Raw genomic sequence first — 42764 nt, forward strand, 5'->3', positions numbered from 1 at the left:
CGGGGGCCCAGGCCTCGTAGACGGTCTCCTTGGCGTCGGGGCGGTTCAGCCGCTGCGGGCTGGTGCCGCCGAGCTCGCGCCGGAGTTTGGTGGTCAGTTCCGGCCGGCTGAGGAAGGCGGCCAGTTCGGTGAGGACGGATGTGTCCTCGCCCTCGGCCAGGTGCTCCGCCAGACGGGCGTGGGTGGGGTGGGCCGGGTCGCGCAGGGCGGCCGCGAGCTGTTCGCAGGCGGCCAGGACGGTCTCGGTGTCCAGCGGCTCGGCCAGCGCCGCCTCGACCGTGGCGGACAGGCCGGCCAGCCGGCGGCCCGCTTCCTCGTCGTCGACGAACGTGCCCTGCCAGTAGTGGTGCTGCACGTTTTCGGTCATCACGACATGCCCTTCATCAGTTCGGCGGCGGCCACCGCACAGCTCTTGTTGCGGCTCACACCGGCGCGGCCGTGCAGGGTGAACCAGGGGGTGTTCAGCTCGCAGCCGCATTCCTCGCCCGGGTGCAGCGTGGCGAGGTCGCCCATGACGACGCTCTGCGCCGGTACGGAGGTGATGTACGGCGAGACGAGGTGCAGATAGCCCGTCTCGCCGTACGGCAGCGGCTCGAGCGTGCGGGTGGAGCGGATGAACACCCGGGACCAGACGGGGGCGTGCAGGCGGTGGTGGTCGCACTCGATGTAGGGAATGCAGTGCTCGACCGAGCCGAAGGTGTCGCGGATCCGCTCGGAGGGGACCCCCAGCTGCTCGGTGATGCGCCCGTACAGCTCGTCCTTGCCGATCTGCTGGTCGGCGTGGCCCTTCCAGCCGCCGCCGAAGAGGATCAGCGAGCCCTCGGGGAGCGTCAGGGGCGGCAGTCCCATGGCGCGCATCCGCTCCAGGGTGAACCAGAGGAACGCGGGGAAGCCCAGGATGCGGACGGGGATGTCGTCCTCGGCGTAGCGGCGCAGCGCGGCGACGACGCCGAAGGGGTCGAACTCGTGCCCGCTGCCGGTGTTGCGCAGGGCGTACTCGACGTGCCGGGCGGGCGCGAAGTCGCAGAGGTAGTTGTCGGTGAAGGAGGTGCCCAGCTTCAGGTCCGGTGCGGGCTGGTAGCTGAAGAGGAGGTAGTTGACCTCCTGGTCGGGGGTGATCCAGCCGTTGCGGTCGAAGATGCGGGCGACCATGCGCTGGGCGGAGCGGATGGTCCATTCGTCGAAGAACATCTGCGACTTCTGGCCGGTGGTGCCGGAGGAGGTCAGGTGCAGATGGACGTCGTCACGGGGGATGGACAGCACCTCGTGGCGCTTGAAGAAGTTCGCGTGCACGAGCGGGGCGGTGAACTCCCCGGCCGGGGCGCTTTCCTCGGTGGCCTCGTGGAGCCTGCGGAAGAACGGGGAGCGTTCGCTGTGCCAGGCGTTGCTCTCGGCCATGGCCGCGGCGAACAGCTCGTCCTCGGCGGGGCCGACGGCGTAGGGGTCGGTCAGGTCGCACAGTTCCTGGACCCGGGCGAGCAGGGCCGGGTCGGGGACGTCGACGGGAGCGAGGTGGGGATTCATCGGATTCATGGGGCAACCTCGAGTGTGGGCAGGTAGGTCGACGCCCAGGCCGACACGTAGGCGTCCAGGTAGGGCTGGAGCGGCTCGTCGACGGCCAGGCCGCGGAAGTCGATCTGCTCGGTGGTCCGGGTCATCACGACGTAGTCGGTGAAGCCGTCGCCTTCGGGGCGCATCGCCGGGTAGAGGGCGCTCGGGATGAAGCCCTGGGCGAGGCAGGCGGAGAGCAGGCCGTGCTGGGACAGCGGCAGCAGGGCTTCGACGTAGCCCGCGCCGGCGCGGGTGAGGGTCCGGGTGAGGGGCTCCAGCCACGCGGCCGCGTCGGCCGGGGCGGGGTGCGCGGCGACCAGGGCGCAGTAGCCCCCGGTGCGGTTGAGATAGGCGTACACCTCGAAGTGGCCGTCGTCGGGCATCAGCAGCACGTTGGGGGTGTGCAGCGGGTAGAACCACTGGGCGGCGTCGGGGAAGCGCTCGTGGAAGCGGCGGCGGACGAAGGCCGGTGCCTCGATCATCTCCAGCGGTGCCGCCGTCGGTCCGGCGGGCGCGGGGAGCGGGGCGGTGGCCTCGGTGCGGGCGTAGCTGATGCCCAGGCTGCGTTCGACGGTGCGCAGCAGGGGTGCCAGCGGCGCGGGCACCTCGGGCACGGGGAGCCGTCGGTCCAGTACCCCTGCGGAGTGACGCGCGTAGAGTGCGAGGCTTTCGCGGCTGTTGAGGGCCACGGCGTTGGGCAGGACGCCCAGGGGACGGAAGCCGTTGCGGGAGACCACGCGCTGCGGTCCGGCGCTGACGGTGCGGACGGTGGCGTACACCGAGTCCAGCCGCCCGGAGTCCAGCATCCGCGCGCACAGCTCCTCGGTCAGCGTCCCGGCCAGTCCGGCCGCCCGGTGGTCGGGGTGGACGGCGAGGCCCTCGAGCTTGCCGGTGCGGCTGCCGGCCTCGCCACGGATGGCCGCCGATCCGGCCAGGCCGCCGGTCCGCGGGCAGCGGGCGACGAGCCAGAGGGAGTGCGGGTCCGCGATGAGGCGGGACATCTCGGCGGGGTCGGTGCCGAGCGCGACGGGGTAGTGCGGTCCGTAGACGGCGTAGTAGAGCTGGCGCAGATCGGCGATGTCGGCGGGGGTCGCCGTCCCGATCGTGGCGGTCATCGCGCTCCCCCCGCGTCGGCCAGCGGCCGGCTCTCGCGCGCCGGCGCGTCCGCCGCCGCCTCGGTGTCGGTGTCGGTGTCAGTCGTGGTGCCGGGCTCGCGCAGCAGCGCCAGGGCGCAGGCCGCGGGGATCAGCCCGACCGCCTGGATCAGGCACAGGGTCTGCGCGGAGAGGTGGTCGCCGAGCAGGCCGAACAGCAGGGAGGCCACGGGGAACGTCGCGCCCAGCAGGGCCTGCATGACGGCGAAGAAGGCGGGCTTGTCGGAGGTGGGGACCAGCCGCTGGAACAGGGCCACGAAGCGGACGCCGATCACACCCACGCACCAGCCGGCCACCGCGAGGCAGCCCGCGATGACGGGCCGTTCGGCGATCACGCCGGGCAGGGCGAGGACGACGGCCATCGTGCCCAGGCAGAGCGAGCCGACGACGGTGGGGCGGCCGGGTACCCGGGCGCCGGTGAAGGAGCCGATCAGGGTGCCCGCGCCGAGGGAGGCTTCGAGCAGGGCGACGGTGCCACCGCCGCCCTGGAGGGACGACCTGGTGTAGAGCGGGATGATGACGAAGACGGCGGTGGTGAAGAGATTGGCCGCGGCGAAGCAGATCAGGATCTTGCGGACGAAGGGCAGGTCGGCGAGGACCGCTCGGAGCGTCCGCCGGGCTTCGGCGCCCGCACCGGTCGCCTCGGCGGCGTCGGCGCCCTCGGTGGGCGAGGTGCGGAAGCGCGCGGTCGCGATGAGCGCAGCGGCGCACAGATAGGCGGCGGCGCAGCCGACCGCGAGCCCCGCCACTCCGGCACGGTCGACGATCAGGGCGCCGAGCAGTGCCCCGCCGAGGCTGGCCAGCGACTGGGTGGACAGCTCGAAGCCGGTCGCGGCCTCGATGTCCTCGTCGTCGACGAGTTCGGGCACGGAGGTGGTCAGACAGGGGTCGAAGAACGCCTGGCAGGTGGCGAGCGCCAGTGTCGCGGCGTACGCGGCGGCCAGCGGCAGATCGCTCGTGCCGGCCCACACGGCGAGCGCCGCCGCGGTGGCACCGGCGGCCCCGGCCGCCGTACGCAGCAGCGAGCGGTGCGCGAAGCGGGCGATGGCCCGGGCGACGACGGGGGCGAGGGTCACGGCGGGCAGCGTGCTGACCGCCATGAACAGGCCCGAGGCGAGGCCGCGGCCGCTGGTCACGGCGTAGGCGACGAGCCACCAGGACACGCCGACCTGGAACATCCGCACCGCGGCCTGGGTGAGGACCTGGCCCAGCCATACGGTGCCGAACGCGCGGTTGCGCAGCACGAGCGGCCGGGTGCGGCCGGTGTCGGTCGTCGGGGAACTCATGCGGTCGGCCTCTCGTCGATGACGCGGACGAGCTTGCCCGAGCGGGCGTTGACGGCGAGGTCGCGGTGGCGTACCCACTCGACCGTCAGCGGGTGCACGAATCCGGCCTGCTCGCTGTCGGGGTACAGCGGCCGGGCCGTGTACAGCTCGGTGATGATCTCCTTGGCGAGCACCTCCAGCTCCGCCGGGTCGTCGTCGCCCGGTGCGGTGGCCAGGCGAAGGATCAGGCCGTCGCGGCCGTCCCAGCGGCGGACCACGAGCTGCGAGCCCATGACACGGCCCTGGGTGTCCGCGGCGGTGACGGCGGCCTGCGCGTCCTGCGAGTACAGCGAGACGGGGCCGACGCGGACGCCCTCCTCCGCACGGCCGAGGATGCGGAAGTGCCCCTCGGTCTCCGTCCATTCCGCGCGGTCGCCCGCGGGGTAGCGGATGATCGGCATGAGGCGGCGGAAGAGGCTGGTGACGACGACGCGACCCGGCCGGTACGGCTCGGTGATCACTTCGCCGGTGGTCTCGTCGAGGATCTCGACGACGGAGTGCGGGGTGAACGCGCGGTGCAGCCGCGCGTCCGGCCCGGGCACGGGGCAGCCGAGCAGTCCGGCGTCGACGCTGGCGTAGCCGAGCGAGCGGGCCTCGGCGTGGGGGAAGGCGGCGGCCAGCAGTCGGCGCTGGTCGTCGAAGAGCGCCTCGCCGCCGAAGAACAGCAGCTCCACGTCGGGGAGCTGACGGTCCATGGAGATCAGGTGCTCGGCGAGCCGGCACAGGGTGGTCGGGGTGCCGGCCACCACCTGTGCGGCGAAGTCGTGGAGGGTGGGGATCGTCGACTCCAGCGGGGCGCCGCCGCCGATGGGCAGCCGGACGTTGTCGACCGGGGCGTGCGCGAGCGAGTCGAGGATGAACAGGAAGCTGGCGTACAGCTCCCCGGCGTAGAAGAGGTCCGCGACCCGGTGACCGGGGCGCAGCCCCGCGTCGAGCAGACCTTGGCCGAAAACGGTGACGAACTCCCGCCACTCCTCCCGGGTGTAGCAGGAGAACTTCGGCGCACCACTGGTGCCGCCGGTCTTGAAGACGGTCGCTTCGGCGAGCGGTGCGGTCAGCACGCGGTTGTGCTGGAGGGTGTTGGCTTGCCAGAACGCGCTCTGGTCCACGACGGGAAGGTCCGCGAGGCGGTCCGCGTCCGGCGGGAGGTCGGCGTAGAGCTCGGCGTAGAACGGCGAGTGGTGACGGGCGTGGCGTATGAGGTCCGAGAGCTGATGGACGGGCATGAAGGCCTTGTCTGGATGAATACGAGAAGGGCAGGAGTGCGCGGCAAGGCGGGTCTCAGAGCCCGCCACCTGCCTACGGGTGTTCGACGGGGATCGTGAGCGCGTCACAACTGACGCGCGGTCACGACCCCGGAACATCGAAGAAGATACCGCAAACTTTCCTTCGCTTCTTACATAGATGGCCTGAATTATCAATGATTTAACGGTGTACGAACGGAAGGGGCCTGCTTCTGGAACCTCAGGGGGTCAGCGGGGTGACGACCACGAAGCGCAGCCCGGGCGACTGCAGGGGCAGGAACATCTGCGTGGTGACGAGGACCTCCGCGCCCTGGTGGCACGGCAGGCGCAGCCGGAACCGGCGGCCGTCGTGGTGTTCGGCGACCTCGTAGCCCTCCGCCCAGATCCGCCGGCAGACGGCGTCGGCGGCGAGGACCTCCCGCAGCAGTTCCTGGAGCTGTGTGTTGCCCTGGTCCTGACAGCTCGCGACGCGCAGCGTGGCCAGGTACACCCGCGCGCAGCTCTCCTCCCAGTCGAGCACCTGCTCACGGGCCTCCCGCGAGGTGAGCCCCCAGCGCATCAGATTGGGGCGGGGCCCCTTGACCCAGGGGAACCATTCGGCCATGGGCGCGTTGGCCGCGACGATGTTCCAGGCGGCGTCGGCCAGATAGGCCGGATGCGGCGCCTGATGGTGCAGCAGCGAGAGCAGGGCCGGGTCCGAGGTGGTGTGCGTGGGCGGCGGATCGGTGGGCGGCCGGCGGCCGGAGACGCCGAGGAAGAGCGTGAGCGTCTCGGTCTCGTTCAGCCGCAGCGCCGCCGCGACGCGCAGCAGAAAGGCATCGGAGAATTCGCGGTGGGCACCGGTTTCCAAGGCCCGGTACCAGCCTTCGCTCACACCCGTCAGACGAGCCACGTCCGCCTGCGACAACCGCCCTCTCGACCGGTAGCCGGGTCCCCGCAACTCGGGTATGGAGGCGCGGTCGATCCGGGCGCGCCAGGCGCGGAGCAGTCGGCTCATGGGCTCTTCACCGGGCCGCGAATAGCCTCGCGTTCCCGTGACGCACCCTTGACTCTCCGTCATTCCGCTTGCCCCTCTTCGCTCGCCGTCGCAGATCAGGTTCTACATGATCAACACCAGAACACGCCAACATTTGGCAAGTAAAGGACAAGAGGGATGAGGGATGCGTTAGTTGATGCCAATACTTATTTGCTTTAGCAATCGAGCATAGAACCGTCACTGACACTCTCGGTACTGCGAGTGGCGGACGATCTGGTGCACACTCTGGCGGCACAGGGCATCGCCCGCCTCCCATCTGGCCTCATGTCCGCAGGTGCGGACCGGTATGCGGCGGCCGGGCGCAGTGCGAAGCCGTACAGATCCGCGGAGGCACATCGGAATGCAATTCCAGGTTCTCGGGCCGTTGAGTATTACCGACGGTTGTGACAGTGTCGTGCTGCAGCCCTCGAAGCCGACGGTTCTGCTCGCCGCCCTGTTGCTCCGCCATAACTCCGTGGTGTCCACCGAGTTCCTGCAGAGCGCGATTTGGGGCGACGACCGACCCGCCTCCGCAAAGGCGGCTCTGCAGAATTGCGTGCTGCGTCTGCGGCGCATCTTCGTCAAGTACGGCATAGCCAACGCGCTGATCGAGTCGGTCCCCGGCGGATATCGAATATCGATCGAGACCGCGGCACTCGACCTCATGAGATTTCGGCAACTGCTCGAATCCGCCGAGGCCGCGCGGGATCCCGATACGGAACTCCGGGCACTCAAGGAGGCACTCGCCCTCTGGCAGGGACCGTTCCTTGCCAATGTGCCCTCCGATGTGCTGCGCCGGGACGAGATTCCGCATCTCGTGGAGGAGCGGCTGCGGGCGGTGGAGCGCGCCCGCGACATCGAACTGTCGATGGGACGGTGCCAGCAGGTCATCACGGAACTGTGGACCGTGGCCCGGGCGTACCCGGCGCGCGAGCGGTTCCGGGAACAGCTCATCGAGGCCCTGTACCGGTCCGGCCGGCAGGCCGAGGCGTTGGCCGAATACCGTGCGGTCAAGGGATATTTGCGGGAGGAACTCGGTGTCAGTCCCGGCTCCTCGCTGCAGCGGCTCGAACTGACCATTCTGCGGGGCGACGACATCGGCCCGCCCGCCCCAGAGGACCGCGGCGCGGCCGAGGGCCCGGCCGCCACCGCCGCGGCAGCGGGTCTCCCGCCCGCCGAGGGCCCGCCGGCGCCACCGAAGGCACGAGCCGCCCTGACCGCACCACCCCCGACGGCATCGCCGATCGCACCCGTGCCGCACTTCACCGGGCGGGCGGCCGAGACGGCTTCCCTCGTCACCCGGCTCACCACCGGCGCCTCCCGGCCCGTCACCGTGGTGCTCTCGGGCGCGCCCGGCATCGGCAAGACCGCGCTCGCCCAGCACATCGCGCTGCTGACCCGCGACGCCTTCCCCGGCGGCCGGTTCCTGGTGCCGATGTCCCACCCGGACGGCACCCCCCGTTCCCCCGGTGAGGTCGCCTCGGCACTCGCCCGGCGGGAGCACCACGGGGCGGACGGGGGGCCGGACGACGGGCCGGACCACGGCCGCAGGCGGCTGCTGGTGCTCGACGACGTCACCGACGCGGACCAGGTGCGGCCGCTGCTGCCGGCCCGAGCGGGCGATGCGGTGATCATCACCAGCGGGCTCGGTCTGGCCGGGCTGGTCGCCGCGCACGGCGGTTGGGCGCACCGGCTCGACACCCTCACCGAGGAGGAGTCCTGCCGGCTGCTGGCCGCCGTCCTGGGCACCGAGCGGGCCGAGGCCGAGCCGGACGCGCTGCGGCTCCTCGCCGCCGGCTGCGGGCACTTCCCGCTGGCCCTCACCATCATGGCGGCCCGGCTCCTCACCCGGCCGCGGCTGCGGGTCGCGGACTGCGTGGCCTGGCTGCGGGACGACCCGGTCACCAGGCTGTCCCTGGCCGGCGACCCGCGTCTGTCGGTGCCCAGGGTGTTCGCCACCGCGCTCGACCGGCTCGACGCACCCCTCGCCGACGCGTTCGAGGCGATCGGCCGCGGGGACCGCCGACGGCTCACGGCCCGGCTGGGCGCCCGACTTCTGGGTGTGGGGCCGCAGGAGGCCGAGGAGACGCTGGAACGGCTCGTGGACGCCGGGTTGCTGGAGGAGGAGCCGGCCGGTGAGTACCACATGCACGAGCTGCTCCGGGCGTTCGCGCGCGCCCGGCCGGGCGCCGGCGACCGGACGGCCGTGCCGACCGTCGCGGCCGCGACCTCGCCCTGACTTTCCCTGACCTCACACTCCCCCTGCCCCGTAGCCGCCGACCACAGAGGTGTTCCACATGTCCGAAGCCTATGAGGCGATCGCCCGGACCCGGCCCCGCATCCGCCGGGACGTGCTCTTCACCGAGACCCCCGACGGGGTGCTGTTCCACAACGCGCACGGCGGGTTCCACCTCAATTCCCCTTCCGCCTACCGCTTCGCCACCCTGGTCGTCCCGCACCTCAGCGGCGAGAACCGTGTCGAGGACATCTGCCGGGGGCTCGGGGAGAAGCAGCGGGCCATGGTGGCCCGTCTGGTGACGACGCTCTACGAGCGGAAGTTCGCCCGCGACGCCCCCGCCCCCGACGAGGCGGCGACGGCGCTCGCCCCCGAGGTCGGCCGGCGTTTCGCCGCGCAGCTTGCCTACGTCGACCACTACGTCGACGACGCGCCCCGGCGCTTCGAGCGGTTCCGGGGCACCCGGGTGGCGGTGCTCGGCGACGATCTCGTGGCCCGCTGGTGCGTCCTCGCTCTGGTCCGCAACGGCTGCGCGTCGATCGACGTACTGCCGGGCGCCGACAGCCCGGCGAACCGGTTCGAGGACGTGCGTGCCGAGGCGTCGGCGCTGGCCGCCGAGGGCTGCCCGGTGGAGATCGGCCTCCTCGGCGGGGGCGACGCCGACGGCACCCTCGGCTGGGCGGACCTCTCGGCGTACGACGCCGTCGTGGTCACCGGCGGGCCCGCCGGATCCCGGCGGCTGCTGCGGCTGTTGACTGCCGGTGTCCCCGAGGGCACGTATCTGCTGCCCGCCTCGATGTTCGGCTCCCACGCGGTCGTCGGCCCGCTGATGGCGTCCGGCACCACCGGCTGCTGGGCCTGCGCCGTGCTGCGGCTCGGCGCCAACGGCGACGCGGGCGCGGCGGCCGAGCTGTGGAGCGGGCTGGCCCTGCCCACGGCCGGGGCGCCGGTGGACGAGCTGCCCGGCCGGAGCCTGTCGGCGATGATCGGCAATCTCCTCGGGTACGAGATCTTCCGGCTCGCCACCGAGGCGCTGCCCGCCGAGACACGCGGGCAGGTCATCGTCCAGGACGCCGATTCCTTCGACGTCGTCGCGGAACCCTTGCTGCCGCACCCGCGCTGCCCGTTCTGCGCCGACCGCGACGAGACGCCCGAGGACCTCGCCCTGGAGGCCCTGCCGGGGCCGGAGCGGGCCCCCGCCACGGTGGAGGTCGACCCCGACGCGCTGCTCGCTGAGCTCAACGGCCGTCAGGTGCTGGTCCGGCCGCACACCGGTGTGTTCCACCGGTTCACCGACGAGCCCTGGACCCAGACCCCGCTGAAGGTCGGCAGCGTGAGCCTGTCCGTCGGGCACACCGCCCGGCGGCAGATCGCCGCGTTCGACATCCACACGGTGGCCGGCGCCCGGCTGAAGGCCCTGGACGCGGCCGCCGCCGTCTACACCGAGCACGTCGCCCCGCTGAAGGGGGTCCGCACCACCGAGAGCGTCACCGCCGCCGAGCTGGAACACGCCCCGGACCCCGCCGCGTACTCCGTCGCCAGCGGGCTTCCCGCCGGCCCCGGCCAGGTGGCGCACTGGGTCCCCGCGACCTCACTGCTCACCAAGGAGCCGGCGCTCGTACCGGCCGGGGCCGTGCGCACCTTCGGCCCCTACAACCGCCACCGACTGTACGTCCCCACCTCCGCGGGTACGGGCGCGGGGCCGACAGCCGCCGCGGCGGCGGGCCGCGGGCTGCTGTCCGCTCTCACCCACGACGCCCTGGGGCACGCGGTACGCGGCTCGGGGCAGGTGACGCGCGTGGCGGCCGAGACCGTCGGGGACGACGCGGAGCTGGTCTTCCTCCTCGCCTCCGCCCGCAACCTCGGCATCGGTATCGAGCTGCTGGACCTCGGGGAGCGGGCGCGCTCCTCGGCCCACGTCCTGCTGTGCCGCGCCGCCGACCCGCGTGGCGGGGCCGGGCTCTGGGCCGTGGCCGGGGAACTCGGCTGGCGGGACGCAGCGGCCGCGGCGGTCCGCGATCTGCTCGGCCGCGCCCAGTTCGAACGGGAGCTCCCCGAGGGCGAGTCGGCCGACACCGGCGACCCGCTGCTGGGGGACCTCGCCCCCGAGGCCCTGGCCGTCACCGGGGAGAGCGCCGCCCTCGGCGCCGAGGCCACCTCCTACCCGGCGGTGCTCGCGCGGCTGCGGTCGGCGGGCCGGGACGCCCTGGCCGTGCCCACCGGCCCGGCCGATCTGGCGGCCGGCGGCATCATCACGGCCCGGGTGCTGCTCACTTCAGGGGCGGCCCGTGCCTAGCGGTGGCGCCGCCGGAGCGCCCGGCCTCGAAGAGGCGTCCTGCCGGGCCCTGGGCGACGCCGTACGGCGGGCGCTGCGGGGGCGGGTGGCCGGGCCGGTGCGGTTGGAGGTGTCGGCGCTGGGCGTACGCGACGAGCTGACGGCCGGTCCGTCGGCGCCGTCCGACCCGGCGGCCGTGCCCCTGCTGCTCTACGGTCACCACGCGCTGGTCGGTCCGCTCCCCCGCCCCGGCGGCGGGCGGCGGCCCTGCGCGCGGTGTCTGGCCCGCCGTTGGCAGTCGGTGCGGCGGCGCTCGCTGCGGGACGCCCTGGAGCTCGGTTCCGGCACCCGGGCGGCGGGCGTCGCGCCCTATGCGACACCGTTCGCGGCCGACGCGATCGCCGCGCTGATCGTGGCGGCCCAGGCGGCCGACCGGGCCGACGAGGGGCCCTTCGCCGCCGTCCACCTCGTGGACCTGGAGACGCTCCGGGTGAGCCGCAGGCTGCTGGTGCCGGACGCGGAGTGCCCCGACTGCGGGCGGCGCGTCCCCGACAGCCCGCGGGCCGCGGCGGTGGAGCTGCGGCCGACGCCCGAGCACCGGCCCGGTTCGTTCCGGCTCCGCGGCATCGAGACGTACGACCTGCCGGCGGAGGCGTTCGCCAACCCGGTCTGCGGCGCGCTCGGCCCCGCCGTCGTGCACGACGTGGGCTCGGCGTCCACCGCCGCCACCGTCGGGTGCTTCGAACTGCGCTCCGGAACCTACCTCCGGGAGACGTTCTGGGGCGGTCACGCCGACTCCTACGCGCACAGCGAGCGCGTCGGGATCCTGGAGGGCCTCGAACGTGCCGCGGGCATGCGGGCCCGGGCCAGGACGACCGGGGTGGTGGCGTCCTGGGAGTCGCTGGGCGAGACGGCGCTGGACCCGCGTGTGTGCGGCCTGTACGACCCAAAGTTCCACCGCGACAACCCCGACGTGGTGCCCTTCTCCCCGGACCGGCGCATTCCGTGGGTGTGGGGTCACTCCCTGCGGGACCGGCGCCCGGTGCTGGTGCCGGAGGTGCTGACGTACTACGGCACGCCCGGCCTGGAGAACCGCTTCGTGCAGGAGAGCTCCAACGGCTGTGCCTCGGGCGGCAGTCTGGCGGAGGCCGTCTACTTCGGCCTGATGGAGGTGATCGAGCGGGACGCCTTCCTGCTGGCCTGGTACGGGCGGGCGGCGCTCCCGGAGATCGACCCGCGCTCCAGCCGCGACCCCCGGACCCGGCAGATGGTCGACCGGCTGGAGATGTACGGGTACGAGGCACGGTTCTTCGACACCCGGGTGACGTTCCCGATCCCGGTGGTGACCGCGGTCGCCGTCCGGCGGGACGGCGGGCCCGGCGCCCTGTGCTTCGGCGCGGGGGCGGGCCTGGACCCCGAGGCGGCGATCAGCGGCGGGCTCTGCGAGATCGCGACCGACGCCGTGAACCTGCGCGGCAGGACCGAGCGCGACGGGGAGCGGCTGCGCGCGATGGCAGCCGACTTCGACAAGGTGCTGGCGCTGCACGACCATCCGCTCGTCTACGGGCTCCCCGAGATGGCGCACCACGCGTCGTTCCTGCTCGGTGCGGCGGGCGCGCCCCGGCAACCGAAGCTCGCCGTCGCGGAGCTCTACGGTCCGCAGCGGCCCGTGCTGCCGGTCTCGGGCGACCTGGCGACCGATGTGGGTACCTGCGTCGACGCGGTGGCCGCGGCGGGCTTCGATGTGATCGTCGTCGACCAGACACTGCCCGAGCAGCGGGACCTGGGACTGCACACCGTGAGCGTCCTCGTCCCCGGGCTGGTCCCCATCGACTTCGGATGGCGGCGCCAGCGGGCGCTGCGGATGTCCCGCACGCGCACGGCCCTGCACGAGGCGGGGCTGCGCGAGCGGGAGTTGCTGCCCGGTGAGCTCAATCCCGCCCCGCATCCCTTTCCGTGACCCCGGACAACCGGCTCGCGACCGACAACGCCCAGACAAGGAGTTCCCATGGGTTTCGCCCATGAATACGCGGCTGCGATCATGCAGCGCGGCCGGGTTCACATGGAACCCGTCAGCTTTGTGCCCGACTGGTCGGACCGGCCGCGCAAGGGCAAGTTCTATCCGGGGGCCGAGTCCTTCCCGCTGCCGGAGGGGGACTGCCCGGCCACCGCGACCGTGCGGGCCGGTGTCCTGCCGGACGGCGCCGAGCGGGACGACGCGTTCACGCTGCCCCTGCTCGGCGGCATGCTGCTGGACTCCTACGGCCGGGTGGGCCGCCGCCTCAGGGTCCAGGCCAACACCGATCTGCCGTCCCTGCCGTGCTACACCGACGCGAACTTCTCCCGCGGCACCGCTTCGGGAGGCGGCCTCTACCCCGTCACCGTCTACTGGGTCTCGGGTGCCGCCGGCCCCCTGGCCCCGGGGGTGTACCACTACTCGACGACCCACCACGCGATGCAGCGCCTGCTGGCGGGCGACGTCACCGCCGAGGTGCGCGGGGCCCTCGCGGACCCCGAACTCTCCGAGGAATGCGACCAGTTCCTCGTCCTGGGGGTGAAGTTCTGGCAGAACTCCTTCAAATACAACAGCTTCTCCATGCACGCGGTGAGCATGGACGTGGGCGCCGCCCTGCAGACGTGGCGCATCTGGGCGCGCGCCCGGGGGCTGCGGGTCGAGCCCGCCCTGTGGTTCGACGAGGAGCGGCTGGGCCGGCTGCTCGGGGTGTCGATCGAGGACGAGGGCGTTTTCGCGGTCGTCCCGCTCCGCTGGGAGCGGACGCGCCCCGCGGCGGTCCGTCCTGCGACGGTGGCCGGTGACGCGCCGTCCGTGCGCCGTCAAGACAGCGAGCGTTCCCGGCGGGTGCTGACCTTCGAGACCGTACGGCGGATCCAGGCGGCGACCGCCGAGAACGCCACGGACCGCCCGGCCCCCGGTGCGCTGCTGCCCGCCGCGGTGGCGGCCGTGCCCGACGGGGAGCGTCTCGCCCTGCCGGCTCCGCGACCGCCGGAGATGGGGGTGCGCGAGGCGCTGCGCGGGCGCCGCAGCAGCTTCGGCCGGTTCGACGCCCGGCGCCCGGTCGAGGGCGAGGACCTGGCCGCCACGCTGGCCGCCTGCGCGGCCGCGTCCCTCGACAGCGACGCCGGTGACGGTGCGGGCGGGACACGGCTGACCCGGTTGTACGTCTTCGTCAACCATGTGCGGTCCATCGCCCCGGGCGCGTACGCCTACGACCCCGCCACCGGTGAGTTGGTGCTGATCAAGCCCGGTCCGCCGGGCGGCTTCCTCCAGCGCAACTACTTCCTGTCCAACTACAACCTGGAGCAGGCCGGGGCCGTCGTCGTCCCCGCCGTGCGCACCACGGCCGTGCTCGACGCGGTGGGCGACCGGGGGTACCGGCTGGTGAACGCCACGATCGGGGCGGTCGCCCAGACCTTCTACACCACCGCCACCGCGCTGGGGCTCGGCAGCGGGGTCGCGCTCGGCTTCGACAACCTCTCCTTCGTCGAGGAGCTGGGGCTCGCGGCGACCGGTGAGGCACCGCTGCTGGTCATGCTGATCGGCCATGAGCGGCCGGGCACGGCCGACTTCCGCTACGAGATCGCCTGACCCGGACAGGAGGAGAGACCACGTGACATCCCCCGCCGTGACATCCCCCGGCACCCCGACGGCCCGGGACGCGGACACCGCGTCGTGGACCCTCCGCCGGCAGTTCATGCTCCGCGTCGCGGGGCTGCCCATCGAGTCGGTGGCTGCCCTGCGCTGCCCCGACAGCAGCCGGTGGGCGGACCGTGTGCTGCACGAGGAGGACCGGCTGCTGGCCCGTGGCGCCGAACTCAGCGACCGGCTGCATCCCTTGGTCAAGGACATCCTGGACGACGGGGAACGCCGCGGGCTGCTGGACCTGCGCCGTCGGCTCTTCAACGGGCGCCCGCCGCGGGACGGCGACGCCGCCGTGACCCTGGTGGCCGGTGCCGACCCCGAGGGCACGCTGGCGCGCGAGGTGGCCGACTGGGTCCGCGACGGGCGACGGCTGGCGGAACTCCACGCCGCCGGCGGGTCCGTGCTCGCCGAGGAGGCCGTCCGGACGCGGGCCGCGCTGCGTCGCCTGATCGGTGCGGAGCGGCTGCGACGGGGGCTGTTGCTCGCCTCGCCGACGCTGGAGGGCAGGCTCGACGCGTACGCGGCCCACGACCCGGCGGCCCCGCCGGACAAGCGGCTGCGCAAGGTCGAGCGCTCGGCCCTGGCCTATCTCTACCGGACGGCCTGCAAGACCAGTCCGTTCAGCACCTTCACCGCGGTGACCCCGGGCGAGCTGGTCAGCGGCGGCGAGGAGATCACCCTGGTCCCCGAGGAGTGGCACAGCCATCCGCGGCTCAATGTGGTCGCCCTGGCCCGCCTGGCCGAGCTGATAGCCGCCGACCCCGGGCGGCGGGCCGACCTCCCGGTCTCCCTCGCCTCGGGCTGGGAGCTCGACGACGACCGGATCCGCTATGTCCGGCGCCAGGTCACCGCCGGGGACGACCAGGCGGCCGTCACCTTCGACGCGGCGGGTGACCAGCTGTTCTTCCTGCGCCGCAGCGGAACGCTGGAGCGACTGCTGGGCCTGTTCGCCCAGGGGCCCGCACCGCGCTACGGCGAGTTGGTGCGCCGGCTGAGCGACGAGCAGGGCGCCGGGACCGAGGAGAGCGAGCGCTATGTCACCGCGCTGCTGCAACTCGGCATGCTGGACGTGCCCTGCCTGCGCACCGACGTCCACAGCGCCGACCCGCTGCGGTCGTTCCGTGACGCGCTGCGGGCCCTGGACCGCCCCTGGGCGGACCGCCTCGCGGATGCCCTGGCCCGGCCCCTCGCCTGCGTCGACGCCTATCCCACCGCCGGCCTCGCCCGCCGCCGGGAGCTGCTGACGGAACTGCGGGACGCGCTGCGGAGCATTCAGCGGGATCTGGGCGGTGACCACACGCCCTCCGCCCCGGGACTTCCGCAGACCCTCCTGTACGAGGACGTCACCGCCGGCCGCACCGACGTGAGCTGCGCGGTGGGGCCGCAGGGCGCACCCGGCCCACTGGACGCGCTGCGGGACGTCGAGCGGATCCTGCCCGCCTTCGATCTGACCCTGCCGCAGCGCATCACGCTCAAGGGCTTCTTCGTGGCCCGCTACGGCAGCGGCGGCCGGTGCACGGACCTGTTGAAGCTGGTCCACGACTTCCATGAGGACTTCTACGAGCAGTACCTGACGTTCACCGCGCGCCGGAAGCCCTTCGACGAGGACGGCGCGTACGTACCGGAGGCCAACTGGCTCGCGCTGCCGGGCATCACCGCCGTCGACCGCGCCCGCACCCGGTGGGTGGAGGGCATGCGCGGTGTGTGGGACTCCGCGCGGGGCGCCGAGGAGGTCCGTCTCGACGACGACTTCATCGACGCGGTCGCTGCCGAACTCGCGCCCGTGGCACCCGACTTCCTCCCACAGAGCCACTTCGTCCAACTGGTGCGGCGGGACGGCGATCCGCTGGCGGTGCTCAACCAGTCCTACGGCGGGCTCGCGTTTCCCTTCAGCCGCTTCACGCACTGTTATCCGGACGGGGGCGAGGGCGGCCTCACGGACCGGCTCCGGCGCGCCGCGGCCGCGACCGCACCCGAGGGCGCGGTGTTCGCGGAGATCACCGGCGGGTCGGTCACCAGCAATCTCAATCTGCACGGGCGGCTCACCGATTACGAGATCGTCTGCCCGGGCGAGACCGGCTCGGGGCCGGAGGACAGCCGGATCCATCTGGACGACCTCTCGCTCGAGCACGACGCGGCAGCCGACCGCCTCGTCCTGGTGTCCCGGCGGCTGGGGTGCGAGGTCGTGCCGGTCTACCTCGGCTATCTCGTCCCGCTCGCGCTGCCGGAGATTCCCCGCACCCTGCTGCTGCTCTCGCCCACCTCCATGGCCCCGCTCGACGTCTGGGGCGGGGTGCCCGAGGGAGGCGACGGCGGCGCGGTGACCCACCGCCCCCGGGTGCGGTACGGCGGCGTCGTCCTCAGCAGGCGCAGCTGGACCACCGTGGCGGGGACCCTGCCGCAGTGGTCGGCGCGGGGGGACGAGGCGCGGTGGTTCGTGGACTGGCGGCGGTGGCGACGCGCGAACGGGGTGCCGCGCCGTGTGTTCGCCACGGTCTCCCGTGCGGGCGGGGCCCGGGCGTCGTCCCCGGCGAAGCCGAGTTACGTCGACTTCGACAGCTATCTCTCCCTCACCGCCCTGGACGGCCTGCTCAAGGGCGGTGAGCGGGACCGGGTGGTGTTCCGCGAGGCCCTGCCGGACGAGAACGAGCTGCACGTCGCCTCCGGTGCCGGCCGTCATGTTGCCGAGCTGGCCGTGGAGACCCTGCGCACCACCCGCAACGGGCCTGACGTGACCGACAGAAAGGAACCGGTGCACTGAGATGCCCGAGACGACGACGGGCGAGTGGCAGGCCCTGCACATCCACTACGCCGCCAACCCGCGGCCCCTGCTGATCCAGTGCGTCAGCCCGCTCCTGGCCGAGCTGACCGCCGACGGACTGCTCGCGGGCCACTTCTTCATCAACTACTGGCTGGAGGGACCGCATGTACGGCTGCGCCTGAGACCGGCGACGGCACAGGCCACGGACGAGGTCCTCGCCCGTGCCGAGCGGGCGGTCGGCCGCTTCCTGCGGGAACGTCCGGCGTTGTACGAGGTGGATTCCTCCGGGTTCCTCAACGAGTTCTACAACACGCTGTTCGAGCTGGAGTTCGCCGAGGAGGAGCGGGGCGGCTTCCTCGCCCCCGACGGCCGGATGCGGCTGCGCCCGAACAACAGCTTCAGCCGTGAGCCGTACGAGCCGGAGTACGGCAAGTACGGGGGCCCGGCCGGGGTGGAGCTCGCGGAGTGGCACTTCCGGCACTCCAGTGAGCTGGTCATCGAAGCGGTGCGCGACATGAATCTGCATCTGCGGACGGTCCGGCTGGGCACGGCGGCTCAGCTGATGATGGTGATGGCCGGCGTCTTCCTGCCCGACCGGGCGGAGCTGATCGACTACCTGGACCGCTATCACGCCTTCTGGCACAAGGCGTTCTCCGGCACCGACCTCATCGGTTCCGACACCTACGACCGGGCGTACGAGTCGATGGGCTCCGGGCTCGGCCGGCGCTTCGAGGCGGTCCGCACGGCGGTGGGCCACGGCGGGACGGACCGGCTGCCGGGCTTCCTGAGCGGCTGGGCCCGGCACTGCCACGAACTGCGGAGTCGTGCCGCCGCCCTGACCACGGGCGAGGGCCTGGTCTTCCGTTCGTGGGACGGCACCCGGGACGAGCGGATCACGGACCCCGCCGTGTCACTGCCGCTGCTCCTGTCGCCATACATGCACATGACCAACAACCGGCTGCATGTGACGATCCGCGACGAGGCCTATCTGTCCCACGCCCTGGGGCGGGCGCTGCGCGAGTACGCGCCGCCCGCCCCGAGGAGAGAGGAGGCCGGGCGATGAGCGTGCCGGCGCGGCGGCGGCACGACGAGGCCGGGGCGGAGCCGGTGCCGCCGGAACACCGGCCGGCGCTCCGCCCCGAGGTGCTGCTCAGCCCGGGGATGCGGCGGGGGGCGGCCCGTATCCATGTGGTGAAGGACCCGGTGAGCGGGAAGTCCTTCGAGGTCGGGCCCAAGGAGTGCTTCCTGATGGCCCGTCTCGACGGGGAGCGCAGCCTGGCCGGGATCGGCGAGGAGTACGCCCGGTACTTCGGGCGCTCGCTGGGCGAGGCCCACTGGCGGCGGCTGTTGGGGCTTTTGTGGGAGCGCGGTCTGCTGGTGGGGGCCGAGCCGGTCGCCGCCGCGCCGGTGGAGCCGCCACCCCCTCCGACACTGTGGAAAGGCAAACTCCGGCTCGTCGCCGACGCCGGTGCCGCCACCGAACGGCTGTACCGGGCGACCGGCTTCGCGCTGTCCGCCCGTTTCCTGCTGCCGGTGCTGGCGCTGGTCGGGGTCATGGAGACGACGCTCGTCCTGCACCTGGACGGGTTCGTCCGGGACACGGGCTGGCTGCTGAGCCGTCCGGTGCCGCTGCTCGCGGTGTTCAGCCTGCTGTGGGTGAGCACCGCGCTGCACGAGTTGGCGCACGGGGTGGTCGCCCGGCATTTCGGGGGCACCGTCGGCGAGATCGGACTGCGCTGGCACCTGCCCATGGTGTTCATGTACTGCGAGGTCGGGAACTACCTGTATCTGCGCACCCGGTGGGCGCAGGTGGCCACCGCGGTGGCCGGCACCGTCATGAACCTGGTGTTCCTGCTGCCCTTCGCCGCGCTGTGGGCCGTGCTGCCCGCCGGGGACCCGGTGCGCGCAGCCGTGGCGGGCCTGCTGACCCTCGGCACGGCACAGGCGCTGGTCAATCTGGTACCCCTGCCCCCGCTGGACGGCTACCGGATGCTCGCCCACGCGCTGGGCATGGCCGACTACGCGACCGAGAGCCGGCGCTTCCTGCGGCTGCTGTCCGCCGGCGTCCTGCGACGTGGCCCCGGCGTCGGCGCGTACCCACGCGGGGCACGGATCGCGTACGCCGCGTACGGCGTGGGGTCGGTGGCGCTCGTCGGCGGCAGCGGCGTGGGGTTCGTGCTGCTGTGCCACCACTTCCTGGCGGACCGCTACGGCGTGCTCGCCGCCGTCGTACCCGCCTTGCTCGTCGCCGTGCTGGTCGCGGTGACCGGCCCGTGGGCCCGCCGCGGCCGAGCCCGCTGAACCGCCCACCCCCTTGCCCCGGAATTCCCCCGGCTTTCCCCGGATCCCCCCGCGAGAAGTCGCTTCACCAGAGTTGAGGACCACATGACACAAGCAAGGCCGGACGGGCCCGCCATCGTGCTGGAGGACGTACGCAAGCGGTACGGAGACGTCCAGGCGGTGGCCGGGATCTCGCTCACCGTGGGGCGCGGCGAGTTCTTCGGTGTGCTCGGACCCAACGGCGCCGGGAAGACGACGCTGATAGAGATCGTGGAGGGACTGCGCGAGGCGGACTCCGGCTCGGTGTCGGTGCTGGGCCTTCCCCCCTGGCCACGGAACATGGCGCTGCTGCCGCGGCTGGGCGTGCAGACCCAGAGTTCGGCGTTCTTCACCCGCCTGACGGCCCGTGAGCACCTGTCGACGGTGGCCGCGCTGTACGGCGTCGGACGGGAAAGTGTGGAGCGGACCCTGTCACTCGTGGGTCTCCTCGGCCAGGCCGACATCCGTGTCGAGGTGCTCTCCGGCGGACAGCGGCAGCGCCTCGCCATCGCCTCCGCGCTGGTGCACGGCCCCGAACTGATCTTCCTGGACGAGCCGACCGCCGCCCTCGACCCGCAGGCGCGCCGCGATCTGTGGAAGGTGCTGCGCGCACTGAAGGGCGAGCGTCGCACCATCGTCTACACCACCCACCATCTGGACGAGGCCGAGGCGTTGTGCGACCGCGTGGCCATCGTCGTCGCGGGCTCGGTGGTCGCCCTGGACTCCCCCGGCCGGCTGGTCGGCGCGGCGAAGGCGCCCACCCGGCTGCTGGTCCCCGCCGACCGCATCACGGTGGAGCGGGCCGAGCGGATCGAGGGTGTGGACCGGGTCTGCGCGGAGGGCGACTCGGTCGTCATCGAGACCCGCGCGGCCGGGCCCGTGCTGGCCGCCGTCGGCGAGGTCGCGGGCCTCGACGGGGTCCGGACCCGCACCGCCACCCTCGAGGACGTCTACCTCGAACTCACCGGATCGGAGCAGCACGCATGAGCGCGTACGGCGCACTGACCGCGGCCAGTTACCGGGCCTCGGTCCGCGACAAGACGACGGTCTTCTTCACCTTCGCCTTCCCCCTGATCTTTCTCGTCGTCTTCGGGCTGATCTTCCGGGGACAGACCGTCGAACAGAGCGGCCGCGGCTACATCGACTACATCGCGCCGGGCGTGCTGTCCTGGGGCGTGGGCAACGCGGCCGTGTTCGGGGTGGCGTTCACGCTCATGCAGTGGCGCAAGGACGATCTGCTGCGGCTCGTCCGGATGTCGCCGACCCCGCTGACCTCGGTACTGGCCTCCCGTTATGTGGTGGCGCTGGTCATCGGCGTGGTCCAGGCGGTGCTGTTCATCGGCGTGGCGCTGCTGCCGGTGTTCGGGCTGCGGCTGAGCTCCACCTGGCCGCTGGGGCTGCCGGTCCTGGTGCTGGGCATCACCGCGTTCCTCGCCATCGGCATGGTGATCGGCTCCCGGGCGAACACGCCGGAGGCGGTGGCGGCGGTCGCCAACTGCGTGATGGTGCCGATGGCCTTCCTGTCCGGGTCGTTCTTCCCGATCGACGCCATGCCCTCGTGGTTGCGGTCGCTCTCCCGGGTGCTGCCGCTGCGGTATCTCAACGACGGCATCTCGGCGGCGGTCTCCGGCCGTGCCGGTCTCGGCAGCACCGGCCTGGCCTGCGCCGGACTCGCCGTCTTCGCCCTGGCCTTCGGGCTGCTGGCCATGAGGACCTTCCGCTGGAGCAACGACACATGAGCACCGACGTCTTTGCCCCCGCGCCGCTGGAAGAGGCCAGGCGCCATCTCCAGCGGGCGCTCACCGCACGCTTCGACACCCGCCCCCGGAACGCCTCCGCGCGCCCGCCTCTCGTCGTCCCCCTCGGCGCGGCGGACGCGTTCCGCGCGGAAGGAGACCCGCACGCCGCCTCCCGCGGCGACGCGAACGTCCACCTCACCGCGCAGGCGGTGCTGATCGGCCCGTGGGGCGCGACCGACGCGGCCACCGCCGCGTGCGGCGGCTGTCTGGCCCGGCGCTGGCAGCGGCTGCGGTCCCGGTCCGAGCGCGACGCGCTGGAGGTCGGCACCGACCCGCGTCCGGTGGGCGACTGGCCGGTCCTGCCGGACTTCGCCGTCGACGCGGTGTGGGCGGTGTGCGAGGCGGTCCTGCACTCCGGCCGTCCGGCGGCGGCCGGGCGGCCGGCCGGTGACTGGCACACCGCCGCCGACCTCCCGCTGCCCCAGATCTCCCGGGTCGACCTGGCGACCCTGCGCGTCACGACGCTGCCACTGCTGGCCGAACCGCGGTGCCCGCACTGTTCACCGCCCACCCCTGCCGCCCCCGCCGCGACCGAGACGGCCCACGTCACCCTGCGCTCGCGGCCGAAACCCGCTCCGGACCGCTACCGGCTGCGATCGGCGAAGTCCTACCCGATGCCGACGGGCGCCCTGGCCAACCCGGTCTGCGGGGCACTGGGCGAGGGTACCTGGCTCAATGTGACCTCACCGACGACCGCGCCGGTGGCGGGCAGCGTCTTCGTCCGCACCTACGCGGGCCTGTCCGACGTCACCTGGAGCGGCCAGGCGAACTCCTTCGAGGCCAGCCGCGATCTGGCGTTCCTGGAGGGGCTCGAACGGTACGCGGGAATCCACCGGCGGCGCGGCGGGCAGGTGGTGGAGGACTCCTACGACGGCCTGCGCGCCCGCGGCGAACACGCCGTCGACCCGCGCGCGTGCGGTACGTACGCACCCCGGACCTACCGTGACGATCCGATGGTGGCCCCCTTCGACCCGGCGCGGACGATCCCCTGGGTCCGGGGCCACTCGCTGCGCGACGAACACCCGGTCTGGGTCCCCACCCGGCTGGTGCACTACGGTGCCGGGCTCGCGTCGGACAATTTCGCCTTCGAGAGTTCCAACGGGTGCGCCACCGGGAGCTGTCTGGAGGAGGCGGTCCTGTTCGGACTGCTGGAGCTCATCGAGCGGGACGCGTTCCTGCTGGCCTGGTACGGCCGGGCCCGCCTCACCGAGATCGACCTGGACTCCTGCCGCGGCGAGGCGGTGCGCGCCATGACCGCCCGGGCCGCGCTCCAGGGGTACGACGTCCACGCCTTCGACAACCGGGTGGACCTGGCGGTGCCCGTCGTCACCGGGCTCGCCGTGCGCCGGGACGGCGGCCCGGGAACGCTCTCCTTCGCCGCCGGCGCGCGGCTCGATCCGGAGGACGCCGTCGAGGCGGCCCTCTCCGAGGTCCTCAGCTACATCCCGCATCTGGACCGGCAGGTGGAGGAGGACCGCGACGAGCTGGAGGCGATGGCACAGGACTTCTCCCGGGTGCGGCATCTGACCCACCACGCCCGGCTGTTCGGCCTTCCCGCGATGGCAGCCCACGCCCGGGAGTACCTGGAGCCCGTGGCCGTACGGCCGCTCGGGGACGTCTACCGGGACTGGCAGCGGGTCCGGCCGCGCTCGGGGGATCTGCGGGACGACGTGCTGCTGTGCCGGGACGAGCTGGTACGGGCGGGCTTCGATGTGATCGTCGTCGACCAGACCTCGCCCGAGCAGGAACGGATGGGGCTGACCACCGTCTCCACCGTCGTCCCCGGTCTGCTCCCCATCGACTTCGGCTGGTCCAGACAGCGGGCGCCGCACATGCCGCGCATGCGATCCGCCTTCCGGCGTGCCGGATGGCGGTCGACCGATCTGACGGACGCCGAACTCCGCATGGTGCCGCACCCCTTTCCCTGATGAACGGCGAAACAGCCCCCTGCTGTCGCAGGGGGCTGTGCCGGGCGGCCACGCTCCGATCGGTGAACCGATCAGGCGGAGCAGCTGGTGGTGCTCGTGGTGCTGGAGCAGGTGCTGGTGCTGCTGGAGCTGGTCGAACCGGCGAGGACGACCTCGCTCGCGTCCGAGTAGTCCGAGATCTCGAAGGTCTCGGACTCGAGCTCCAGGATCTCCTGGGCGAGCGAGGCGAGTTCCGTCTTCGGTGCCATGTCTTCTCCCGATGCGTCGAGTCCGGCCGGCCGGCCACGAAGGGGGGCCCGGCCGGACGTGGTGTTCCCTTGCTCCGCCATCCCAGCAGGACGCGCTCGCCGGGCCCCCGGCGTTCCGCTCTCATTCCGCTCGCACGCGGGTACCACCGCCCGAGGTGCTTCCTTCCGATCCCCTGCGAGGAACCGCCATGACACCTCCCTCCACGGCCGACCGGGCCCGCCGGGTCCTGCTGGGCCTCGACGGCATCATGCTCGCGGCCACCACGCTCTGCCTCGCTGTGCACGCCGAACCCGAACTGTCCGGGGAGGAGGAGCACACCGCGGCCCGCCTCGCCGCCTGGCTGGCCGCGGACGGCTTCCGGGTGACGCCGGGGGTCGGGGGTCACGGGGTGGTCGGTGTGCTGCGCAACGGCGAGGGCCCGCGGGTCCTGGTGCGTACCGAACTCGACGCGCTGCCGGTCGCGGAACGGACCGGCCTGCCGTACGCGAGCACGGCCCGCGCACCGGGCCCGGACGGCCGCGAGGTGCCGGTCATGCACGCGTGCGGGCACGATCTGCATCTCGCGGCGGCGGCCGGGGCGGCGAGGCTGCTGGCCCGCGCCACGCACCTGTGGCGGGGCACGCTCGTGGTCGTCGGCCAGCCCGCGGAAGAGACGCTCCAGGGGGCGCGGGCCATGCTCGAGGACGGTCTGTACGACCGTTTCGGGCGCCCCGATGCCGTACTCGCCCAGCACAGCGCGCCGTTCCCGGCGGGCATGGTCGCCCACGGCAGCGGTGCGCTGATGGCCGGCAGTCTCTCCTTCGACGTCGTCGTCCACGGCCGCGGCGGTCACGCCGCCACCCCGCACCTGACCGTGAACCCGGTGGCGACCGCGGCGGCCGCGGTCGGCGCGCTGCACGGCCTCGTCGCCACGGAAACGGGACCCGCCGACCGGGCCGTGCTCACCGTGTGCCGGCTGCACGCGGGCGACAGCCGCAATGTCGTGCCCGACCGGGCCACGCTCGGCCTGACCGTGCGCGCCCACTCACAGGCCGCCCTCGATACTCTCGCCGAGGCCGTGCGCCGGACCGTGCACGCCGAATGCGCCGCGTCCGGCCGGGTCGATCCGCCCGAGATCACCCTCGTGTCCCGCTCGGCGCCCAACGTCCCCGATCCGTCGGCCACCGCGGCCGTCCGGGAGGCGCACCAGGCGCTCTTCGGCGCGGGGCGGGTGGCGCTGTGGCCGCCGTCGATGGCCACGGAGGATTTCCCGCTGTTCGGCGACGCGGGACGGGGGATCCACGGGTTCGCCGGTATCCCGACGGTGTACTGGATGCTGGGCTCGGTCGGCGCCCGGCAGTGGCGGGCGGTCCCCGGCCGCACACCGGCGGACAAGCTCGCGGCCCTGCCCCCCAATCACTCGCCGGAGTTCGCCCCGGATGTGCGGAGCGCGCTGCCCACCGGTGTCTCCGCCATGGTCGCGGCGGCCCTGGACCGGCTGGGGAGCCGCTGAACCCGTGGCGGAGTCGGGCTCAGCGCCTGCCGCCGCCCGGGCCGAGCCAGGCCAGCGCACCGGCCACCAGGGCGGTCACCCCGGTGGTCAGGGTCGGTTCGATGACCGGGGCGAAGAACGGCGAGTGGTTCGCCGGAACGTCGCAGGTGGTCCCGGCGGCCTCGGCCTTGGCGTACGTATCGGGGTCGGTGCCGCCGAACTGCCAGAAGCACACCGGCACGTCGGCCGCCGTGCCGAACACGCCGATGTCCTCTCCACCGGGCAGCAGCCCCGGGTCGACCACCTTGTCCGCGCCGATCACGGCGCCGATGGCGGTCATGGTGCGGTCCACCGCGTCCACGTCGTTGACCAGTGGCGGGAAGGTGCCGAGCGGGCTGATCTCCGGGTCCCGTACGGCGCCGGAGGCGATGGCCTCCTCCCGTACGGCCCGCTCCAGCGCCTCCAGCGCGCGTTGCCGCATCGGGGCCGAGCAGGTGCGCAGACTCACCTTCAACCGGGCCGCGACCGGGACGCCGTCGTCCTGCGCGCCGTCCCCCACGGCGGGAGGAGCCTCGTCGGCCGTGATCCGCACGGTGCCCGCGTCGCTCATCTCCCGCTCGAGCACCGTCTGCAGCCGATTCGCCGTGGCGCCCGCCGGGCCGGGGCCCGCGTCGGGCCCGGCCGCGCCGAATATCCGTACCCGCAGCACGTCGGTCGCCGCGTACGCCGTACCGGGATGGCAGCCGACCGTGCCCGCGGGCAACCGTATGACGTGCTGCCCGAGGACCACGTCGGGCTTGCCGAACCGGGTGAAGAGGCCGTCGTCGACCATCGCCCGCGCGCCCTGGCCCATCTCCTCGGCGGGCTGGAAGACCGCCAGTACCGTGCCGGACCAGTGTTCGCGCCCCTCCGCCAGCAGCCGCATCGCGCCCAGCAGACACGTGGTGTGCATGTCGTGGCCGCAGGCGTGCATGACGCCGTCGGAGGTCGACGCGTACGGCAGTCCGGTGCGCTCCTCCACCGGCAGCGCGTCGAAGTCCGCCCGCAGCAGCACGGTCGGCCCGGCGCCACCGCGCAGGACCGCCACCACACCGGTACGGCCGACGCCCTCGGTCATCTCGAAACCGTACGCCCGCGATCTGCGGGCGACCTCCGCGGCCGTGTGGTGCTCGGCGAAGGACAGTTCCGGATGGGAGTGCAAGTCCCGGTACAGACCGGCCAGTTCACGGCGCCGTGCCTCGTCGAGGCCGGCCAGCACCCGCGTCGTTTCGTCTGACATGGCGCGACACCCTTCGATCCCTCCGATGCCCCTCCCTGGGGCACCAGCTTCACCCGAAGGGCGGTCACCCGCGACCGCTCGGCCGCCGTCGTGGAGCCGCTCCTGCCCCAGGACGGCGGCCGGGTCCGGTGGGCGCACGCGGTCCGGCGCGTCGACGCGGTGCGGGCTGCCTGTGAGCCGTCCGGGTGACGGGTCTCAGGTCAGCAGGTCCTCGAGCGCGGCGGCGAAGCCCGGCGGCAGGTTCATCTCCCCGCCGAGCGTGCGGCGGTACGTCGCGTCCTTGGTCGCGGTCAGCCCGTCCAGGCGCAGGGCGGGGAGGGTGGCCGGGCCCTCTGCCAGGTCGGCGTCCGCCCCGCCGATGACCGGCCCGCTGGGGACGGCCCGGCCCGCTCTGAGCAGGGGCAGGCGCGGGCGGAGTTCGGCGCCCGTCGGCTCGATCTCGTCCAGGGCCAGCCGCCATCGCGGCCCGGCCTCGCGGGCCTCGGGCGGGGCCCGACGGGCCCGGTCGGCGGTGCCGGGAAGGTCCGCCAGCGCCTGGGTGAGGAGCCGGGCGGCCTCGGCGAGGGTGAGAGCTCCCACGACGGGGTCCGCCGACGCCTGCCGCAGGTTCAACGCCCGGCCGGCCGGCAGCCCCCGTACCCCGGTCTCCAGCTGCGCGTCCGGGGCCAGGTCGTCCATCAGCGCACGGGTGCCGTAGCGCGCGTGGCCCGCGATCACGACCAGGCTCAGATCGCTGTCCCGGGCGTCGATCAGCGTGGCGTAGGCGTCGCCGCCCGCCCGGTCCACGACGATGACGTCGGCCCGCGCACCCGCCCGCAGCGATCCCAGGGCCGCGTCCCAGCGCAGCATGACGGCGGGGTTGCGGGTGGCCATGTCGACGAGGTCCCGGTCGGAGAAGACACCGCCGGCCACCGCCGACGCCAGCCGGGCCGCCTTGAGCTCGCCCAGCAGCCCCTTGCTGCCGGACACCGCCCAGTCCGACCCCAGCGCGATGGGCAGTCCGGCCCGCCGGGCGGCGGCTATGTCGGCGGTGCGGCCGTAGAGCAGCAGGTTCGACAGCGGTGACCAGACCATGGACCCGCCGTGGTCGGCCAGTACGGGGAAGTCCTCGGCGAGCAGACCGGCGCAGTGGATGCCGATCAGGTTCTCCGTAATGGCCCATTGGTCGTCACCCGGGAGTTTCAGGGCCAGGAAGTGGTCCCGGGCGTCCGTGTCCCTGCCCTCGGCGAGGTGCAGCAGCAGGCGGCGCCCCTGGTTCAGCCGGGCCAGGAACTTCCCGGCGTTCGCGGCTTCGACGTCCGCGATCCGGGTGGCCGCCTCCGGCAGGGCCGGGTCGTCCGTCGCCTCGACGTTGCGCACGATCCCCCGGTACATCCTGCGGGCGCCGGCGTTGGAGAACAGGGCGATGCCCTGGCTGGTGGTGGTGCCGTTGACGAGCGCTTTGGCCTCGACGTAGCGCACCACGGCGGGCATCAGCGCGGCGTCCTCGCCCAGGACGCGCATCGGCCCGGTGACGAGCCGGCCGTAGTCGGGATTCCGCGCCCCGCCCCACTCGGTGCGGTTGGGGTAGTTCTCGGGGACCTGCCACAGGGGCAGCACGTTGTAGGGCAGGTGGTTGTGCAGCTCGATCAGGCCGGGATAGATGCTGCCGCCGCTCGGGGTGACCGTCGTGTGCTCATGGCCTGCCGGAGGATCGGCACCGGCCGGTGCGACCTTGTCGATGACGCCCTGGTTGATGTAGACGACACCGTCGTCGATCACGTCGTGCCGGCCGTTCATCGTCACGACCCGGCCCCGCAACGCGAAACGCGGTCCCGCCAAAGGGTCCACCGGGGGCTCTGCAGCTGGTGACATCTGCTGGTCCCTCCGCCGTGCGTACAGGGAACAGTCCTGATATGAGGTAACAATTTTCCCATGGGCGCGGCCGCCGCGCCCGCCGCGGGACCGCCCCGCGGGCAGGGCGGGGACGGGCGGGGCCCCGGCGGCAGGACAGGAGAAGACGATGCACGACTTCGATCCCGGCTGCGTCGAGGAGCCGTACGCCACGCTGGCGCGGACGTTCCCCGGCACGGAGACCTATCCGCCGGACGACTTCCGTACCGAGTGGGGTCCCATCTTCCATCGGGGGCGGCTGGACGGCACGGCCCGGGTGCTGGTCATCGGCCAGGACCCCGCGGCCCATGAAGCCGTCGTCCGGCGGATCCTGGTCGGCACCGCGGGCCGGCGATTCCAGGGCTTTCTCAACAAGCTCGGCATCGAGACCAGCTACGTCATGGTCAACACCTATCTGTACAGCGTCTACGGCCAGCAGGCGGGCGAGGCCCACGCGAACGACCCCGACATCGCCCTGCACCGGCACGCGTGGCTCGACGCCCTGACGGCGAACAATCCCATCGAGGCCGTCGTCGCGCTGGGCCGACTGGCGGACACCGCGTTCCGCACGTGGCGCGAGACCCCCTCGGGCCAGGCCTACGGGGGCGCCTACCAGCACATCCGGCACCCCACCTACCCCGACAGCGCCGCGTCCTCGGGGACGCCCCGGGCGGTCGCCATGGCGAAGATGCTCACCAATTGGAACGGCGCGCTGGACGCGCTGCACCCGGTGGTCACGCCGGACACCCCGGTACCACTTGTGCACTACGGCGAGGACCTCACCCCGGCGGATCTCGGCGAGATCCCCGCGGGGGACCTGCCCGCCGGTCTGCCGGCCTGGATGCGCGGCGGCGAGTCGTGGGCGAGCCGCCAGGGCGCGACGGCGGTGGAGAAGCGGGCGACGATCATGGTGCGGATCCCGCTGTCCCAGCGCCCGTTCTGACAGCCCCGGCAATGCTCGCTCGGCCCCGGCCCCGCACTTCCGCCGAAGCGGAGTGCGGGGCCAGGGCCGGGTCGTGGCGCGGGGCTCAGCTCTCGGCCGGTGCCTCCTCGGGCTCGGGCGCGGCTTCCGCCACGGCCTCCTCGGCCTCCTCCGTCTCTTCCTCCGCCGGCTCGGTCTGGGCGGCGACGACCTGGAGGACGGCGGCGTCCTCCTCGATGGCCAGGGAGCTGCCGCGCGGCAGCTCGATGTCCCCGGCCCGGATGGTGTGACCGGCCTCCAGGCCCTCGATGGACACCGTCACCCCCTCCGGGATGTGGGTGGCCTCGGCCTCGACGGGCAGGGCGTTCAGGATGTGCTCCAGCAGATTGCCGCCCGGCGCCAGATCACCCTCGGTGAGCACCGGCACCTCGACGGTGACCTTCTCGCCCTTCTTCACGGCCAGGAAGTCCACGTGGACCAGGAAGCCGCGGATGGCCTCGCGCTGCACGGCCTTGGGGATGACGAGTTCGCTCTTGCCTGCGACGTCGAGTCGGAGCAGGACGTTCGGTGTCTTCAGGGCCATCATCAGCGAGTGGCTGTCGATCGCCACGTGCTTGGGGTCGGCGCCGTGCCCGTAGATGACGCCGGGGACCTTGTTGTCACGACGGGTGCGACGGGCGGCACCCTTGCCGAAGTTATTACGCAGCTCGGCGCTCAGCTTTACCTCAGCCATGACGCACTCCTCGTGTTTCGGACTGTCCGGTGACCGTCACCCGGCACGGCGGGCCTGGTACGAGGGGGTGCGCCGACAACGGTCGCCGCACCCCATGAGTACGGCCTCCCGCGCCGAGCAACGCCGCGAGTTTACCCAGCCGGGGCACCGCATGATCCAACCCTGCTCCATCCGGCCGAACCGACGCGTCGGGGTGGGCGCTGCCCCACCGACCGCGCTCCTCACCGCCGCGTTCACCTCCGGGCGCCGGGCGGGCCGACGGCCTCGCGGTGCTCCGGCGGGCGGGCCAGGGCATGGAACTCCTCGAAGGGCGCCAGCCGGTCCGCCAGCGGCGTCGCGTCCCCGCTCCAGGACAGCTCCCCCATCACGTCGGCGACGGCGTGCGCGAGGGCCCGGGAGGCGAGCGTCGGATACAGCGTCAACGCGTAGCCGATCTGCTGGAGTTCGGCGGCGGTCGGCGGGGGTGTGACGCCGGGGCTCGCGTCCGCCATCGTCGGGATGCCGCGGCGGGCGGTGATCTCCTCGGTGATCCGGCGCATCTGGTGTGTCGAGGCGGGGTTCGCGACGCAGATCGCGTCGGCACCCGCGTCGACACAGCCGTGGGCACGGTCGAGGGCCTCGTCGATCCCGTGGGACGCCAGGGCGTCCGTACGCGCCATGATCAGCATGTCGGGGTCCCGGCGGGCGGCGACGGCGGCCTCGATCCTGCCGATCAGCTCCGCCGCCGGCACGACCGTGTCGTCCTGCGTTCCGCCCGCCGCCTCGCCCACCGTCCGGCCGCGCTGACGCCGCGCGGGCCGGTCCGCCAGGAACAGGCCCGCGGCGCCCGCGCTCTCGTACTGCCGTACCGTCCAGGCCACGTGGGTGGCGTCGCCGTAACCGTCGTCCGCGTCCGCGAAGACGGGGACACCGACGGCGTCGACGGTCCGCCAGACGACGTCCGCCATCTCCCGCGCGCTGAGCAGCCGGGCGTCGGGGCGCCCCAGCAGTGCCGCGGCGCTCGCGGCCCCGCCCACCCCGACGGCCTGGAATCCGGCGCTCTCGATGATGCGGGCGCACAGCGGGTCGTGCGCGATCGGCACCATGAGCATCTTCGGGTCGGCGAGGTGGGCGCGGAAGCGCTGCCGGTTGTTCATCGGTGTCTCCTGACTCGCTGCCCCCAGTGTGAGCGCGGTTCGACGGCCGGGCCACGCGGGTGGCTCCGCCTCCCTCGGCTGCAGCGGCCACTGCCTCGGCCGGACCGGTCGGCCGGGGGACGGCGTCCGGCCGTGTGGCGAGCGCCCCCCGGGGTCGCACGCCGACAGCGGCTCACCGCCGTGCGTCAGGTGATAGCCGACGGCCAGGGCGGCCTCCCACCGGGCGTCCACGCCCGGGGAGGGGCGACGCTCCGTGAGGAACCGGACGTGGGTCTCTTCCGCGCGGCGCATCGCGCGGCGGGTCGGGCCGGTGCCCGGCCGGCACCCGCGACGGGGCAGCACCGTCGCGGAGCCGGGCGGCGGTGGCATGACAGCAGCCGGCGCCCTCGGCGCGGAAGCGGCGGGCGGTCGTCAACGGCTCTCGTCCAGGCCTGTCCGGGCGCTGATCCGCGCGTGTGCCCGCGCCAGCGGGGCGGGGGTCCACCAGTTGGCGCGCCCCGCCACGGTCAGACAGGCGGGGACGAGAACCCCCCGCACCAGGACCGCGTCGACGAGCACGGCGACGGCGAGGCCCGTACCGAGCAGCTTCAGCAGGGTCACCCCGGAGGTGGCGAGGGCGCCGGTGACGACGGCCACGGCGAGGGCGCCCGTGGTCACCAGCCGACCCGTCCGCGCGACGCCCTCCACCACGGCCTGCCGGTTGTCGCCGGTCGCGGCGTAGTGCTCCTTCACCCGGGACAGCAAGAAGATCTCGTAGTCGATCGCCAGCCCGAACGCGATGACGAACATCAGCAGCGGCATCGTCATGTCGAGCGTCCCGGTGACCGTGAACTCCCCCACCGCGTCGCGCAGATGGCCGTCCTGGAAGACGTGGACCATCAGCCCGAAGCTCGTGCCGAGGCTCAGCGCCCCGACCACCAGCGCCTTCACCGGCAGCAGCACGCTCCCGGTGAGCAGGAAGAGCATCGCCCAGGTCGTGACGGCGACGATCCCGGCCGCGAGCGGCAGCCGGTCGCGCACCGCGTCCCGGGTGTCGGCGAGGTAGGCCGCCCGCCCGGTGACGAGCCGTTCGCCGGGGGCGGGCAGCGACCGCAGTCGCTTCACCAGGCCCCGACCGGCTCGTGATTGGGGGTCCTCGGGGCCGGTCACGGTCAGCACCGCGCCCGGCCCGGGCGGTGCCGCCACCCGCACCCGGTCTCCTCTCACGGCCCCGGCGGGGGCGCCGTCCCTGCCCGCCCAGGGTGCCCCGCCCGTCGGCGCGGGCACCGCGGCGACGCGGGCGACGGACGGCAGGGCCGCCACCCGGCGTTCGTACGCCGACAGTGCCGCCCGGTCGCGCACGACGTCGACGTCCGGGAGCACGACGGTCAGATTCCGTTCGGCGCGGGAGGTGAAGCCCTCGCGGATGGCCTGGGACGTCCGGTGCGCCTCGGTGTGCGCGGGCAGCACCCGCTCGTCCGACAACCCGAAGTGCACGTGGGCGAAGGGCGAGGCCAACAGCAGGAGGGCCAGCGCGCAGCCCCCGCCGTAGTACACCGGCCGCCGGGTGACGATCCGGGCGACGGTCCGCCAGGCCGGGCTGTCCGCCCGTGGCGCCCGAGGGCCAGTACGGCGCAGGCCGCGCGGCACGGCGAGCGGGTCCCAGCGGTCGACGCGGGTGCCGAGGAGGTTCAGGACAGGCGGCACGAGAAGCACGGCGGTGGCCGCGGCGAGCAGGGCGACCGCCATCCCGGCGCAGGCCATGGACCGCAGGAACGGCAGCGGCAGCACCAGGAGCGCCGCCATCGACAGTGCCACGGTGCAGGCCGAGACGGCCACGGTGTGCCCCGCCCTGCGCGCGGTCCGGTCGACGGCGACGGCCACGGGCTTGCCCGTGCGCAGCTCCTCGCGGTAGCGGGTGACGAGGAACAGCCCGTAGTCGACCGCGAGCCCGAAGCCGAGCGCGGTGGCGAGGTTCATGGCGAAGACCGACACCGGCATGGCGTAACTGAGCAGCCGCAGCAGCGCGACCGTGCCGACGACGGCCACCACGCCGATCACGAGGGGGACGAGCGCGGCCACCAGGGAACGCAGCGCGAGCACGAGGACGATCAGGGTGAGGGGGGCGGCGACGAGCTCGGCGCGCACCAGGTCGCGCTGGCTGACGCGCCCGGCTTCCACGCTGACCCAGGCGGGGCCGGTCGCCTGGACGAGCAAGGGCCCGTGGCGGCCGGTGAGTTCGGGCACCAGTGCTCCGGCGGTGCGCGCCGCGTCACGGTCCGCGCCCGTCAGGTCCGCCGTGATCAGCGCCAGCGTGCCGTCCTCGGACCGCAGCGCCGGGTCCGTACCGGCCGCGCCGCCCGACCAGGAGGAGCGCACCCCGCCGACCCCGGGCGCGCGCGCCAGCCGCAGGGTCAGCCGTCGCCCTTCCGCACGGGCCCGCGCGGTGTCGAGGCCGCCCTCGGCCCGTACGAGCAGCACGAGGTCGGGGCTGCCGCCGCCGAAGCGGTCGGCCAGCAGCCGGTTGGCGCGTTCGGACTCGGTGCCGGACGCGGTGTAGCCGCCGTTGGCCAACCGCTCGTGGGTGCCGATGCCGGCCACGCCGAGCAGCACGGTCACCACGAACGCGAGGGCGGGCACGAGCCAGGGCCGGGCGCGCCCGGCGCGCCCGGTGGCGGCGGCGCGGCCCGCGGCCCCGGGCCCCCTGGTGCTCGGGGGGCTCGGGGCCGGGGCGGTGTCGAGGTCCTGGGAGCTCACGCGGCCCGGAAGAACAGCACGGCGTTCTGGCCGCCGAAGCCGAACGAGTCGCTGATCGCCGCCTCCATGCGGTGCGGCCGCGGCTTCTTCGTCACCACGTCCAGGTCCATTCCGTCGTCCAGCCGGTCCAGGTTGGCGGTCGGCAGGACGAGCTGTCGCTCCAGCGACATCACCGTGCAGGCCGCGTCGATCGCGCCCGCGGCCCCGAGCGAGTGCCCGATGGCGCCCTTGACGGACGTCACGGGCGGGGGCGTGCGGAACACCTTCGACAGCATGGTGGCCTCCACGCGGTCGTTCAGGGGCGTGGACGTGCCGTGCGCGTTGACGTGGTGCACCTCCGACACGTCCGCGCGGGCGTCGGCGAGAGCGGCGAGCACCGCGCGCCGCGCGCCGGCGCCCTCCGGGTCCGGGCGGGTGGGGTGGAAGCCGTCGCTGGAGGCCCCGTAGCCCGAGACGTAACCGCGGATGTGCGCGCCGCGGGCGCGGGCGTACTCCGGCCGTTCCAGGACGAGGACGGCCGCCGCCTCGCTCAGGACGAACCCGTCGCGGTCCGCGTCGAACGGTCGTGACGCGCCCGCCGGGTCCTGGCGGTTCTCGGACAGGGCCCGCATCCGGTAGAAGGCGGCCGAGCCCATGGGGACGCGCGCGCAGTCGGTGCCGCCGGCGATCGCGATGTCGCAGGCGCCCGTGCGCAGCAGGTCGCGGGCGGTGCCGATGGCCGTGGTGCCGGCCGCGCAGGCCGTCGAGGTGGTGAGGCAGGGGCCGAGCGCCTGGAGATCGGTGGACACCTCGCCGGCGACCATGTTGGGCAGCGAACGCAGCAGGGCGGTCGGTGAGATGGCCTCCACGCGCCCTTCGGCCAGATTGCGGTACTCGGTGGCCCAGCGGTCGCCGCCGTTGCTGGCGCAGCCGAGGACCACGGCCACCCGGGGGGCGTCCCAGGTGTCGGTGTCCAGCGCCGCGTCGGCGACCGCCTCGCGGGCGGCGACCATCGCCAGGTGGATGAACCGGTCGTTGCGCCAGGTGATCCGCTTGCCGAGCAGGGCTCCGCCGTCGAAGTCGTGGACCCCGCAGGAGAAGTCGACCGGCAGTCCGGCCAGCCACGGGTCCCGGGCGCCGAATCCCACTCCTTCGCACAGTCCGTCCCAGGTGGCCTCCCGGCCCAGCCCCGCCGGTGTGACCATGCCGATCCCGGTGACGGCCGCGTCCGAGGCGCTCACCGCGCGGGCCCCGCCATCGCCACCGGTTGGTCCCCGACGGGGGCGGCCCGCCCCTGGTCGGCGCGGCCGGCCACGAGCCCGTCGAGGTACGCGGCGGCCTCTCCGACGGTGGCGTCGCCGTGTTCCTCGGGCAGGGTCACGTGCAGCCGGTCCTCGAGCATGGTGATCAGCTCGACCCTGGCCAGTGAGTCGACTTCGAGCTGTTCGAACGTGGCGTCCGGGGTGATCTCCTCCTCGGGGATGCCGAAGTGCTCCGTGAGCAGACGGGCCATCAGGTCATACGCGGGTTCCATCGATCGCTCTCCTCGATCGGAGCCGGACACCGGACCATGGCGCGTTTGACGTATCAACTCTCTGATGCCATAGCGCTATATTCCGGCTATTTGTCCGACGCAGCGTCACCCGCCGGGCCGCCGCCGGTCCACCGACACGCGCGCCGTCGGCAGGGGTATCACCCGTACTGCCGACGGACGGCGTGTGTCCGCGTACCGCGCGGCCCGGGCCCACTGCCCGCCCGGCCTCAGCCCTGGGGGGAGGCCGGCACGGCGGCCAGGTGCCCGCGCAGGGCCTTGATGACGGCGGGGGCCTGGTTGCTGAGGTAGAAGTGCCCACCGGGGTAGACCTGCAGGTCGAACGCGCCGGTGGTGTGCCCCTTCCAGTCCTCGGCCTCGTCGAGGGAGGTCCTGGGGTCGTCGTCGCCCACCATCACGGTGACCGGGCAGCGCACCGACGCGCCCGGCTCGCTGCGGTAGGTCTCCACCGCGCGGTAGTCCGCCCGGATGGCGGGCAGGACCATCCGCAGCATCTCCTCGTCGCCGAGCACCCGGGTGTCCGTGCCGCTCATCTCGTGCAACTCGGCGACGATGCCGTCGTCGTCGCGCTGATGGACGTTCTCGTCGCGGTAGCGGGAGGGCGCGCGGCGCCCCGAGGCGACCAGCCGCGCGGGGCCCTGGCCGTCGCGTTCCATCCGGCGGGCCACCTCGAACGCCACCAGGGCACCCATGCTGTGTCCGAAGAACACCACCGGCCGGTCCAGCCAGCCGGCGAGCGCCGTGTGGACCTGCTCGGCGAGTGTCGCGATGTCGTCCACGCAGGGCTCCCGGCGGCGGTCCTGGCGACCGGGGTACTGGATCGCCAGCACGTCGGCGTCCGGCGTCAGCGCCGAGGCGACGGGCAGGTAGAAGCTCGCGGAACCGCCCGCGTGGGGGAAGCAGACCAGCCGCACGGGGGCGTCCGGGTTGGGACGGAAGTTCCGGCACCACAGCGTGTCGTCCACGGGTATCTCAGCCATGCTCGTCCTTCGTCTCGTTCACTTTCGGCGCGATGCCACTATCCGTGGGACGGCCGAGCGGGCACAAGAGCGCACCGCACCGTGCAGAGAATGTCTGGGCGTTTCCCTTGCCCTTCCCCTGCCCTTCTGCTGTCGTTCTGCTGTCGTTCTGCGCTTACCGCGGGTTCACCCACGGACGACAGCTCGGCCACGGCGGAAAACCTTCGGGCTTTTCTGGCCCGAAAGTTCCGCCGTGACCGAGCTGTTTCGGCCGTTCGGCCGGTCGGCCGACGTCAATCCTTTATGGGTGTCACTTGATGAATTCCTCGACGACCTTCGGCGGCCAGGTGCCCACATTGAGCACCCCCATGGAGTAGGCCCGTGAGACCAGGGCGGCCCGGTTGGGCACCTTGAGCTTCCGCAGCAATCCGGTCACGTGGTACTCGACGCCCTGCCGGCTGAGGTAGAGCCGTGAGGCGAGCGGGACCGTGGAGATCCCGGCGGCTATGCCCTCGAGGATGCGTGCGTCGATCTCGGTGAGAATCTTCTTCCGGTTGGTGACCACCCCGGCGTCGTCGGATCCCTGGGTCTGCGGCATCAGCACCAGGATCGACGCGTCCTCGGGCGTACCGCCGCGGACGGCGATGGCCGTCAGGGGGCTGGCGAAGGCCGAGTCCTCCTGCCGCACCCCGACCACATGGGTGGCGAAGCGCTGCCGCTTGCCCTCGACCAGCCGTGAGAACTGGCGCATCAGCGGCTGCTGCACGCTCGGGTGCACCAGCTCCTGGAAGTTGCGCCCGCACACGTCCGCCGAGGAGGCGCCGAACTGGCGGAAGAACTCCTGATTCGCCTGTCGGATCGTCAGGGTCGGATCGAGGGAGGCCATACACAGGCCCGGCTGGTCGAACTGCGGCTGGTTGACCCCAGGGTCGTCCGGGTATCCGCGAGTAACGCCCGGTACCAAGTCTGCAAGTAAGGAATTAGCCACGAGCCTGCCAATCTTTCAGGTTCCGCAGAGCGTTCAGAACCACGCGCTAGAAATGCGTCAGAAAACCGATACCCGGGCCTCGTGCGGAATGCCCTGGACTGCCCGGCTCCGGAACCGCACAGTAGATAGATCCGAGGAGGCGCGTCAACGTCATCCGGGCCCACACGACTAAGCCTGCGGTTTGTGCTTCCGAAAGGGTTCGGTTGGTTCGGTCCAATGCCGGCGTTTCGGTGGTTCGGTACGGTCCGGCCACGGCGCCCGGGGGGCGGGCGGGTGCCACCGCTGGTCGGCGCCCGACGTGAGCGCGGGTTCCACGGGCCGCCCGGTTCCGCGAAACACTAAGGACATCATTGGACATCCGCCCGCATGGTTGACGTCTCGGGGCGATCGCTGGTCTTCTACGCCCGGCACGGCCGACCCCCCTCATCCCGAAGATCAGGACTCGACGCATGGACATAGTGGGTAACGGATTCCTCGCCGGGAGCCTGCGACCGATAGCCGGACGGCACCCGGGGACCGTGGCGCTCGCGGCCGGGGTCTCCTGGGCCTCCGGCACCTCCGACGCCGACTTCGCCCGTGAGGCCGCGCTGCTGCGGGAGACCGCGCTGCGCTGCAAGGCCGACGGGCGGCGGCTGCTGTTCTTCTCGACGTCCGCCACCGGGATGTACGGGGCAGCGGAGGGGCCCGGGCGGGAGGACCGGCCCGTGGTGCCGTGCTCCCCTTACGGCGCGCACAAACTCGCCCTCGAGGAGCAGCTGCGCGACACGGGTGCCGACCATCTGATTCTGCGCCTGAGCCATCTGGTGGGCCCGGGCCAGCCACCGCACCAGCTACTGCCCACCCTGGTACGGCAGTTGCGGGGCGGTGTGGTCCACGTCCACCGTGCCGCCACCCGTGATCTGATCGATGTGACCGACACGGTGACCGTGATCGACCACTTGCTGGCGCTGGACCTGACGGCCGAGACGGTCAACGTCGCCTCCGGTGTCTCGGTCCCGGTCGATCAGATCGTCGACCACCTGGAGCGGAGTCTCGGCCTGACGGCCCGCCGCGAGTACCAGGAGACGGGCAGTCATCACACCGTCTCCATCGACAAGCTGCGGGCCCTCGTCCCCGAGGTGGACCGCCTCGGCTTCGGCCCGGACTACTACCGTCGTGTCCTGGACGTGTTCAGCTGGGGGTTCCGGGGCGATGCGGTCACGACACGGCTCTGAGGTCAGGGCCGTGTCGCGAGCAGGTTGAACACGCTGCCGCCGACGAAGACCGGTGCCTGCGACACCGTGACCTCGAAGCCGAGGCCGGCCAGCTCGGCGACGATCCTGCCGAGCCGGCCGTTGATGTCGTGCACTTCGAGGAGCACGCGCTGGATCCGCGGCCAGAGGGCGGCGTCGATGCCGCGCATCACCTCGAGTTCGCCGCGCTCGACGTCGATCTTCAACAGCCCGATCCGCTCGATGCCGTGCTCCTCCACCACGGCGGTCACCGTGGTGACGTCGACGGTCACCGTCTGCTTCTCACCGAATGCGCTGAGCATCAGCTCCCGGGCGTCACCGGGCACTTCGGTGTTGTCGACGAACGCCGTGAAGTTGCGCAGGTCGTCCTCCGGGTCGGCGTGCAGGGTCGAGGTCGAGGAGTTGAAGGGGTGGAAGGTGAGCTCCGCGGTGCCCGCCTCGCCGCCCACCGCCTGGGGGAACGCGGTGCCGGTCGGGACGTGCCGGGTGACGTTGTCCGCCAGGCAGGCATAGGTCACCGGGGCGGGCTCGAAGGACAGGATGCGAGCGCCGGGGGCCTGTTCGGCGAAGCGCATCGAAGCCAGGCCGATGTGCGCGCCGATGTCGAGGATCACATCGTCGGGGCCCAGACCGGCGGACGCGCGCGCGTAGGGGGAATCCCCGGCGATCTCCCCCCAGAGCGTGACCGTCTCCATGGGGTGGATGCCCAGGACGGACCGGCCGTCGGGGAGGTCGCACTCGACGGCGGACTGGCCGGGGCGGCCGGGCTGCTCGGACATCAACGGGCTCCTTGTGAGGGTGAGGCTGCGGCCGTCCGGCCGCACACGGGTGACGGGGGTGGGTTTCGGGTGCGCGGGTCGGGGGTGACGGGTCAGCGAAGTCGCCCGAGTCCGGCCACGACCTCGGACGGGGTGGGCATCTCCCGCATGGCTTCCCGCAGTTCCCACGCGCCCTTGGCGTAGCCGGGTTCCGACAGCAGTTCCTCCAGCGCGCCCCGCAGGCGCACCGGGTCGTCCTGCCCCGCGGCGTCGTCGATCATGATGCCCGCCCCGGTCGCGGCCAGCTGGTCGGCGTGCCCGAACTGGTCGGCCATCTGGGGCAGTACGAGGTGCGGGAGCCCGGCGTGCACGGTGGTCAGTACCGTGCCGGACCCTCCGTGGTGGACGACCGCGTCGCAGGTCTCCACGAGCAGGTGAAGCGGCACCGGGTCGGTCATGCGCACATTGCCCGGCACGGCCCCGATCTCGTCGCGGTACGCCTCGGGGACCGTGGCGATGGCCTCGACGTCCCGAAGCCCGTCGAAGGCCCGCAACAGACCGCGCATGAAGGGCACGCCGTTGAGCGCGAGCGTACGGGTCCCCAGGGAGACCACGACACGCCGCTTCCCCGGGGCCGACGGCCGCTCCTCACGGAGCCAGGAGGGCACCTCGCCACTGCCGTTGAAGGGCACATAGCGGATGGGGAGGGCCTTTTGCAGTCCGGGCAGTTGCAGGTCCGGGGGGCAGGGGTCGAGCTGGATGTCGGGGTCGGGCAGCTCGTCGAGGCCCAGGGACCGGCAGGAGTCCCGCAGCGCGATCCGCGCGGCCGCGCGCACCGGCTCGGACACCGCGTCGACACCGAACCGGTGGTGCAGGACCGGGACGCCCAGCAGGCCGCCCACCGCGAGGGAGTTGAACTCCATCGGGTCGGCCACGATCAGGTCGGGTCGGTACGCGCGGGCGAACTCCAGGTAGGCGGGCAGGACGCGGTCGCTGTGGTCCTTCCAGACCGGGGGGAAGTACTCCAGGTGCGCGGGGTCGAGCCGGCCCCACAGCTCGATGGGGCGCTTGCCCGGTACCAGCATGCTGTGGAAGACGTCCTCCATGCCGAACCGGTCGCCGATGCTCACGGCGTTCAGCCCGGCCTGCCGGGCGACGCCCATCACGTCCGGCTGTCCGACGACGAGGAGCTCGTGGCCCGCCGCGCGCAGGGCCCAGGCCAGCGGCACCAGGGGCATGAGGTGGGTGACGACGGGGCTCGGGATCATCAGGATCCGCATGGGGGCTGCTCCTCGGTCCACTGTGGTCACTTCGCTTCCTCCTGCGGCTTGGTCGCCTTCCACCAGCCGGGGTTGTCCCGGTACCAGCCGACCGTGTCGGCGAGACCACGCTCGAAGGGGGTCAGCGGGACGTATCCCAGCTCGTCGCGGATCTTGTCCTCCGCGATGGAGTAGCGCAGATCGTGTCCCTTGCGGTCGGCGACGTGGCGGACCATGGACTCGTCGGCACCGCACAGCTCCAGCAGCCGCCGGGTGATCTCGACGTTGGTGTGTTCGTTGCCGCCGCCGATGTTGTAGATCTCACCGGACCGCCCGCTGGTGAGGACGAGCTGGATGCCCCGGCAGTGGTCGTCGACGTGCAGCCACTCGCGGATGTTGCGGCCGTCCCCGTAGAGGGGGACGGTCCGGCCCTCCAGCAGGTTGGTGATGAACAGCGGGATGAGCTTCTCGGGGTGCTGGTACGGCCCGTAGTTGTTGGAACAGCGGGTGATCGACAGGTCCAGGCCGTGCGTCTTCCAGTACGAGCGCGCCACCAGGTCGGAGGCCGCCTTGGAGGCCGCGTAGGGGGTGTTGGGTTCCAGCGGCCACTCCTCGGTCCAGGATCCCTCGGCGATGGAGCCGTACACCTCGTCGGTGGAGACGTGCACGACGCGCTGGACACCGCTGCGCAGACACGCTTCGAGGAGGTTCTGGGTGCCACAGACGTTCGTCCGGATGAATTCCGCGGCGGCCGTCAGGGAGCGGTCGACGTGCGACTCGGCGGCGAAGTGCACCGCGGCGTCGTGCCCGGGCAGCAGATCGAGCAGCAGCGGCAGGTCGTTGATGTCACCGCGGACGAACGTCATGCGGGGGTGCGTGGCGGGCAGGTTGTCGCGGTTGCCCGCGTAGGTCAGCTTGTCCAGGACGGTGACGCGGGCGTCCTCGTAGCCGGGATAGCCGCCCTCCAGGAGCGTACGGACGTATGTCGAGCCGATGAAGCCGGCCGCGCCGGTGACCAGGAGCCTCATGCCACCACCTCGACGTGGGCGTGGCAGCCGACGACGATGCGGTGGCGGTCCGCGCCCACCTCGGTGGCGTCGACGGTGGCCGAACGGCCGATCAATGAGCCGTGCAGGCCGCGTACATGGGTCACCATGGCACCTTCCAAGGTGATGGAGTAGTCGATTCTGGTGTGGCGCAGAACGCAGTCACGGCCGAGGGCCGTGTACGGGCCGACGCGGCTGTCCTCCACGAGGGTGCCCGCGCCGACGATCGCCGGGCCCTCGATCCGGGAACGGACGACGCGGGCACCGGCCTCGACGATCACGGGGCCGGTCAGCTCGCTGGCGTCGTCGACCTCCCCCGCGACGGAGTGCTCGATGCCGTCGAGGACCTTGCGGTTGCACTCCAGTACGTCCTCGACGCGACCGGTGTCCTTCCAGTACCCGTGGTACTCACGGGCGCGTACGTCGGCGCCCGCGGTCACGAGCCACTGGACGGCGTCGGTGATCTCCAGCTCGCCCCGGTGGCTGGGTTCGATGGCGTCCACGGCCTCGTGGATCGCGGGGGTGAAGAAGTACACACCGATCAGCGCGAGGTCGCTGCGCGGTTCCGCGGGCTTCTCCACGAGGCGGACGACCTCGCCGTCCGGCCCGAGTTCGGCCACCCCGAAGGCACGCGGGTCCGCGACCTTGCGGACGACGACCTGGGCTGCGGGGCGGTGCTCGGCGAACTCCGCGGCGAGTTCGGTGATGCCGTCGGGAAGCATGTTGTCCCCGAGATACATCACGAAGTCGTCGTCGCCGAGGAACGGCCGGGCCACCGAGACGGTGTGGGCGAGGCCGAGCGGCTCCTTCTGTTCGATGAAGGTCAGCCGTACCCCGAAGCGGGAACCGTCGCCGAGGACGGCCGCTATGTGCGGCCCCCGGTCACCGACGATCACTCCCACCTCGGTGACGCCCAGCTCACGGATGGTCTCCAGCACATGCTCCAGCACGGGCTTGTTGGCGATCGGGATGAGTTGTTTCGGCATGGAGTAGCTGAACGGTCGCAGACGGGTTCCCGCCCCGCCCGACAACACCAGAGCCTTCATTGAAGATCCTTTCCTTGCGATTCTGAAGGGCTTCAGGCCTTGACCGCATTTCGACCGCACCGAACACCTCGGTAGCCGGCGCGAGCCCGGTGATTGCTTCGGACACCTCGCGGCCGCCCACCGTGCGGTGCCCTGGGGCGACACCGCGTTCGATTAACTTCCCGGTGGTGATCGTCATCGTGACGTCCTACCTTTCAAGGGTGGTTGCTCTGGTCATTCGTAAGATCGGAGGGCCCGGGGGCTCTGGGTATGGCTGTCATTGGTGCGCCGTAGGGATGG

The 42764-nt window shown here is 72.7% G+C and carries 33 protein-coding genes (1 of these 33 only partly in view); 13 read left to right on the forward strand and 20 right to left on the reverse strand.

What is annotated here, in order from left to right:
* From ACZ53N_RS18675 to ACZ53N_RS18700, 6 genes are all read right to left on the reverse strand, one after another.
* Positions 1 to 367: the 5' end (the start) of an acyl-CoA reductase gene (locus ACZ53N_RS18675; protein WP_469141919.1), read on the reverse strand. 2141 nt of this gene lie to the left of the window's left edge; only the first 367 of its 2508 coding nucleotides appear in the window; it begins with the start codon at positions 365 to 367; its stop codon lies beyond the left edge, outside the window.
* Positions 367 to 1524, reverse strand: a complete 1158-nt coding sequence (locus ACZ53N_RS18680; RefSeq protein ID WP_469141949.1) for a LuxE/PaaK family acyltransferase — start codon at positions 1522 to 1524, stop codon at positions 367 to 369. The genes ACZ53N_RS18675 and ACZ53N_RS18680 overlap by 1 nt, the downstream gene beginning before the upstream one ends.
* A gap of 5 nt (positions 1525 to 1529) precedes the next feature.
* Positions 1530 to 2666 carry a GNAT family N-acetyltransferase gene (locus tag ACZ53N_RS18685; RefSeq protein ID WP_469141920.1) on the reverse strand — a complete coding sequence of 379 codons (1137 nt, stop codon included), beginning with the start codon at positions 2664 to 2666 and terminating at the stop codon, positions 1530 to 1532.
* Positions 2663 to 3991 (reverse strand): MFS transporter, encoded by a 1329-nt coding sequence (locus ACZ53N_RS18690; RefSeq protein ID WP_469141921.1) that lies wholly within the window; start codon positions 3989 to 3991, stop codon positions 2663 to 2665. Before ACZ53N_RS18690 ends, ACZ53N_RS18685 begins: the two co-directional genes overlap by 4 nt.
* A complete protein-coding gene (locus ACZ53N_RS18695) occupies positions 3988 to 5256 on the reverse strand; it encodes a phenylacetate--CoA ligase family protein (protein ID WP_469141922.1) in 1269 nt (422 codons plus the stop codon). Before ACZ53N_RS18695 ends, ACZ53N_RS18690 begins: the two co-directional genes overlap by 4 nt.
* A 238-nt stretch (positions 5257 to 5494) precedes the next feature.
* Entirely contained in the window at positions 5495 to 6271 is a 777-nt protein-coding gene (locus ACZ53N_RS18700) for a helix-turn-helix transcriptional regulator (protein ID WP_469141923.1), read from the reverse strand.
* Positions 6272 to 6704: 433 nt separating this feature from the next.
* On the opposite strand from ACZ53N_RS18700, the gene ACZ53N_RS18705 reads away from it, so the two are divergent.
* The 10 genes from ACZ53N_RS18705 to ACZ53N_RS18750 all read left to right on the forward strand — a co-directional run bounded on the left by ACZ53N_RS18705 (position 6705) and on the right by ACZ53N_RS18750 (position 23268).
* The gene (locus ACZ53N_RS18705) at positions 6705 to 8528 is read left to right on the forward strand and encodes an AfsR/SARP family transcriptional regulator (protein WP_469141924.1); all 1824 of its coding nucleotides are present in this window, start codon (positions 6705 to 6707) and stop codon (positions 8526 to 8528) included.
* Positions 8529 to 8586: 58 nt separating this feature from the next.
* A complete protein-coding gene (locus ACZ53N_RS18710; protein WP_469141925.1) occupies positions 8587 to 10821 on the forward strand; it encodes a TOMM precursor leader peptide-binding protein in 2235 nt (744 codons plus the stop codon).
* Entirely contained in the window at positions 10814 to 12760 is a 1947-nt protein-coding gene (locus ACZ53N_RS18715; RefSeq protein ID WP_469141926.1) for a TOMM precursor leader peptide-binding protein, read from the forward strand. The genes ACZ53N_RS18710 and ACZ53N_RS18715 overlap by 8 nt, the downstream gene beginning before the upstream one ends.
* A gap of 48 nt (positions 12761 to 12808) precedes the next feature.
* Positions 12809 to 14407, forward strand: coding sequence for a SagB family peptide dehydrogenase (locus tag ACZ53N_RS18720; protein ID WP_469141927.1), 1599 nt, complete (start codon positions 12809 to 12811; stop codon positions 14405 to 14407).
* Between the two features lie 106 nt (positions 14408 to 14513).
* Positions 14514 to 17222: a lantibiotic dehydratase gene (locus ACZ53N_RS18725; RefSeq protein ID WP_469141950.1), complete on the forward strand. Its 2709-nt coding sequence runs from the start codon at positions 14514 to 14516 to the stop codon at positions 17220 to 17222.
* Position 17223: 1 nt separating this feature from the next.
* Complete coding sequence (locus tag ACZ53N_RS18730; protein WP_469141928.1) at positions 17224 to 18285, forward strand: lantibiotic dehydratase C-terminal domain-containing protein; 1062 nt, start codon at positions 17224 to 17226, stop codon at positions 18283 to 18285.
* A complete protein-coding gene (locus ACZ53N_RS18735; protein WP_469141929.1) occupies positions 18282 to 19523 on the forward strand; it encodes a metalloprotease in 1242 nt (413 codons plus the stop codon). Before ACZ53N_RS18730 ends, ACZ53N_RS18735 begins: the two co-directional genes overlap by 4 nt.
* An 84-nt stretch (positions 19524 to 19607) precedes the next feature.
* Positions 19608 to 20528 (forward strand): ABC transporter ATP-binding protein, encoded by a 921-nt coding sequence (locus ACZ53N_RS18740; RefSeq protein ID WP_469141930.1) that lies wholly within the window; start codon positions 19608 to 19610, stop codon positions 20526 to 20528.
* Positions 20525 to 21280, forward strand: coding sequence for an ABC transporter permease (locus tag ACZ53N_RS18745; protein WP_469141931.1), 756 nt, complete (start codon positions 20525 to 20527; stop codon positions 21278 to 21280). The genes ACZ53N_RS18740 and ACZ53N_RS18745 overlap by 4 nt, the downstream gene beginning before the upstream one ends.
* Positions 21277 to 23268 carry a TOMM precursor leader peptide-binding protein gene (locus ACZ53N_RS18750; protein WP_469141932.1) on the forward strand — a complete coding sequence of 664 codons (1992 nt, stop codon included), beginning with the start codon at positions 21277 to 21279 and terminating at the stop codon, positions 23266 to 23268. Before ACZ53N_RS18745 ends, ACZ53N_RS18750 begins: the two co-directional genes overlap by 4 nt.
* Before the next feature lie 71 nt (positions 23269 to 23339).
* Here ACZ53N_RS18750 and ACZ53N_RS18755 read toward each other — a convergent pair whose 3' ends face one another.
* A complete protein-coding gene (locus ACZ53N_RS18755) occupies positions 23340 to 23516 on the reverse strand; it encodes a thiazolylpeptide-type bacteriocin (protein ID WP_130880361.1) in 177 nt (58 codons plus the stop codon).
* Positions 23517 to 23704: 188 nt separating this feature from the next.
* Between ACZ53N_RS18755 and ACZ53N_RS18760 the strand changes: the two genes are divergently transcribed.
* Positions 23705 to 25009 carry an amidohydrolase gene (locus tag ACZ53N_RS18760; RefSeq protein WP_469141933.1) on the forward strand — a complete coding sequence of 435 codons (1305 nt, stop codon included), beginning with the start codon at positions 23705 to 23707 and terminating at the stop codon, positions 25007 to 25009.
* 19 nt (positions 25010 to 25028) lie between these two features.
* On the opposite strand, the gene ACZ53N_RS18765 is transcribed toward ACZ53N_RS18760, so the two are convergent.
* Positions 25029 to 26267, reverse strand: a complete 1239-nt coding sequence (locus ACZ53N_RS18765) for an amidohydrolase (RefSeq protein ID WP_469141934.1) — start codon at positions 26265 to 26267, stop codon at positions 25029 to 25031.
* Positions 26268 to 26462: 195 nt separating this feature from the next.
* Complete coding sequence (locus ACZ53N_RS18770) at positions 26463 to 28046, reverse strand: amidohydrolase family protein (RefSeq protein WP_469141951.1); 1584 nt, start codon at positions 28044 to 28046, stop codon at positions 26463 to 26465.
* 223 nt (positions 28047 to 28269) lie between these two features.
* On the opposite strand from ACZ53N_RS18770, the gene ACZ53N_RS18775 reads away from it, so the two are divergent.
* Complete coding sequence (locus tag ACZ53N_RS18775) at positions 28270 to 29082, forward strand: uracil-DNA glycosylase family protein (protein ID WP_469141935.1); 813 nt, start codon at positions 28270 to 28272, stop codon at positions 29080 to 29082.
* An 85-nt stretch (positions 29083 to 29167) separates the two neighbouring features.
* Here the strand turns inward: ACZ53N_RS18775 and ACZ53N_RS18780 are convergent, their stop codons facing one another.
* The 7 genes from ACZ53N_RS18780 to ACZ53N_RS18810 all read right to left on the reverse strand — a co-directional run bounded on the left by ACZ53N_RS18780 (position 29168) and on the right by ACZ53N_RS18810 (position 37120).
* Positions 29168 to 29794, reverse strand: coding sequence for a 50S ribosomal protein L25/general stress protein Ctc (locus tag ACZ53N_RS18780; RefSeq protein ID WP_469141936.1), 627 nt, complete (start codon positions 29792 to 29794; stop codon positions 29168 to 29170).
* A 233-nt stretch (positions 29795 to 30027) separates the two neighbouring features.
* Positions 30028 to 30930, reverse strand: coding sequence for an isocitrate lyase/PEP mutase family protein (locus tag ACZ53N_RS18785; protein WP_469141937.1), 903 nt, complete (start codon positions 30928 to 30930; stop codon positions 30028 to 30030).
* A gap of 411 nt (positions 30931 to 31341) precedes the next feature.
* Positions 31342 to 33666 carry an MMPL family transporter gene (locus tag ACZ53N_RS18790; RefSeq protein ID WP_469141938.1) on the reverse strand — a complete coding sequence of 775 codons (2325 nt, stop codon included), beginning with the start codon at positions 33664 to 33666 and terminating at the stop codon, positions 31342 to 31344.
* Positions 33663 to 34886, reverse strand: coding sequence for a beta-ketoacyl-[acyl-carrier-protein] synthase family protein (locus ACZ53N_RS18795; protein ID WP_469141939.1), 1224 nt, complete (start codon positions 34884 to 34886; stop codon positions 33663 to 33665). The genes ACZ53N_RS18790 and ACZ53N_RS18795 overlap by 4 nt, the downstream gene beginning before the upstream one ends.
* Positions 34883 to 35179, reverse strand: coding sequence for an acyl carrier protein (locus ACZ53N_RS18800; protein ID WP_361934878.1), 297 nt, complete (start codon positions 35177 to 35179; stop codon positions 34883 to 34885). Before ACZ53N_RS18800 ends, ACZ53N_RS18795 begins: the two co-directional genes overlap by 4 nt.
* A gap of 227 nt (positions 35180 to 35406) precedes the next feature.
* Positions 35407 to 36177: a thioesterase II family protein gene (locus ACZ53N_RS18805; RefSeq protein WP_469141940.1), complete on the reverse strand. Its 771-nt coding sequence runs from the start codon at positions 36175 to 36177 to the stop codon at positions 35407 to 35409.
* A 289-nt stretch (positions 36178 to 36466) separates the two neighbouring features.
* Positions 36467 to 37120 (reverse strand): PAS domain-containing protein, encoded by a 654-nt coding sequence (locus tag ACZ53N_RS18810; RefSeq protein ID WP_469141941.1) that lies wholly within the window; start codon positions 37118 to 37120, stop codon positions 36467 to 36469.
* A gap of 473 nt (positions 37121 to 37593) precedes the next feature.
* On the opposite strand from ACZ53N_RS18810, the gene ACZ53N_RS18815 reads away from it, so the two are divergent.
* Positions 37594 to 38358 carry an NAD-dependent epimerase/dehydratase family protein gene (locus ACZ53N_RS18815; RefSeq protein WP_469141942.1) on the forward strand — a complete coding sequence of 255 codons (765 nt, stop codon included), beginning with the start codon at positions 37594 to 37596 and terminating at the stop codon, positions 38356 to 38358.
* Between the two features lie 2 nt (positions 38359 to 38360).
* Here ACZ53N_RS18815 and ACZ53N_RS18820 read toward each other — a convergent pair whose 3' ends face one another.
* From ACZ53N_RS18820 to ACZ53N_RS18835, 4 genes are all read right to left on the reverse strand, one after another.
* Positions 38361 to 39155 (reverse strand): FkbM family methyltransferase, encoded by a 795-nt coding sequence (locus ACZ53N_RS18820; RefSeq protein ID WP_469141943.1) that lies wholly within the window; start codon positions 39153 to 39155, stop codon positions 38361 to 38363.
* Positions 39156 to 39247: 92 nt separating this feature from the next.
* On the reverse strand, positions 39248 to 40414 hold the full coding sequence (locus ACZ53N_RS18825; protein ID WP_469141944.1) for a nucleotide disphospho-sugar-binding domain-containing protein: 1167 nt from the start codon (positions 40412 to 40414) through the stop codon (positions 39248 to 39250).
* 26 nt (positions 40415 to 40440) lie between these two features.
* The gene (gene rfbB / locus ACZ53N_RS18830) at positions 40441 to 41421 is read right to left on the reverse strand and encodes a dTDP-glucose 4,6-dehydratase (RefSeq protein ID WP_469141945.1); all 981 of its coding nucleotides are present in this window, start codon (positions 41419 to 41421) and stop codon (positions 40441 to 40443) included.
* Positions 41418 to 42485 carry a glucose-1-phosphate thymidylyltransferase gene (locus tag ACZ53N_RS18835; protein WP_469141946.1) on the reverse strand — a complete coding sequence of 356 codons (1068 nt, stop codon included), beginning with the start codon at positions 42483 to 42485 and terminating at the stop codon, positions 41418 to 41420. The genes rfbB and ACZ53N_RS18835 overlap by 4 nt, the downstream gene beginning before the upstream one ends.
* Positions 42486 to 42764: the final 279 nt, after the last annotated feature.

Source organism: Streptomyces sp. NPDC033229 (genome assembly GCF_055576875.1).

Excerpts from the sequence above, each read along its gene's own strand:
- ACZ53N_RS18805 (WP_469141940.1), bottom strand. The coding sequence starts at position 36,177 with ATGGCTGAGATACCCGTGGACGACACGCTGTGGTGCCGGAACTTCCGT.
- ACZ53N_RS18720 (WP_469141927.1), top strand. The coding sequence starts at position 12,809 with ATGGGTTTCGCCCATGAATACGCGGCTGCGATCATGCAGCGCGGCCGG.
- ACZ53N_RS18755 (WP_130880361.1), bottom strand. The coding sequence starts at position 23,516 with ATGGCACCGAAGACGGAACTCGCCTCGCTCGCCCAGGAGATCCTGGAG.
- ACZ53N_RS18760 (WP_469141933.1), top strand. The coding sequence starts at position 23,705 with ATGACACCTCCCTCCACGGCCGACCGGGCCCGCCGGGTCCTGCTGGGC.
- ACZ53N_RS18730 (WP_469141928.1), top strand. The coding sequence starts at position 17,224 with ATGCCCGAGACGACGACGGGCGAGTGGCAGGCCCTGCACATCCACTAC.
- ACZ53N_RS18725 (WP_469141950.1), top strand. The coding sequence starts at position 14,514 with ATGCTCCGCGTCGCGGGGCTGCCCATCGAGTCGGTGGCTGCCCTGCGC.
- ACZ53N_RS18825 (WP_469141944.1), bottom strand. The coding sequence starts at position 40,414 with ATGCGGATCCTGATGATCCCGAGCCCCGTCGTCACCCACCTCATGCCC.
- ACZ53N_RS18700 (WP_469141923.1), bottom strand. The coding sequence starts at position 6,271 with ATGAGCCGACTGCTCCGCGCCTGGCGCGCCCGGATCGACCGCGCCTCC.
- ACZ53N_RS18695 (WP_469141922.1), bottom strand. The coding sequence starts at position 5,256 with ATGCCCGTCCATCAGCTCTCGGACCTCATACGCCACGCCCGTCACCAC.
- ACZ53N_RS18745 (WP_469141931.1), top strand. The coding sequence starts at position 20,525 with ATGAGCGCGTACGGCGCACTGACCGCGGCCAGTTACCGGGCCTCGGTC.
- ACZ53N_RS18770 (WP_469141951.1), bottom strand. The coding sequence starts at position 28,046 with ATGAACGGCCGGCACGACGTGATCGACGACGGTGTCGTCTACATCAAC.
- ACZ53N_RS18680 (WP_469141949.1), bottom strand. The coding sequence starts at position 1,524 with ATGAATCCCCACCTCGCTCCCGTCGACGTCCCCGACCCGGCCCTGCTC.
- ACZ53N_RS18815 (WP_469141942.1), top strand. The coding sequence starts at position 37,594 with ATGGACATAGTGGGTAACGGATTCCTCGCCGGGAGCCTGCGACCGATA.
- ACZ53N_RS18820 (WP_469141943.1), bottom strand. The coding sequence starts at position 39,155 with ATGTCCGAGCAGCCCGGCCGCCCCGGCCAGTCCGCCGTCGAGTGCGAC.
- ACZ53N_RS18785 (WP_469141937.1), bottom strand. The coding sequence starts at position 30,930 with ATGAACAACCGGCAGCGCTTCCGCGCCCACCTCGCCGACCCGAAGATG.
- rfbB (WP_469141945.1), bottom strand. The coding sequence starts at position 41,421 with ATGAGGCTCCTGGTCACCGGCGCGGCCGGCTTCATCGGCTCGACATAC.
- ACZ53N_RS18685 (WP_469141920.1), bottom strand. The coding sequence starts at position 2,666 with ATGACCGCCACGATCGGGACGGCGACCCCCGCCGACATCGCCGATCTG.
- ACZ53N_RS18690 (WP_469141921.1), bottom strand. The coding sequence starts at position 3,991 with ATGAGTTCCCCGACGACCGACACCGGCCGCACCCGGCCGCTCGTGCTG.
- ACZ53N_RS18835 (WP_469141946.1), bottom strand. The coding sequence starts at position 42,485 with ATGAAGGCTCTGGTGTTGTCGGGCGGGGCGGGAACCCGTCTGCGACCG.
- ACZ53N_RS18740 (WP_469141930.1), top strand. The coding sequence starts at position 19,608 with ATGACACAAGCAAGGCCGGACGGGCCCGCCATCGTGCTGGAGGACGTA.
- ACZ53N_RS18780 (WP_469141936.1), bottom strand. The coding sequence starts at position 29,794 with ATGGCTGAGGTAAAGCTGAGCGCCGAGCTGCGTAATAACTTCGGCAAG.
- ACZ53N_RS18750 (WP_469141932.1), top strand. The coding sequence starts at position 21,277 with ATGAGCACCGACGTCTTTGCCCCCGCGCCGCTGGAAGAGGCCAGGCGC.
- ACZ53N_RS18735 (WP_469141929.1), top strand. The coding sequence starts at position 18,282 with ATGAGCGTGCCGGCGCGGCGGCGGCACGACGAGGCCGGGGCGGAGCCG.
- ACZ53N_RS18710 (WP_469141925.1), top strand. The coding sequence starts at position 8,587 with ATGTCCGAAGCCTATGAGGCGATCGCCCGGACCCGGCCCCGCATCCGC.
- ACZ53N_RS18765 (WP_469141934.1), bottom strand. The coding sequence starts at position 26,267 with ATGTCAGACGAAACGACGCGGGTGCTGGCCGGCCTCGACGAGGCACGG.
- ACZ53N_RS18800 (WP_361934878.1), bottom strand. The coding sequence starts at position 35,179 with ATGGAACCCGCGTATGACCTGATGGCCCGTCTGCTCACGGAGCACTTC.
- ACZ53N_RS18775 (WP_469141935.1), top strand. The coding sequence starts at position 28,270 with ATGCACGACTTCGATCCCGGCTGCGTCGAGGAGCCGTACGCCACGCTG.